This is a genomic window from Lacrimispora amygdalina (genome assembly GCF_003432035.1).
Lineage (GTDB): Bacteria > Bacillota > Clostridia > Lachnospirales > Lachnospiraceae > Lacrimispora > Lacrimispora amygdalina.
Genome location: NZ_QOHO01000077.1, coordinates 1 through 57,671, shown reverse-complemented (window position 1 = coordinate 57,671; position 57,671 = coordinate 1). Strand labels below are relative to the sequence as shown.

Genomic DNA, 57,671 nt, shown 5'->3' with positions numbered 1-57,671 from the left:
AAGCTATTTCTTCCGCAAAGGAAATGGGACCGTGGTTCGACAGTTCCTTATATTCAACCGTATGTGATACTTATTTAACCGCTATATCCGATATCACAAACGGTGATGTAACTCCGAAGGAAGCTATGGAGAAGGTTCAGAAAACGGCTAAAGAAGCGCAGTCACTGGTTCAGTAATAGAGAAGAATATCAGCTTAACAGGGAGCGGTCATACGCTCCCTGTTGACGAAAAAGGAAGGGTCCAGATGAAAAAAAAGAAATTAGCGCCATATTTGTATATACTGCCGGGACTTTTTATGGTGCTTGGCTTTGTATATATTCCGATCATAGTCAATTGTGTTTACAGCTTTTTCCGATTGTCTTCCTATTCCTCAGCTATGAAATTCGTAGGACTTGATAATTTCCGACGGCTGTTTACCAATGAAGTTTTCCCCATCATGATGCGGAACAATATATATTACTGTTTGATTTCGCTTCTGGTACAGGTGGGTTTTGGGACATTTCTGGCCCTGCTTTTAGAGAGCAGACTTACAGGAAAAGCCAGGGGCATTTACAGAAATATATACTTTATACCGTCGTTGATTTCCCTTACTGCAGTAGGCCTGATGTTCAGCTTTATTTATTCGCCTCAGGTCGGTCTTTTGAATACCTTCTTAAAGAATGCAGGTCTGGAACAGCTCCAGCAGACATGGCTGGGAGATAAGAAGCTGGCAATATTTTGTATTATAGCCATGAGTCAGTGGCAGTTTACCGGTTACATTACTCTTCTTATGGTAGTGGCATTCCAAAACGTTCCGGAGGATTATCTGGAAGCGGCATTAATTGACGGGGCAGGCCCGGTCAGACGTGCGGTCAGTATTTCCCTGCCGCTTGCAAAGGAACAGCTTCTGGTATGTTCCATCATAACTATAATTGGCGCATTTAAACTGTTCACTGAGGTTTACTCCACCACTGGAGGTGGACCAGGTAATAATTCCCAGGTGCTTGGACTGTATCTTTACCAGAACGCATTTCTCCATGATGACATGGGAATGGCAGCTGCAACGGGAGTACTGATCTTTGCAATAACAGTAACGGCATCTGTCATACAGCTGAGGGCCTCAAGGTCCGGCCAGATATAAAGGAGGTGTACATGATGAAACATTCCTGGAATTCACACGTAACCGTGCTAAAAATACTTCTTCACTGCTTCCTGATTTTTCTCGTGTGCATCATACTTTTTCCGGTGATGTGGCTGGTTTTGAATTCTTTGAAAACAAATCAGGAGATGTTTATCAATTCCCTGGCTCTTCCTCAAAAGTGGCTGTTTGCTAATTATGTGACTGCATGGAACAAAGGGCTTTTCAGCTACTTTAAAAATTCCCTTCTGGTCAGTGGGGTATCCCTGGTTTTAATCCTTTTTATCAGCTCTTTTCTGGCATATGGGTTAACCAGATTTCAGCTTCCAGGCAGTAATTTTTTCTTTATTCTCATCCTGGGAGGCATGGCCCTTTCTGAACAGGTTGCTCTGGTTCCCTTATATAAGATTCTGCAGTCGTTTAAACTGTATAATACTCAGTGGGCTATTATTCTGCCCTATGTGGCATTTCGGATTCCGTTTACCATGTTTTTGCTGCGGTCCTATTTTATCTCCATTCCAAAGGAATTGGAGGAGGCGGCCATTGTTGATGGCTGTAACAGCCTGCAGAGATTTTTCATGATTATTGTACCGGTCAGTAAGCCTGTGCTTGCCTCATGTGCCATTGTGAATTTAAATTTTGTATGGAATGAATTCCTGTTTGCCAATGTTTTTCTGGAAAGTAAATCAATTATGACGATTCCGCTTGGACTTATGGCATTTCAGGGAGACTTAAAATCGGATTATGTAGTTATGCTGGCGGGAATTTTAATCGCCTCAGTTCCCATGGTGTGCCTGTTTTTGTGCATGCAGAAACAGTTTGTCAGAGGGCTGACACAGGGAGCTGTAAAAGGGTGATATATGAAATAATGCAGTTATGCAGGAAAAAGGAGAGAAAAGATGTTAAGAGTATTAGGGCTGGGAGATAATGTGGTAGATCAATACATGCATATACAAACGATGTATCCTGGAGGAAATGCTTTAAATTTTGCAGTTTATGCCGGTATGATGGGGCATGCTGCTTCCTACATGGGAAACTTCGGGGATGACGAGGCCGCCAGACACGTATACGAAAGTATTACTTCTATGGGAATAGAGGTTTCCAGATGCCGCTTTTATAAAGGTGAAAATGGTGCTGCAAAAGTTGAGATTGTGGAGGGAGACCGGGTGTTTCTTGGAAGCAATAAAGGGGGAATATCCAATCAGCATCCGCTTGAACTCACGAATATGGATAAATCCTATATAGCAGATTTTGACGTGGTTCATACCAGTATTTTCAGCCACATAGAGAGCCAGCTTCCCATTCTCGGACAGACGGCTTCCTTTTTATCCATGGATTTTTCTAATTATGCGGACAAAGAATATTTGAGAAAAACAGTACCTTATCTGGATTGTGCCTGTGTCTCCTGCGGAGAAGAGATGAGCGAGGAGGAAATAAAGGCGCAGATTGATGATATATTCTCGTACGGCTGTCGTCATATTGTGATTGCCACCAGAGGCGCCAGGGGGGCGGTTGTCTGTGTTGACGGGAAGCTGTACCGGCAGTCTCCCTGTCTGGTAAAGGCGGTCGATACCATGGGCGCAGGAGATTCTTTTATTACCTGCTTCCTGGCCAGTTATCTGGAAGGGATGAAATATGCGGCTGATTTTCCTGAAAGCGGGGGAAAACTGGGAATTACGCGGGCAGAGGAATACAAGGACTTAACTGTAAAAGGAAGTCTTTACAGAGCAGCGGTGTATTCAGCCCGTAACTGTCAGAAAGAAGGTTCTTTCGGCTGCGGCAGAAAATTCTGACTGAATGAAAAAAGCCCCTGTAAGAGAGGGGCAGTGAATCAGGGAAATATAAGCTCTTTTCACTGCTTTTCTTACAGGGGATTTTATTAGTACTCCAGCTTCCACATATATCTTCTTTTTGTAAGCGGGTGGTTGCGCACCAGTGCCAGCTGCTCCGCATACACTCTTAAAACTCCGCTTATAAGCATTGGATTGAAGTATTCTGCGACAGATGCGCTGATATGTGAACTTAAGCCGAAATCCTTTGCATCTAAAACGGTCACCTTTGCATCAAAACGTTTTAAGAATGTCAACGCTCTGGAATCCATCGGACGTGTAGGACCGTCATTCATCAGCAGGAGATAAGGGACATCCCGGTCTACCAGTTCAAACGGACCGTGAAAGAATTCACCGTCATGGAAAGAACTTGCAGGTATCCACTGCATTTCCATGAGAAGAAAGCTTGAGAAGGAATAGGAAACCATCTGGGTGGCACCTGAACTCATGACGTATAACAGCGGGATGTCCTGATATTTTTCAGCAAATTCCCTGGCAGCAGGCAGACTTGAGGAAACGGCAGTCTCAATCAGATCATAGATTTTTCCGAAACCGGCTTCCATGTCATCATAATATTTATATCCCTCATATGTATTTAGGATTTCTGCTGCAAGAGCCAGGACCAATGTCATCTTCTCCATCTTGGCAGCGTAGTTCTTCTCAAATCCATGGATAATCTGGTAATGAGATGCAACAGCAAGAGGAGAACCGTCAATATGGGTGACAGATATTACACAGGCGCCTGAATCCATTGCCTTTTTAGATGCTGCTACCGTTTCAGGGGTTGTACCGCTTAAGGAGCATGTAATTACAATCGCAGACTCATCTACTGCAGCGGGTGTGGAATAGATGAATTCATTTGCGGTGTAAATGCTGACTCGTAGTTTTTTTGCATTTGCTTCCAGAAAATATTTGCCTGGGAATAGTTCAGACATGGAAGCGCCGCAGCCGACAAAATACACGGATTTGATTTCAGACCTGTTCTTTTTGACAGCAGATACGATTTCTTTAACAGTCATAGTATGTTACCTCCAGTTAATTCTATTTATTTAATACAAACATTATATAACATCATAATACAAGTGTCAACGAATATAAACAGTATTTCCCGAAAATACTTGAAAATAGTTTATATAATGTTATAATACATTATATAAATATAAAGAGGAGGAACCTGATATGACGGTAAAAGAAGCTGTGACAGAAATAATTGAGAAGAAACAAAAGGACGGAGGTATCCGGGAAGTTTACTTTGTGGGATGCGGAGGCTCTTTAGGTGCTTTTTATCCAGCTAAGATTTTTTTGGAAACAGAATCCCAGTCAATCCATGCAGGCTGGTATAACAGCAATGAATTTCTTCATAATACACCAAGGAGACTTGGGAAAAATTCAGTGGTGATTACGGCTTCACACAGAGGGGATACACCTGAAACAGTGAAAGCTGCAAAAATGGCTTATGAAGCCGGTATACCCGTGATTGCACTGACCTGGTCACCGGATTCACCTATCACGGAAGTAGCTGATTATGTGGTTTCTTATACCTTTGGACCTGATAAGGATATAGCTGGAGAAAAGACGGTTGTTGGGCTTCTTGCTGCGGTTGAGATTCTTCATCAGACAGAAGGTTATGATAATTATGAAACGTTTTTGGAAGGTGTATCGAGAATTGACGGAATTGTAAAGCGTGCGCGAAGACAGGTGGAAAAGCGTGCCATGGCTTTTGCCCGGGAATACAAAGAGGACCGCGTAATTTACAACATGGGAAGCGGTGCCGGTTACGGAGCGGCTTATATGGAGAGCATTTGTATTTTCATGGAAATGCAGTGGATTCATTCTGCCAGCATACATACAGGGGAATTTTTCCATGGTCCATTTGAGATTACCGATGCCGAGGTCCCCTTTTTTATCCAGATCAGTGAAGGCCCTACCAAGGAACTGGATGAGAGAGCGCTGACCTTTTTAAAGAAGTATGCAAAGAGAATTGAAGTACTGGATGCAAAAGAGCTGGGGCTTTCTACGATTGACTCCTCCGTGGTATCCTATTTTAATCATTCTCTGTTTAATAACGTTTATGATGTTTATAACCACGCACTGGCAGAGTCCAGGGAACATCCTCTGACTACAAGAAGATATATGTGGAAAGTGGAGTATTAACAGCTGTTTAAAAGGAAGGTACTGAAATATGGCAGTACCTTCCTCCTGGTGTATTACATACAATAAAACCCTCTGTTATACAGGGAGAAGGTATAAATTTTATAGTTTTAAATCTCCAGCTATAATTTGTGAATAACAGTTTTATAAAAGCCTGTATCTATTAGTGATTGGCTAACAAGGTATTTATTGTCTGGCAACAAATTTTCTTGTATGCGTTCAAGGATCAAGTTCATTTGCTGAATAAACTTTGTTCCAATTTCCATATGCGCTTCCCAAAGCAAATCATTAAAAGAGGGGTAATAATTATATAAATTCGTGTGAGCACAGCATTAGAGCTTATATCTCTTTTATATAAATGTCAATATCTTTTCTAAAGTGAAGCCGGTAAGAAATATCAATTGGGAGAATTTAATTCTTCTCCATTAATCCGCTTCACGTAAGCACTTGGTGACATACCCGTATTCTTTTTAAAGATCTGGCTGAAATACTGTGGATTGTTTCCGCAGCCCACCTTTTCTGCAATCCATTGAATCTGTTCTGAACGCCCTTCGGAAAGAAGCTGCTTTGCCTTCTGGATCCGCTGGGTTGTAAGGTAATTAGAAAATTTCTGCCGGGTTTCTTTCATGAAACGGGCGCTGACATAGTCCACATTCATGAACAGGTAGTTGTCGGCGATCCATTTCAGTGTCAGACTTGGATTGTCTAAATTATTTTCCACATACTGTATGACCTTTTCAATAAAAGGGCTGTAGGGTTTAGAGGTTTCTAACGAGTCGTCCAGTATCCTGCTGATTTTTTCCATAAGCATGTTGCGGATGATCTCCGGATCCGTCTGCTGGTTCAGTGTCATTAAATATTCTGTTGCCACGACTGATGAGCCATAGCGGTTTCCGGCAGTTAATTTAATAATAATACGGGAACCCGCCTGCTTTAAAAAATCAGGGTTGCTGATATCATGAAGAGTGCTTTCAAGTTCTTTAAAACCTGCCTGCTGTACTGCTGTATCAGCTTCCATTAACAGACTGGTCAGCTGCTCTATCTTCTCAATCAGATTTTTATAATTGCAGATTGGTACAGGCCTCAGTCCATTCATGAAATAGATCATTCCATACCGCCTGATCTTTGCAGTTAAGGTTTCGATCAGCTGAATCAGATTGGGATACGTACTTCTGTGATAATCCGGTGTAACTGACTGGTCTTTAAATGAAAGCCGGCTCATGAAATCATCCAGTAATTCATAGGATACCTGGTGGCTTTCAAAAAACAGAATCAGGGTATTTTTAACGTAAATGCTGTATACGGCAATTCCGGGCGCACTTTCTGTCATGTAATCATTAATCAGCCGCAGGGCGGTTTCCAGGAGAGGTTCTTCCAGATAATGGAGGTAGCAAAGTTCATAACCGGTGTAGCAGAAATCCATAAATCCGGAATATACATCCCAGGCAGGCTGGGTACAGTCCTCCATAAATATTCCTTCGTTAATGATATTTGCCAGTACGCTGTGATGAAGATGGTAGGTCAGTGCCTTCTGCCGGTCCTGCAGATCTTTAAATGCCCGCCTGTGATAATATTCCTTAATCACATCTTTCATGCTTTCAATAATCTGCTCTTCATTGCTGGGCTTTAACAGATAGTGATGAACCCGGTATTTCATGGCCTGTTTGGCATATTCAAATTCCCCAAATCCGGACAAAATAATAAACTGAATATCCATGTCTGTCTGTGAGACCCGTTCAACCAGCTCAAGACCGGAAATACCCGGCATACGGATATCGGTCAGGACAATATCCGGAGACTCATCAAGTATCATGTTATACGCCTCAATTCCATCTCCGCAGCAGCCGATCAGCTCAATTCCCAGACTGTTCCAGTCAATTAAACTGGAAATAGACTCCCTTATCATTCGTTCGTCATCTGCAATCATTAATTTCAGCAATTTCCATTCTCCTTTCGTACAAGAGGAAAGGCAAGCCTTGCCACTGCCTGTTCATTTTCATTATAGAGGGTGAGACCATATTCCTCTCCATAGGTCAGCTGCATCCGCTGCAGAATGTTTAACAGCCCGATTCCAAAGCCATGGGGGCTGATTTGATTGGTCTTCAGCTTTTCTAACAGCTGGTCTTCAAAAACAGATCCGTTATTTTTTATGTAAACATAAAGTATATCAGATGACCGCTCTGCCAATATGTGGATAAAACAGCCCTCCGTATTCTCCTCAAGGCCATATCGTATGGAGTTTTCAACCAGTGGCTGCAGGGTCAGTTTTAATACATAGCAGGAGTTAAGATCATCAGGCACAGTAACTTTATATTCCAGCCGGTCTTCATAACGGAATTTCTGAATGGTCATATAGCACTGAACCAGTTCCAGCTCCCTCCTTAAGGGAACTTCTTTATTTTTCTGATCCAGGGTAATTCTTAAAAGAGTTCCCAGATTCTCAGCCATGGAAGAGATGTCCTTTGCGCCTACCGATTTGGCCCTCCAGTTGATGGATTCCAGAGTGTTGTAGAGAAAATGGGGATTCATCTGATTTTCCAGGGCTTTCAGCTGGGCTTCCTTTCTTAAAATCTCATTCAGGTAGCCGTTTTGGATCAGCTCATTTACCTCATTAACCATCTGGTCAAACCGGGTATGCAGAATGCCCAGTTCATCGGTTCGCCCTGTATAATCATAAGAAATGTTAATTGCGTTTTTCTGTCCGTCAGCGAAGTTCTTCATTTTTAACAGCAGGTTATTAAAATGCCTGATGATAGAGTCAATCAGCGCGGAAGAAAGAATGCTGGAAATAATTACTGCAATGATGGTAATAAAAAAGGAGAATCGAAAGCTTGTCTTAAGAGAAGCGGATATGTTGTCATATGGAATGATGCAGACATAATCCCAGTTATAATTGGGAAGAGCCTGCCTTACATAAAAGTAGTTTTTTCCCACAGACTGGAACAGTCCGTACCGGGAAACCGAAATTTTTGAAACTACAGACGGATCAGTGGTAATAGCAGAAGAATGGTAGATCAGATTCCCCCCATCATACAGAATATAATCCGCGGATTCATAAAGATGACTGGTATCTGTAGAGGAATCAGTCAGCTGGTTCATGTCAATATTTACAATCAGACTTCCAATGGAATCCAGCTTTAAAAACTGGGTACGGCGGATGTTTTTAACCATAAAAAGCCCGTACTGGTCACTGTAATCCGTCACCAGAATGCTCTTTCCCTTTCCTGCCTCGGCCCGAGCGATTAAGTCTCTGCGTATGGAATCGGGAAGCTGTTTTTTATTAATAATGTGGGTGTGTATGGAAAAATTACCCTGGTACAGGCTCATGTAGCGGATGTTATTTTTTCTGAAGTTAAAATAATATTCGTTTAACATTCCATAGATTGCTTTATAGGCTACCGTTCGTTCCTGAATCTGTTCTGTATCTTTTAAAATCCCCAGGTTTTTTTGCATGGTACTGTCTGCAAGCACCATATCCGCCATGGTACTGATTACGTCCAGGTGGTTTTCAAGCTCTTTGGCAGAAAAGGAAAGAGATGATGCCACTGTCTGATAAAGAACCTTCTGGTGGGCGGCTGAGGTCATGCGGATATTAAATAATGAGACGGAAGTAAGGAGCAGGATACATAGAAACACAATAGACTGGATCTTCTTTTTTAATGTAAGATTCCGGATAAATGCTTTCATACGTCCTCCTTAAAGGAACAGCTCTGGTGTGATAAACAGATTATATATAAAACGCGACAATAATACAACACAAAACCGAAAAAAATATACAAAATATACAAAAAACCTCGGTTTTTTCCACTTTGAACTCGGTTTTCCGCATTTACGGTGCATCCTTAGAAACGTATAATAAAATTACCTAAGATGAGTAATAAATTTAAGGAGGAAGGTATTATGAAGAAAAAAATTGCATTACTGATGTCATGCTGTATGGCAGCGGCCTCTCTGGCAGGATGCGGGGGGAGTCCGGCAACTGCTACCACAGCGGCAACCCAGGCGCCTGCTACGACACAGGCGGCCACTGCGGCTCCTTCCAAGGAAGCCTCCGGTGGAAGCGGTGATGTGAAGCTGACTATGAGCTGGTGGGGGAACCAGGTCAGAAATGAAAGAACACAGGCGGCATTAGACCTTTATTCTGAAAAGAATAAAGGGGTAACCATTGAAGGACAGTTTTCCGAATGGTCTGATTACTGGAACAAACTGGCGACATCGGCAGCAGGCCAGTCCCTTCCGGACATTGTTCAGATGGATTACATGTACATAGACCAGTATGTGAAGAATAACCTTCTGGTTGATTTAAAGCCTTATATTGAAAAAGGCGCCCTGGATGTATCCAATATCTCGGAAAACACCATGGCTTCCGGTACTGTAGACGGAGGTGTTTATGCGATCTGTGCCGGTATTAACTCACCGGCTATGATGTATAACAAGACTCTGCTTGATCAGAACGGAATTACAGTCAAGGACTATATGACCATTGATGATTTTGAGGCTGTATGCCGTCAGGTATATGAAAAAACCGGATATAAGACTTCCATCGTTTATGGTACAGCCCAGACTTATCTGGATTATTTCATGAGAGCCTATGATGTGGTTTTATTCGGTGATAAAAAAATGGGCGGAAAGGCAGAAGATTACATTCCATTCTTCCAGATGTATGAAACCGGCTTAAAAGAAGGCTGGCTCATTGATCCGGGCGTATTTGCAGAGATTTCTATCGGTTCTGTTGAACAGGATCCTCTTGTATATGGCTCCAGCCCGGAAACCATGTCCTGGTGTGCATTTGCAAACTCCAACCAGCTGACCGCTGTTCAGAACGCAGCTCCGGAAGGCGTGACCATTGGTATGACTACCTGGCCGTCTCCTGATCCAAAGAAGTCCGGCTACTTAAAATCCAGCCAGTTCTTCTCCATCGGTGCACATACAAAGAATCCGGATGAAGCAGTGAAAGTATTAGATTATCTGATTAATTCCAGCGATGCTAACAACATTCTTTTAGGCGAGAGAGGCGTTCCTGCATCCAGCAAAATTGCAGATGAGCTTTCCCCCAAGATGGATGCCATCAATCAGGAGATTATCCGTTATATCAACGAGGTTGTTACTCCTAACAGTTCACCCATCAATCCTCCCCAGCCGGATGGTGCAAGCGAGGTATTTAACCTGTTAAATCAGACTCAGGAACAGCTCTGCTACGGTACATACGACTCAAAAACGGCCGCAGAGGAATTCTTTAACAGTGCCAATAAGATCATGAGCCAGAAATAATTGCCGGTAATATTCGGGGCAGAGTAAGCTCTGCCCCGGTTTTCAACAAGATAGTCATATGTGAACGGAGGGGACGTATATGAAAGAAAAAAAGAGGGAGAACTTCAGACGCTTTATGAACAGGGAAAGCACGGCAGGATTCGTATTCAGCCTTCCGTTTACCATTGGCTTTCTGCTGTTCATGGTAGTTCCCATGGGGCTGTCCCTTTATTATTCCTTTTGTGACTACAATATTCTGGCACCGCCGGTATTCGTAGGAATGAAAAATTACATTAAAATGTTTACTGATGATGCCGTGTTTTTTAAAACCATCGGTGTTACCTTTTATTTTGCATTTGTATCGGTTCCCATGCGCCTGGTATTTGCTTTGATTGTAGCCCTGATTTTGTTTCAGACCACTAAGGCCACGGCATTTTACCGCGCAGCCTATTACCTGCCGTCTATTATCGGCGGTTCAGTAGCAGTGGCGATTCTATGGAAACGTATGTTTGCTACTGACGGGGTGGTGAATCATCTTCTCCGGATCATAGGAATCAAATCCAGTTTTCCCTGGCTTGGAAATGTAAATACGGCGATCTGGACATTGATTATCCTGGCAGTCTGGCAGTTTGGCTCATCCATGCTGATCTTCTTGTCTTCGCTGAAGCAGATTCCGGTTACGCTGTACGAAGCGGCCAGAGTGGATGGGGCAAGCCGGTTTTCCCAGTTTTTTAAGATTACCCTGCCTCTTCTTACGCCGACCATATTTTTCAATCTGGTTATGCAGACAATCAATGGATTCCTGGCATTTACTCAGTGTTTTATTATTACACAGGGGAAACCCCTAAATTCCACTTTGTTTTACACTGTTTATATGTACCAGCAATCCTTTGAGTTCTATAACACCGGATACGGCGCGGCGTTAGCGTGGATCATGCTTGGAATCATCGGACTGATTACGTTACTCTTATTTGCTACTAAAAAATTCTGGGTCTATACGGAAGGAGTGTAATATCCATGAAAACAAGGAAAAGAATCGGCGGGATTGTTTATCACGTCATTGTCTGCGGCCTTGGTCTGATCATGATTTACCCTCTTGTATGGATGATCATGAGTTCGTTTAAGGAAAGCAACACCATTTTTACCACGGCAGGCCAGCTGATACCCAAAAAGTTCGTACTGGCCAACTATGCAACCGGATGGAAGGGATTTGCAAAAACCGGATTTGTTGTATTTTTTAGAAATTCTCTGTTTGTTGCAATTGTTGCGACTCTTGGTACGGTATTTTCCTCTGCCTTTGTTGCATATGGGCTTGCCAGATGCAGATTTTTCGGAAGAAGGTTTCTGTTTGTGGCAATGCTTCTTTCCATGATGCTGCCGGCGCAGGTGTTAATGATTCCCCAGTATTTATGGTATCAGAAGCTGGGCTGGGTAGGAAGCTACAGACCCTTAATTGTTCCCTATTATTTTGCAATCCAGGGCTTCTTCATCTACCTGATGATTAATTTTATTGACGGAATTCCAAGAGAACTTGACGAAGCAGCAAAGATCGACGGATGCTCCTATTACAGTATTTTTGCAAGAATTATACTGCCGCTTATCACACCGGCTTTAATTACTGCAAGCATCTTCTCATTCATGTGGAGGTGGGACGATTTCCTTTCCGCTCTGCTTTACATCAATGAGTCCGCAAAGTATCCGGTGAGCCTTGCCTTAAAACTATTCTGTGATCCGGGCTCATCCTCCGATTACGGAGCTATGTTTGCAATGGCAACGCTTTCCATCATGCCGGCAGTTTTAATTTTCATCGGTCTGCAGAAGTATCTGGTGGAAGGAATCAGCACTTCCGGTTTAAAAGGTTAAAAAATGGCAGAGGCAGTACAAAAAACAGCTTTTTTGTGCGCCTCTGCCATTTTTTTATAGTTAGACCTTTCAATTGCCATGCTAAATTGGTATAATTGGGCAGTTTAGTAATGCAATCTGATTAGGATACAGGAAATGGAGGAAATTATGATTTACAATGTATTGGAATTCGGAGCAAAAGGCGATGGTACCGCAAATGATGCTGCGGCGATTCAGAAAGCGATTGATGAATGCACCGGTGCAGGCGGCGGACGTGTACTGCTTCCAGGCGGACATATCTATAACAGCGGTTCGATTCTTCTTAAATCAAATGTAGAGCTTCATTTGGAGATGGGTGCCGTATTAAAGGCGAGTGATGATTTAAACGATTATTATCCTCTGGCGAACGGCGGCAGGATTGTTGCTCATGAATCAGGTCTTCCTTCCTTTTTAAACAGCGAATATAACGGCAGGCCATTTCATGCATTTATCTATGGCTATGAACAGGAGAATGTGGCAATCACCGGTTTTGGTACCATAGATGCCAATGAATCCATATTTTACGGAGATAATTCCGGATATCACATTGAAGGCACTTATTACCCCAGAATTCCCCTGATGCTTTTAGAGAAATTCAATCATCTTACCATTCGTGACGTAAAGCTTGTAAACTGCGCATTCTGGACCGTTCATCTTGTGGGCTGCAACGATGTTCTGATTGAGGGAATCCGCCTTCTTAATAACTTACAGATGGCAAATTCCGACGGCATTGATCCCGATCACTGCACGAATGTACGGATCATCGGCTGCCACATTGAATGCGGTGACGATGCGATTGTATTAAAAAATTCCGGCGATTATAACCATTACGGACCCTGTGAAAATATCGTGATCTCAAACTGCACCTTAATCTCCACCAGTGCAGCCATTAAGTTCGGTACGGAAGGGGAATGTGATTTTAGAAATGTTCTTGTAGATAACTGCACTATCAGTAAAAGCAACCGTGGAATCTCCATACAGATCCGGGATGGAGGAAATGTGGAGAATGTGGTATTTTCTAATATTACCATTGAAACACGCCGCTTCTCTCATGAGTGGTGGGGAAGGGCGGAACCGGTCTGCATCACGGCCCACGACAGAAAACCGGGAGTAAAGGCTGGAAAAATCAGAAATGTGCGGTTTGAAAATATCAGCTGCAAAGGTGAAAACGGAATCTTTATACGCGGAAGCGAAGACAACTATATTGAAGACGTAAGCTTTGAAAATATCCACCTCACTCTGGAGAAAAACTCCCGCTGGGAGATTGAGGGATATGATATCCGCCCCTGCCAGGGAGATGGACTGATTCGCACGAAGATATCCGGAATTTATGCAGAGTATGCAAAGGATATCCGGTTTGATCACGTAAAGATCAAGGTGGCTGAAAGCATGAGACCTTTCTATAAGCAGGATGTTACCTTAAGCCACGCGGAAGAAATCACGGTCTAATCCTCATAAGATGCTATGGAAATGGTGCAGTTTTGTTCCTTACAAAAAGAACAGAACGCGTCATCCGGCATCTTTTCGGTTAAAATATAATCGAACTGATTCATATCTCCATAGGTCATAAGAGATGCCCGGCCAAACTTTGAAGAATCTGCCAGAAGATAATGCTTCTGGCTTTTTTTTAATGCCGCCTTTTTTATATTATATTCATCCGTTGATGCATTGCAGATTCCTGATTCAACTGAAATGCCGGTACATGCCATGAATGCACGCACGATGTTGTAATCTTCCAGATATTCCACGCAGGAGCTGCCTGTCAGAGATGCAGTATCCCTTTTTAACGTGCCTGGGAGCACGATTAAATCAATATTGGGATAGTTCATGGATTTATTAATGACCTGAATGCTGTTGGTTATGACAGTGACTGTATTTAAATGGGTGAGAAAGTCCACAATATTCATGGTAGTGGTCCCGCTGTCAATGAATATAATATCTCTGTCCCGCACAAATGAAGCAGCAAGAGAGGCAATCCGCTGCTTGCTTAAAAAATTACGGCTGGCCCTGTCCTGAAAAGAGACAAGGTCCGGTATGGGTAAAATATTTTCGGATGCGATAACGCCTCCATACACCTTTTCCACAGTTCCTCTTCCCACAAGCACTTCCAGATCCCGGCGCAGCGTATTTTTGGATATCTGAAATAGTTCGCATAAGGTATCAATCGATGCGGATTTGTGTTCGAGGATATATTGTTCCAGTTGTTCAATTCGGGAAATTCTCATAGCGTTTACTCCTTATATTCCGGTTCCTTTAATGTGCAGTTATTCCTCTATTATAACAGACACAAGCAAAAATATCAAGAAATCACCAATAGATCACCAAGTTAAGAAAAAATTTTTCAAGTTCATCTTGACCAATCTCCAAAATGGTGTTAGAATATAACCAACACATTACAAAAACAAAATCAAAACATACTCATAAAGGGAGGAAGAGAGAGGAAACAAGGCATGGGATTAGTAAAAATGAAAGATCTGCTGAATCAGGCATCAGAGCAAAACCGGGCGGTGGGAGCATTCAGCGTGGGGAATCTTGAGATGGTGAAAGGTGCTGTAAAGGCAGCTGAGGAGATGAACACTCCCATTATCTTACAGATTGCGGAAGTACGCCTTCCCCATTCCCCGCTGTCACTAATGGGGCCTATGATGGTAGAAGCTGCCAGGAACGCAAAGGTAGAGATAGCAGTCCATTTGGATCACGGCAAGACCATCGGCGTTTTAAAGCAGGCCCTGGATTATGGATTTACCTCAGTCATGATGGACGGCTCCACTCTTCCCTTTGAAGAGAACATAAAAAAGACGTTAGAAGCGGCCAGGCTCGCAGGAGAATACGGAGCCACGGTAGAAGCGGAGCTTGGCCTGGTTGGCGGCAGTGAGGACGGAAGCACAGATGAAGGAATCCGCTGCACCAATCCGGAAGACGCAAAATTATTTTGTGAAAAGACAGGTGTGGACGCCCTGGCAGTGGCCATCGGCAATGCACACGGCAACTATCCGGTAGCGCCAAGACTGGCTTTTGATGTTTTAAAGGCCATTGATGAAAAGACAGATGTTCCTCTGGTCCTTCACGGCGGAACCGGAATTACTCCGGAAGACTTTAGAAAAGCAGTTGGTCTTGGAATACGTAAGATCAATATTGCAACAGCCAGCTTTGACAGCCTGACAAGGGAAGCTGAAAAATATTTAAAGGCAGAAGGAAAACATGATTACTTTGGACTGAATGAAGCCATGGTCCGCGGAGTATATGAGAATGTGAAGCAGCATATAAGGATATTTAACTGCGCAGAGCCGCTTACTTTTTCTTAATTTAAGGCAGGATAATTGATATATTACAATCAAATAAATAAAACCGCATAGAAAGGAATGGATAGAAAGATGGGAGAAGTAAAAACATTAAAGTATTTTGTAAACGGTCAGTGGAAAGAATCTAAAACAACAAAGTATACAGACGCCTTTGATCCAAGTACCGGTGAAGTGATTGCCAAAGTACCATGCTGTACGCCGGATGAAGTGGAAGAGGCTGTTGCAGCAGCAAAAGCAGCATTTCCATCCTGGTCTGCAACTCCGGTAATTAAAAGGGTCCAGATACTTTATAAGCTGAGAGATTTACTGATTGAGCATATGGATGAGCTGACCATGCTGGTAGCAAAAGAAAACGGTAAAAACTGGGATGAGGCCCAGGGGGATGTACTGAAAGCAAAGGAAGGAACCGAGCAGGCCATCAGTGCTCCGTCACTGATGATGGGAGAAAGCTTAATGGACGCTTCCAGCGGATTTGATACTGTTTTATACCGGATGCCTCTGGGTGTATTTGCGGGAATTGTGCCATTTAACTTCCCTGCCATGATACCGATGGGCTGGATGACTCCCATGTGTATCGCATGCGGCAACACCATTGTTTTAAAAGCAGCGTCCTTCACTCCCCAGTCCAGCATGCGTATCGCAGAGCTGTACAAAGAAGCAGGACTTCCGGACGGTGTTATTAATATCGTTACCTGCTCCAGACATGAAGCAGAGATTCTTCTCACTCATGAAGACGTTAAGGGTATTACCTTTGTAGGTTCCACATCTGTTGGAAAGCATATTTATTCCACAGCTGCAGCAACCGGCAAGAGAGTACAGGCTCTTTGCGAAGCGAAGAACCACGCTCTTGTTTTAAAGGATGCTCCTATCAAACGTGTAGCAGCCGGAATCATCAATTCCACCTTTGGCTGTGCCGGTGAAAGATGCATGGCTCTTCCGGTAGTCGTTGTTCAGGAAGAAATCGCTGATGCACTTGTAGCAGAGATTGTTGCTCAGGCTAAGAATTTAAAAGTGGGTCCAGCTTATGACAAGACCACAAATCTTGGACCGGTTATCAATCAGGCACACAAAGACTCAGTCATAAAGTGGATTGAGACAGGTATCGCAGAAGGTGCGAAGGTGGTTCTGGACGGCCGTGATGTAGTGGTGGAAGGCTATGAAAACGGATTCTACTTAGGGCCCACAATTCTCGACCATGTAACTCCTGAAATGAGCGTAGGCGAAAGAGAAATCTTTGGACCGGTACTGTGCATAAAGAGAGTGAAGACGTTTGAAGAAGGACTTGAAGTGATGAATGCCAATCCATTTGCCAACGGTTCCGTTATCTTCACACAGAACGGCCGCTATGCAAGAGAGTTTGCAAGACATACAGACGGCGGTATGATCGGTATCAACGTAGGTATTCCGGTACCGGTTGGAATGTTCCCGTTCAACGGAAACAAGCTGTCATTTATCGGAGATCTGCACTGCTTAGGCAAGGATGGCTTCCGGTTCTATACAGAGAACAAAGTTGTTACCACCAGATGGTTTGACGAAGAAACAGGAGAATCCACAACGGTTAATACCTGGGATGGAACAATCTAAAAGCTGATTTTATTGAAAAAATAGCACGCATACACTTGCGTGCTATTTTTATGTGTGATATGATGGGTGAAGTGAATTGCTTAAAGGAGAGAACAGATGGCGGGAACGATTCGGGAAATAGCAGAGCGGGCAGGTGTGTCCAGAGGTACCGTTGACCGCGCGTTAAATAAACGGGGACGGATTGACAGGGAAGTGGAAGAGCGGATCTTTCAGATTGCAGATGAAATCGGTTATGTTCCGAAAAAAGAAAAGAAGGCAGTAAAAAAGGAATCGGTTAAAATCGGCATTGTAACCCAGCTGTCTAAATCGTCATTTATGATTCCAATCAGAAAAGGGTTGGAAGACGCACAAAATGAACTGAAAAAAAGAGGCATTGGCTTTGTAATGGAAGAGTGTGTCACTGTGAGCGAAGAAGAACAGCTGGCAGCGATAGAAAAGCTGGAAAAAAGCAAAGTATCGGGTATAGCAATCATGCCTGTGGAGTGTGATAAAATCAGGGATAAAATTAATTCCCTTATTGAGCAGGGCATATCTGTGGTGACTTTTAATACCGATATTGTCGGGACAAAACGCAGCTGTTTTGTAGGCCAGGATAACAGAAGGAGCGGACGCACGGCAGCAGGCCTTATGGGGATGCTTACCGGCGGCCAGGGTAAGATTCTTGCCATTACAGGATATTTTGGAAACAGCGTCAACAGCATGCGCGTGGATGGGTTTGTGGATGAGATAAAGAGGACGTTTCCGGGACTTGAGCTTGTGGGAGTCCAGAGCAGTTTTGATGAAAAGGAAGAGGTGGAAAAAATCCTGGTCAACACCCTGACTGCTTATCCGGATCTCCAGGGGGCGGTGATATTCTCAGGAGGCCAGGGGGGCGTTAAAAAGGCGTTTGAAGAGCTGAAGCTGGAGAGAAAGCCTCATATTATTATCTATGATCTGACTACAGGGAACATAAAGGCGCTGGAAGAGGGGATCGCGGATTTTCTGATCGACCAGAACGGCTACACACAAGGGTACCGCGCCCTGTTCATTCTTGCCGATATCATGCAGGCCGGGAGCAGGGAAGAACAGGAATTTTTTTACACGGATATAATTATAAAAACGAAATACAATATTTAAAAAGACGGTAGAATCAGGGATCTGTTAAAGATAAAAAACAGGTCCTGATTTTTTTTATTATCAGAGCGAAATCACTTGCACGCGGACTGCGTGCGTGGTATAATATAGGCACATAAGATGAACGAAAAAGCACGCAAACAGATGGGAGAGGTGTAACTATGGGATATGTAAAATTTAACGAAGCCAGAGAGCTTGATTTAATACTTCTTGGCAGAGTGGCAATTGATTTTAACCCTGCTTATAATGAGCAGGTAAAGGAAGAATTTAAGCCGCTAAAGAAGGTACACATGTTTGAAAAGTTTGTGGGCGGTTCTCCGGCCAACATCGCCGTAGGCGTGACAAGACATGGCATGAAAGCGGGATTTATCGGGAAAGTATCAGATGACCAGTTCGGTGAATTTGTAGTGGATTATTTTAATGAGCAGGGGATTGATACCTCTCACATAACAAAATGCAAAAACGGAGAAAAACTGGGACTTACTTTTACTGAGATGCTGTCCTCCAGCGAAAGCAGCATTCTGATGTATAGAAACTGCATCGCTGATTTACAGCTGAGTGTGGAAGACATCGACGAAGAATACATTAAAAAGGCAAAGGCCATTTTAATTTCGGGCACTGCACTTGCCGAAAGCCCGTCAAGAGAAGCGGCTCTTAAGGCCGTGATGCTTGCTAAGAGAAACGATGTGAGAATTATATTTGACATTGATTACAGGGCATACAACTGGAAAAATACAGATGAGTTATCCATATATTATTCAACTGTAGCAAAAGAAGCGGATATTATTATGGGATCAAGAGAAGAATTTGATCTGACAGAAAAGCTGATTAAACCTGGCATGACAGATGAAGAAAGCGCCGCCTTATGGCAGGGATATCATGCAACAATCGTGGTGATTAAGCACGGTATGAAGGGGTCTACCGCATATACCCTCGACGGCCAGTCATTTTCCATCAAACCGTTCCCGGTAGAAGCCAGAAAGGGCTTTGGAGGCGGAGACGGATATGGCTCCGGTTTCTTATATGGTCTGTATCAGGGGTGGGATATTATTGACTGCCTGGAATTTGGTTCTGCAGAAGCATCCATGATGGTAAAGAGCAATAACTGCTCGGATTCTCTGCCCACACCAGAAGAGGTTCATGCATTTATAAAAGAGGAAAAGGAAAAATTCGGTGAGATGATCGCCCGTGTATAAAAATATAAAGGAGAGCGGAACATGTCAAAAACAATAAGGATGACAACAGCACAGGCACTTGTAAAGTTCCTGGATAACCAGTATGTTTCAGTGGATGGCAAAGAAATAAAGTTTGTTGAAGGTTTTTTTACTATTTTCGGTCATGGTATCGCAGTGGGTCTGGGAGAAGCTCTTGATACAGATCCAGGACAGCTTCGGGTGCTTCAGGGAAGAAACGAGCAGGGCATGTGCCATACAGCCATTGCATTTGCCAAACAGAATCAGCGCAGAAGAATTATTCCCTGTGCTTCTTCTGTAGGACCGGGTGCTGCCAATATGGTAACAGCCTGTGCCACTGCCACTGTTAATAATATTCCCCTGCTGGTATTTCCGGCGGATACCTTCGCTTCCAGACAGCCAGATCCGGTGCTTCAGCAGTTAGAGCAGAGCAGCAGCCTTGCAACTACTACCAATGATGCATTTAAGCCGGTATGCAGGTACTGGGACAGAATTACAAGACCTGAGATGATAATGAGCGCTTTAATTAATGCTATGCGTGTGCTCACTGATCCGGCAGAAACAGGAGCCTGCTGCATTTCCCTCTGTCAGGATGTGGAGGGAGAATCGTTTGATTATCCCGAGTATTTCTTTAAGAAACGGGTTCATAAGATTACTAGACCTGTGGCAGTAGAAGAAGAACTGGATGAGATTGCAGACATCATTGCAGAGGCTAAGAAACCCATCGTCATTGTGGGCGGAGGTGTACGTTACTCGGATGCAGGAGAAACCGTAGAAAAATTCTGTGAAGAATTTAAGATCCCGTTTGGGGAGAGTCAGGCAGGAAAGAGTGCCTGCAAATCAAGCCATCCGTATTGCCTTGGCGGAATTGGAGTGACCGGTACTTATGCCTCCAATGTCATTGCAAAGGATGCAGATGTGGTAATCGCCATCGGTACCAGACTGAGCGATTTCACCACCAGCTCCAAGTGGCTGTTTAAAAGAGAAAATGTGAAATTTGTCACGATCAATAACAGCAGATTTCATGCGTATAAAATGGATGCGTCCATGGCAGTGGGAGACGCGAAAGTAACCGTAGAGGCACTGACGGAAAAACTGAGAGAAAAACAGTATGTGTCCCAGTACCGGAACGAGATCACAGATGCGAAAAAGAAATGGGATGAAGAGATGGTCCGCCTGGGCAGCATTCAGTATACCGGAGATGATTTCGAACCCATTATTAAAGCAAGAGATCCCAGAACAATTCCGGAATTTGTCCGTCTGACGAATGGAACCATCACTCAGACTGCCGCTCTTGCAGCCATCAGACGAGTGATAGATGAAGATGCAACAATTATTACGGCAGGAGGTTCCCTTCCAAGCTGTATGCAGCGTATGTGGACCACTGACAAACGGGGAGGATACCACGCAGAGTACGGATATTCCTGTATGGGATATGAAGTGGCAGCAACCCTGGGCGTTAAATTTGCAGAGCCCGAGAATGAGGTATACTGTGTAGTCGGTGATTCCAGTTTTCAGATGCTTCACAGTGAGATTATGACCATTATGCAGGAAAGACAGAAAGTCAATATCCTGATCTTTGATAACTGCGGCTTTGGCTGTATCAACAACCTGGAGATGAACCATGGAATCGGAAGTCTTGCCACAGAATACCGCTATACAGACGGTAAGAAGCCAACCGGTGATTTGATTCCTGTTGATTATGCAAAGATTGGCGAGGGCTATGGCTTAAAAACCTATACCTGCCGTACCATTGCAGAGCTGGAAGATGCATTAAAAGATGCAAAGAGTCAGGAAATAGCCTGTCTGTTTGACTTAAAGGTAATTCCTAAAACCATGTCAGACGGATATGAATCCTGGTGGAATGTGGGACTTGCTGATACTTCAGAAAAAGCCAGCGTAAAGGAAGCTTGGGGAAGAGTCATGGAAGGCAGAAATGCAGCGAGAAAGTATTAATCAGCCGGACATGACCGGAAAGGAAGAAAACTATGAGTCAGGTATTCGGATATCCGGAATTTGATGAGTCCGGAGAAAAGATTTTAACTACTTATACCAATGAGTATAAAGAGATGAGAATGGACATACGGGTTTACCGGATGAAGGCGGGAGAGACCAGAACCTTTTTAAAAGAGGAAGAGGAAACAGCGGTGCTTCTTTTAAAAGGAAGGGTTGTATACCGCGGGGGCAGTGTGGAACAGGAAGCCTCAAGAATTGATGTTTTTACGGAAGGCCCCTGGTGTCTGCATGGTTGTGCAGGAACAGAAATTTCCGTGGAAGCAAAAGAGGATTCAGAGATTTTGGTTCAGTCTGCTGAAAATAAAAGAACCTTTGAAGCAAAATTGTATCAGCCTGAAGATGCACCATGGAAATACTCTTCTGTCGGCAAGTTTGGCAATGTGGCAAAACGGCGGGTGAATACGATTTTTGATTTTGAGATCGCTCCTTACTCCAATATGGTTCTGGGAGAGGTTTTAAATGACAGGGGAAACTGGTCCGGTTATCTCCCCCACAGACACCCCCAGCCTGAAACCTATTATTTCCTGTTTGACCATCCGGAAGGATTTGGTGCAAGCTTTGTGGGAGACCAGGTATTTAAAAGCACAGACGGAAGCTTTTCCGCAATTCCGGGAGGGGAGCTCCACCCCCAGGCAGTTGCTCCGGGATACCAGATGTATACCTGCTGGATGATCCGTCATCTGGAGGGCAATCCATGGAATCAGACTGACCGCAATGAAGATGAAAGATACGTGTGGATGCATGATGCCGTGTTTTAAACAACATAGGGGTTAATCGCCGCGAAACCAGCGGTATAAAAATATGATAAGACAGGGAAGGGAAGCAAAAATGTTAAACAAGGAGAAAGTTAAATTAGGAATTGCACCAATTGCATGGACAAACGATGATCTTCCGGATTTAGGTAAGGAGAACACCTTCGAGCAGTGTGTCAGCGAAATGGCACTTGCAGGATTTACCGGTTCTGAAGTGGGTAATAAATACCCGAAGGATCCGGAGGTTTTAAAGAAGGCTCTGGAATTAAGAGGTGTTGAGATCTGCAACGCATGGTTTTCCACATTCTTAATCAGCAAGCCTTATGAAGAGACTGAGGCAGAGTTTGAAAAGCACGTAGCATTCTTAGCTGCCATGGGCGCTAAGGTGGTGGGTGTTTCCGAGCAGAGCTACAGCACACAGGGAATTCAGAACCAGCCGGTTTTCGAAGGAAAGCATGAGATGGATGACAGAGAATGGGATCTTCTGTGCACAGGCTTAAACCGCCTTGGCAAGCTGTCCAAAGAAAAATACGGTGTGGCATTAACATTCCACCATCATATGGGAACCGTAGTCCAGTCTGCAGCAGAGACAGACCGCATGATGGAGCATACAGATCCGGAATACGTAAGCCTGCTTTTTGACAGCGGCCATTTTGCATACTGCGGAGAGAATCCGGTTGAGATGGTAACAAAGCACATCAAACGCATTAAGCATGTTCATTTAAAAGATATCCGTCCGGAAGTAGTAAAAAAGGTGAGAGAAGAGAAGATGAGCTTTTTAGCAGGCGTTCGTGCAGGCGCATTCACCATTCCAGGCGACGGCTGTGTCGATTTTGATCCGATCTTCAAGGTGCTGGAAGATGCAGCCTATGAAGGTTATATGGTTGTGGAAGCAGAGCAGGATCCGGCTAAGGCGAATCCGTTAGAATATGCAATCCGTGCAAGAAAATTCATTGCTGAAAAAACTGGTCTTTAATTTAATGGATAAAAGGAGAAGAATATTATGGTAACCGTAGGAATTATCGGAGCAGGCAGAATCGGAAAGGTTCATACAACAAGTATTTGCAATATCGTTAAGAATGCAACAATTAAGACAATCGCTGACCCATTTATGAACGAAGAAACAGCAAACTGGGCAAAGAGTATGGGCGTTACCAATACAACCAGGGATTATAAAGAGATCCTGGCAGATCCGGAGATCGATGCAGTTTTAATCTGTTCCTCTACAAACACACATTCTCCAATCTCTGTAGAAGCAATTAAGGCTGGCAAGCATGTATTCTGCGAGAAGCCAATTGATCATGATATTGACAAAATCAAAGAAGTGATCGATGCATTAAAGGACAGCAAGGTAAAATATCAGGTAGGCTTTAACCGCCGCTTTGACCATAACTTTGAGGCAGTTAGAAATGCAGTTGCAGCAGGAAAAATCGGAGATCCCCATATCATCAAGGTAACTTCCAGAGATCCTGAGCCGCCCAGCGCAGAATACGCTGCTGTATCCGGAGGTATGTTCCTTGACATGACCATTCATGATTTTGATATGGTACGTTACCTGGCTGGATGTGATGCAGAAGAGATCTATGTACAGTCTGCAGTTTTAGTTGATCCTGCTATCGGAGAAGCCGGTGATGTGGATACCGCTGTTATCACCATAAAGATGGAGAACGGCGCAATTGCAGTGATTGATAACTCCAGAAAAGCAGCTTACGGCTATGACCAGAGAGCAGAAGTATTCGGCTCCAAGGGTATGGTTGCAACCTCCAATGATACAGAATCCAGCGCTGTTCTTAGCACTGCTGATGGTGTGACAGGCGAGAAGCCTCTCTACTTCTTCTTAGAGCGTTATATGCAGTCCTTTGCAAAGGAAGTAAACTGCTTTATCGAGGCCATTGTAAATGATACAGATACCCCTCTTGGTGTATTAGATGGCTTAAAACCGGTATTAATGGGAATCGCAGCAAAGAAATCCGTTAAAGAGCACAGACCGGTAAAAATCTCTGAAATCACAATGTAAATGAAAGGACCTGCCGCTTCCTGGCAGGTCTTTTTCAATATGCCCCGGTTAACCGGCAAAGTACAAAAAGTGCATAGAAACCGGCATAGAAAAAGCAAATTCTGCGCTGACGTTTCGGTTTAAACATGTTAAATTAATAGCATATTTTATATGATATAGTTCATTACAGAAAAGAGGAATTATCATGTATCAATTGGAACAGATGCTGATTGGCTGGGTGGAGCGGTATGATCTGGTCTATCAGACCAGTTTGCTATTTCGAATCATTGCGGCCGGTTTTTCGGGATATTTAATCGGATACGAAAGAAAGAACCGGAATAAAGGAGCTGGAATGAGAACCCATGCCATTGTGGCCATGGGCGCTGCTCTTATGATGGTTGTATCCAAGTACGGCTTTCGGGATATTCCGAATTTTGACGGCTCCAGAATCGCAGCTCAGATTGTGTCAGGAATCGGTTTTCTGGGAGCTGGTGTTATTTTTGTAAAGAATAATTCGGTCAGCGGCCTGACTACCGCTGCGGGTATCTGGGCAACAGCAGGAGTGGGAATGGCCATAGGAGCCGGTGCTTATTATCTGGGCTGCGGTTCTGCCTTTCTTCTGATTATGATACAGGTTCTGCTCCATGACGTTCCCTTTTTGTCAAAGGAGCCATACCGGTGTATGCTTAAAATCAGCACATCTCATTACGATGCCGTAATTACAGAGTTGTTTCATAAGCTAAACGAAGAAAAGGTGAAAGTTCTGAATGTAAAAATAGGAAAGTCCAAGGATGGTACCAAGATCGAACTGGATTTGCTTTATCCGGCCGGTTATGAAAAAAATGATCTTGTGATCCGCCTGTCCAATGATAAACGGATTGATTCTGTCAACGGATAGGATCATAAAAACAAAAATTGCAATAAATATTTGAAGAAAGACAAAAATAAGGTAGAAGCTCTGCTATAAAAAGGGATATACTCATTGGGTAAGAAAAATGAGAAAAAGGTAAGTGAGAAATTCATGATAAAACATCTTGCTGCGGATTTACACACCCATACAGATATCAGCAGGCACGGTTACAGCACCGTTTATGAAAATATAACTGCAGCAAAGGATGCCGGTCTTATGGCTGTAGGAATCAGCAACCACTGTCCCGCCCATCCCGATGGAGCGCCTGAGGGGCATTTTAGAAATCTCCGGGTGATTCCGGAGTGGGTGGACGGTGTCCGTGTATACCGGGGAGCAGAACTGAATTTTACCAATTTTGACGGTGGGATTGATTTAAGCCCGGATACCATAGAAAACCGGCTGGATTACACCATAGCCTCTTTTCATGAAGATGTGATTGCGTCTGGAAGTGTGGAAGAACATACAAGAGCGTATCTTCGTGCCGCGGAAAATCCGCTGGTGGATATCATCGGTCACAGCGGGACTGCCTGCTATGAGTATGACTATGAAAGGGTTATACCGGAGCTTGGAAAGAACGGAAAGCTGGTGGAGATTAACGAAGGGACATTCCGCGTCAGGAAAAGCTCCGCAGAAAATTGCCGGATCATTGCCAGACTCTGCATGAAATACAGCGTCCCTGTCATTGTCAGTTCAGATGCACATTTCTGCCGGAGTGTGGGCGTATTTGATGAGGCTCTTTCCATGTTAAACAGCCTGGACTTTCCCGTAGAGCTGGTGGTGAATGCAGACATGGAACAGTTAAAGTCCTGGTTTCTTCGCAAGCGGAGAGGATAATGAAAGAAAAGAGTGCCGGAGCGCAGCTGCGCCCCGGCAGTTGTGCGCGGGAAGGGAGAGGATAGAGAATGAAGTATTATATCGGAATAGACTTAGGCGGAACCAATATTGCCGCCGGTCTGGTAGGAGAGGACGGAACACTTTTTACCCGCCTGTCTGTACCAACCAGAAGCGGAAGAAGCGCAGGGGAAATCGTTCAGGATATGGCAGATCTGGCTAAGAAGGCTGCACAGGAAGGAAATGTTTCCTGGGATGAGATCGAAGCTGTCGGACTTGGAGTGCCGGGAACAGCCAATAAAGAGACCGGCATGGTGGAATATGCCAATAATCTGGGGTTTTATGATGAACCGTTGGTCTCCATGATGGAGAAGGCGCTTCCAGGTAAAAATATTCGTTTTGATAATGATGCCAATGCGGCTGCCTGGGGAGAATTTACGGCAGGAAGCGGAAAAGGTACGAACTCCATGCTGGCGGTTACTCTGGGCACCGGTGTAGGAGGCGGAATCATTCTTGACGGAAAGCTTTATGAAGGGATCAACTATGCGGCGGGAGAATTCGGTCATTTTACCATAGACCGGAACGGTATTCCGTGCAACTGCGGAAGAAAAGGGTGTTTTGAGGCTTATGCCTCTGCCACTGCACTGATTTCACAGACAAAGGCTGCAATGCTTGAAAACCCGCAATCCGTTCTCTGGGAATTGTGCGGCGGGGAGATCGGTAATGTGGAGGGTAAGACGCTCTTTGACGGTGTCAGAAAGCAGGATGAGACGGCACTTTTTGTATTTGACCGGTACATCGAATATCTGGCGGCAGGACTTGTGGATTTAATCAATATTTTCCAGCCGGAATTAATCTGCATCGGCGGAGGCATCAGCAAAGCCGGAGATTTACTGTTAGATCCGTTAAATAGAATCATTGACCAGGAAGATTATGCAAGAACCTCAAAACGCAGGACAAGGATTACAGCAGCCAGGTTAGACAATGATGCCGGGCTCATAGGTGCTGCCTTATTAGAATAGAAGAAAAGAGGACAGGAATTATGAAACGATATATGGGACATCTGATACGCTCCGCTGAGAAGCGGGTGGATCATTTTTTAAGTACTCAGGTAACAGATGAGAAGGATCCTTTTTACGGAGGAATGAAACGGGCTATTTTAGAGGTAAAGCCAACCATTTATGTTATGGCAGATGCTGCCTCCGTTTATTTGAATTCTCAAAGCAGGTATTATAAAGATGCTGCTCTTCTTCGTGCCATGGAAGCAGCCGTGACCTTTATTGCCAACTGCCAGAGAGAGGATGGAAGTTTCGATTATCCTTCCTGCAATTTTAAATCTGCACCGGATACTTCTTTCTGCTTTAAACGTCTCATTGCAACTTACCGTCTGTTTTTAAAATATACAAAAGAGGGTGAACTGGACAAGCTGAAAGACGGTTACCGTTTTATACTGGAAGAGTCCTTAAACGCGCTTTTAACCGGCGGTTTTCATACCCCAAACCATCGCTGGGGAATCACTGCAGCACTGATGCAGGGCGCTAATCTTGTAAAAGAAGAAAATCCGGAGTTTGCTGCCCGGCTGCTTATCCGTGCAGACCAGTATCTGGCAGAAGGCATTGACGGCAATGAAGAAGGGGAGTATGCAGAACGCTCAACCGGCAATTACAATGCAGTGGTAAATAACGCCATGTTGGCGATGTATGAAGAAACCGGCGATGAAAGCTATCTGGGATATGTGGAGCGGAATTTAAAAATGATGCTCTTTTACATTGATCCGGACGATACCATTTTCACTCAGAATTCTACGAGACAGGATCAGGGCAAAGCCGATTATCCGGACAAGTATTTCTACCAGTATTTATATATGGCGGCAAAAACAGGAGAGGAAATTTTTGACCGGGCTGCTCATAAAATTATAAAAGACAATATGGAGCGGGGCGATATGGCGCCGGAATGCCTGCACATTATTATGCTTCATGATTTTATGGAGCAGTATGAGTTTAAGGGCTATGGTTTTCTGGATACCTACCACAAGTATTTTGAGGAAGCAGGCGTAATCAGAGGAAAGACTGCTGAATATGGCTACAGCATTCTGAAGGGAAAGAGCGCTTTCCTGTTTCTCAAATTTAAAGAAACACTGGTATACTTAAAAATAGGTGAAAGCTACTGTGATATCCGTAATTTCATTCCACAGACGATTGAAGAAAAAGACGGTGTCTGTGTTTTAACTTCTGTTGCAAAGGGATGGTATTATCTTCCGTTTAAGGAAAAACAGGATACAACTGACTGGTGGAAGATGGATCATAAGAAGCGTGAGATTTTAAACAGCAGTGAAATCCGTATGACAGTTACGCTGAAAGAACTCTCTGACGGTATGGAAGTGACCGTTAAGGCAGAGGGACTTGATAAGGCTCCTCTCCGTGTGGAAATCTGTATTCCGGCAGGTAGTGTTCTGGAAAATGAGCATTTCCACATAAGAGCGGAAAAAGCAGGAGAGATGGTGCTTCGGGATGGCTTTATCAGCCTGCTTCACGCAGATCAGAAACTTCTAATAGGACCCGGGTATGGAACACACGAGTTCGGCGGTCATTATTCAGGAGAAGAGATCAACACCACCGGCTTTACTCTCTACTTTAATGACTATACCCCTTATGAAAGAACCTTTTCCATTCGAACTATATAAAAGGGCAGAGCCATAATTGCAGCATTGTATATAATAGACATAGAATATGCCAAAGGAGGCAGTTGTGCGGCTTGACAACTGTCTTTTTTGCTATCTGATTTGTTATAAAACTGTATGTAACATATTAAAACTATAGAAAAATAGGATTTATGTCGAAATATGTTGAAAAAAGTATGCAAATCGGTATATAATGATTTTAACTTTTTCTGGTTAAGAACAGATGAGTTCTAAGGGACAGTAAAGGAAAGGAGAAAATTATGAAAAAGAATTTTATGAAACGTGCGGGCTTTCTTTTAGCAGCTTTTATGGTGCTTGGAGGACTCACCGCGTGCGGAGGAAAAGATCCGTCAGCAGAAGGAACCACAGCAGTATCCGGCAGTACGGCAGGCGCAGGCGAGACAACGGCGGAGGCGGCCAAACCGTCTGAAGGAGGAGAGAGTACATTTACCTATGCCATTGCAGGGGACCCGGGTGCGAATGTGAATGTAATTACAACCAGTGACCGTTTCGGTCTTATGACCCTCAAGATGATCTATTCCCCATTATATATGTATAATGCGGATGGAATCAACTATTTCCTGGCGAAGAGCATTGATACGTCTGAAGATAATTTAACTTATACCATGCATTTACGGGATGATGTGAAGTGGTCAGACGGAGAGAAATTTACCGCTGATGACGTTGTCTTCACATTCGAGGCAATGGAGAAGGAAGAGAATGCGGGCTGGGCCTATTCCCAGTTAGTTTATAAGGAAGGTGCGGTAAAGATTGAAAAGGTTGATGACTATACCGTTAAATTAACCATGCCTTTCGTTAATTCCGCAGCAGTTGAGATGTTCTCCCAGATTTTTATCATGCCTAAGCATGTTTATGAGAATGTAACCAATTTTGAAAACAATGACGTGAATACGAAACCAGTCGGAACCGGTCCTTATGTAATGTCCGAATACTCAGCAGGTTCCTATGTGAAGTTCACAAAGAATGAGAACTATTTCCTTGGAGCACCTTCCATTGACAATATCGTATACCGTATTATAGAGAATGAGAATACAGCCATGACAGCGATTCAGAGCGGTGAAGTAGATGCATGGATCGGAACTCCGGCACAGGTAGCGCAGATGGATCTGGATTCTGCCAACTTAACTGTTTATCCTTATCAGGAAGGCCGCGTGGGATATATGATGATCAATGCAGCACGTGTACAGAATGAGGATTTAAGAAAAGCGATTCTGTATGCTCTGGATAAAAAGGCAATTGCAGATGCAGCTTTGTTAAGCTCAGATTATTATGATCTTCCATGGAGCTTCATGCCGCCTAACAGCAAGTTCTTTACAGAGGACGTAGAAAAATACGAACAGAACCTTGATAAGTCAAAAGAATATCTTGCGGCTTCCGGCGTACAGAAACCGGAACTGAACCTTGCATACAGCGGATCAGACAGCTTACAGTCAACCTCAGCTTTACTGGTTCAGGAGCAGCTTGAGAAAGCAGGATTTAAGGTTACCTTATCCGGTATTGATTCCAAGGCACTCAGCCAGCAGATGAAGGATAAGAACAATACTTACGATATGTACTTTGGCGGTTATATCATGGGAATTGACCCTGACACATTCTCCAGCTTATTCGAAACAGGCGCTGCATACAATTACATGTATTACGATGAGCCCGAAATCAATGAGCTGTTTGCACAGGGACGCAAAGAAACAGACGAGACAAAGCGGAAAGAAATCTACACCAGTATTCAGAAGAAGATTCAGGATACAGCATGCTTTTATCCTTTATATTCCAACAAACGCCTCTTAGTGGTTTCTAAAAATGTATCAGGTATTGAAGATGCAAAGCTGGTTCCTGTTTATACTTTTGAGGATACCTCCAAGTTACAGAAAAAGTAATTGCATCTGCAAAATAAGAGAGAGAATGGTGTTTCGCTGCCTTAGCTGCAGCAGACACCTCTTTCTTTATTAAGGAGAAATGATATGGCCAAATATATACTGAAACGGATATTAACAGCCATCCCCATGGTCCTTCTCATAACGGTTCTATGCTTTGCGCTGATGCATTTTGCGCCCTATGATGCCATTGATGCCATGACATCCCCGAAGATGTCACAGGAGACAATCAATTTAATCAAAGCAAAATACGGTTATGACCAGCCGGTGTATGTTCAGTACATCCGCTGGCTTGACGGGATTATGAACGGTAATTTCGGATATTCCATTGTGACGAAACAGAGTATTGCTGCAGACCTTGCGGTCAGACTTCCCAATACGGTAAGGCTGGTGCTTCCTGCATTTATAACCGCGTATATCCTGGCTGTTGTGCTGGGGCTTTTAGCAGGTGCAAATAGGAACAAAAGGGCTGATAAGATTATTGACGCAGTTTCTTCTGTGGGGATTGCAGTTCCTTCCTTCTGGTTCGCCATGCTTCTTATCTTTGTTCTGGGTTATAAGCTGAAGCTTCTTCCTATTGTGGGAATGCATGCGGTAGGGAAGGAAAATTCCATAGCTGATTTTTTAAAGCATTTTATCATGCCGTATCTCACTCTTACAGTTGCCTTTATGCCGGCAAATATTAAATATGTCCGTTCCTCCACTCTGACCCAGTTTTCTGAGGATTATGTCATGGTGCAGCGGGCGTTTGGCGCGACAAATAGTGAGATTATGTTTAAGCATGTGTGCAAGAATGTGCTATTGCCTGTTATTACACGGTTTGGAATGGCATTTCGCTTGCTGATTACCGGGTCCATCATTACAGAAACGGTTTTCAGCTGGCCAGGAGTGGGACCTTATTTTATCAAGGCCATTCAGGGAATGGATTATCCTATCGTTATGATCATTCTGGTGCTGTCGTCCACTATGGTTATTTTAGGAAATCTGCTGTCAGATATCCTGTATTGCCTGATAGATCCACGGATTAAGGAAATGGGGTGACGGGAAATATGAACAAAAATAAAGAAAAATCAATACGAATTGACAGTGTAAAGCTGGTATTAAAGCATGATAAAGCAGCAGTAATTTCCCTGATCCTGTTAGGCATAATTATTTTGTTTGCGCTCCTGGCTCCTTTTCTGCCCATGGAACCCAATGCAACGGAAATTGCCAACAGGCTGAAAGAACCGTCTTTAGCTCATTGGTTTGGTACAGATGAAGTGGGAAGAGATTATTTTGCAAGGGTGATCTATGGGGGAAGAGTTTCCCTCATTGTGGCGTTTTTAGCCATGCTCACCAGCTTAACCATCGGAGTGGCTGCAGGTACTATAGCAGGTTTTTCAGGCGGAATTGTCGATATGGTACTGATGCGGATCGTTGATATCCTTCATTCCATTCCATGGATGGTTCTGGTTACGGTTGTCAGCATTTTTTTAAATCCTGGAATACAATCTATTATTATCGTCATAGGGCTTTTTACATGGATGGAGATTGCGAGACTTGTACGGGCTGAGACACTGTCTTTAAAAGAGCGGGAATTTATTCTTTATGCCGGTTTCTCTGGAGTCGGTACATGGAAACTTATAATCAGTCATATTATACCTTCGGTATTTCCGACAATTATTGTGGCAGCGACCACCAGCATGGCAGATGCCATTATGATGGAGTCCTCTTTAAGCTTTCTAGGAGTTGGTATTCAGCAGCCCATGTCTTCCTGGGGAAGCCTCCTGCAAAATGCCCAGGGAACCATGCAGAACAGTTTTCATATGGCACTGATTCCCGGTCTTCTGATTATTATTACGATTTTTGCTTTTAATAAGCTGGGAAATCTGCTTCGTGTTTATGTTGAGCCAAAGGTGATGAGCGGAGAGAAAGAGTAAAGGAGGGACGAAGAATTGGATGAGACATTAAAAAAGAAAGAATATATACTGTCTGCTGCAGACATTCGTACCACCTTTCATACTCATGGCAGGACCGTGCAGGCAGTGCGCGGAGTCAGCCTTCATGTGGAATCCGGTGAGATCCTGGCAGTCGTAGGGGAATCAGGAAGCGGAAAAAGTGTACTTATGAAGTCGGTGATGGGGCTGATGCCTGATAATGCAGAGGTTAAAGCAGATCAGCTTACATTTGCAGGAGAGAATATGCTTTTCATGGATCCGGAGCAGCTGAGAAAAATGCGGGGAAAAGAAATAGCCATGATTTTCCAGGATCCCATGACTGCCTTAAATCCTTTAAAGACCATAGGCTCCCATTTGATGGAAGTGTTAAAGCGCCACCGCGGAATGGATAAAGAGGCGGCGAAGAAAGAGGCTGTTGCAGTATTAAACCAGGTAGGAATACCATCACCGGAGAAACGGTTAGGACAGTATCCACACGAGTTTTCCGGGGGAATGAGACAGAGGGTTCTGATTGCCATGGCTCTTTGCTGCAGGCCGAAGCTTCTGATTGCTGATGAACCTACCACTGCCCTTGATGTGACAATTCAGGCCCAGATTCTGGATCTTCTTAAGAATCTCCAGGAAGAGACCGGGATGAGCATTATTCTCATTACCCATGATTTAGGAGTGGTAGCCAGTTTAAGCCATAGAATCGCTGTCATGTACGGCGGCCTCTTAATGGAGGAGGGGACCACAGAGGAGATCTTTTATTCCCCGAAGCATCCCTATACAAGGGCGCTTCTTCATGCAGTTCCAAAACCCCAGTCGGGAAGCAAAGAACGTTTAGAGCCGATTCCCGGCATGGCGCCATCGCTGATCAATCCGCCCTCCGGCTGTCCATTTGCGGAGCGGTGTAAGTTCTCCTGCGTAAACTGCAGGAAGGAAATTCCTCAGTACCGTACTTACAGCCCCACCCAGCGGGCCATGTGCATCTATTCAGGGGAAGAACTGGATCATAAGGAAGGGGAGGTAAAACCGCATGGATAATAAAAATAATGAAATCCTTCTGGAAGCCAGGGATCTTTGTAAATATTTCCCAGCCAGAGACTTTTTCGGCAGGAAAAAAGCTGAGGTAAAGGCGGTAGACAAAATTAATCTGGCGATTCGAAAAGGGGAGACCTTCGGTCTGGTAGGAGAGTCCGGCTGCGGAAAATCTACTCTTGGCCGTACTTTAATCCGTATGTATGATCCCACTTCCGGTTCTATTTCGTTTAAGGGTCAGGATATCACCCGCTTAAAAGGCAGGCAGCTTCTTCCTGTTCACAAACAGATGCAGATTATTTTCCAGGATCCATATTCTTCCTTAGATCCCCACCACAATGTGCGGGAGATTTTAAAAGAGTCCCTGACTGCAGTATCCGGTTTATCTTCGGATGAGATGGAAGGAAGAATGGAAGAGATCTTAAAAAAGGTGGGCTTGAAGCCCGATGATATGTATAAATATGCGTACGAATTTTCCGGCGGCCAGCGTCAGAGAATCGGGATTGCCAGAGCGCTGTTAGTGGAACCGGAGTTCCTGCTCTGTGATGAGCCCATTTCCGCCCTTGACGTATCCATACAGGCCCAGGTGGTTAATCTGTTAGAGGATTTACAAAAGGAAATGGGGCTTACCTATCTGTTTGTTGCTCACGACTTATCCATGGTCCGCCACATTTCTACCAGAATCGGTGTGATGTATTTAGGGAGGCTTGTGGAGATTGCGGACAGTGATGAGCTTTATGAGAATCCTCTTCACCCTTATACAAAGGCACTGCTTTCTGCCATACCCCTGGCCGATCCCAGGATAGCGGCCCGGTCAAAACGGGTTATGTTAAGCGGTGAGCTTCCAAGTCCCATGAGTGTTCCGACCGGCTGCCATTTCCATACGAGATGTGTGTATGCCAGGGAAGAATGCAAAAAGCACATTCCGGAAATGATGGAAATTTCTCCCGGTCATTTCGTATCCTGTCCCTATGCCGGGGAAAATATTTCTTGACTTTTGATGCAAAACTTTTTATAATAACAACAATATAAAAACGTAACAGGGCAAAGGCGCCTAAGAACTTAAGATTCTTAGGCGTCTTTGTGCTTTTTTTCAGAAATTACGCAGAGAGGGGCTGGAAACATGCCAGATATGGTGAAAGTTGAAAACTTAAAAAAGAACTTCGGAGACCTTGAGGTATTAAAGGATATCAGTCTTACGGTCAGGGAAGGGGAAAAACTGGTTATCATCGGACCATCCGGCTCCGGAAAATCCACGTTTATCCGTTGTATTAACTATTTGGAGGAACCTACCAGCGGCTCCATTACCGTGGCAGGAACACAGGTAACAAAGAAAAATCATTTGGAAATGGCAAAAAAATACTCATCTATGGTATTTCAGCAATTTAATTTATATCCCCATCTGACGGTTCTGGAAAATCTGACACTGGCACCCGTAAAACTTCAGCATGTTCCCAGGGAAGAAGCAAAAAAAATGGCAATGAAATGTCTGGAACGTGTGGGTTTGAAAGAAAAAGCGGGCAATTATCCGGTTCAGCTTTCCGGCGGACAGCAGCAAAGGGTGGCGATTGCCAGAGCCTTATGTACCAAGCAGCCGCTGATTTTATTTGACGAACCGACTTCTGCCCTGGACCCTGAGATGGTGCAGGAGGTATTAAATGTTATGGTGGAGCTGGCTCATGAAAATATTACCATGATCTGTGTGACACACGAGATGGGCTTTGCCCGTCAGGTTGCAGACCGGGTAATTTTTATGGATGGCGGGTATATTCTGGAAGAGGGAACACCGGAACACTTCTTTGAATGTCCGGAACATGAGCGGACAAAAGCGTTCTTAAGCAAAATCCTTCATTAGGGTGTTGTTTAATATAATAATATGATTGAGGAGGAAACAATTATGATGAAGAAAATGTTATCCCTGGCAATGGCGTTTGCCATGACAGCTGCCTTAACTGCATGTGGTTCCAAAGCACCGGAGACAACCGCTGCACCGGCAGATACGAAAGCTGCAGGTTCTTCTGCAGAAGCAACAACCGGAGCAGGCAAAACAGGTGCTGATGCAAAAGACGTACAGAAGATTATTGACCGCGGTGTGTTAAAAGTTGGCTGTAAGTCAGATATTCCCAAGTTCAGCTTACAAAATACAGCGACTGGAGAATACGAAGGCTTTGAAGATGATCTTGCATATGAGATCGCAGGATCCATCTTTGGATGCAGCGCAGCCGAGGCAAAGGAAAAGAAACTGGTGGAATTCCAGGGCGTGACTGCAAAAACAAGAGGACCTTTATTAGAGAATGGGGAAATCGATCTGGTTATTGCAACCTTTACCATAACACCGGAAAGAAAAGAAACCTATAATTTCTCCACCCCATACTATACCGATGCAGTTGGTCTTTTAGTAAATAAGGATTCCGGCATCAGCTCCATTGAGGATTTAGACGGAAAAATAATCGGTGTTGCCCAGTCCTCCACAACAAAGGACGGTTTTAAGAAATACGTGGATGAAAAGGGATTAAAGGTTAATCCGCAGTTCCAGGAATTTGACGGTTATCCTGCACTGGCTCAGGCACTGGCAACCAAGCAGATTGACTGCTTCTCTGTTGACCGTGCGATTCTTGCAGGTTATGTAAATGACGGCAATCAGATTCTGGAAGACCGTTTTGCAGAGCAGGATTACGGTGTTGCAGCTGCAAAGGGCAACACAGGTCTTGCAGAGGCGGTTGAGAAAAAAGTTACTTCCATGCTTTCTGATGGTTCCATGAAGAAACTTCAGGATCAATGGGGATTACAGTAAGCTGTTTTAAGTAAAGGAAAAATGACATGATTAAAGGTCTTTTTGATGGAAAACGATGGAGTGCCCTTTTTGCGGCATTCCCCGAATATTATATCCCTGGATTTCTTATGACGCTTCGAATTTCACTGACAGGACTGGCGGTTGCGCTGGTCCTTGGAGTGATATTCGGCATGTTCTCCACCTCAAAGTGGAAGCTGCTCAAGATCATTTCACGAATTTATGTGGAATTTATACAGAATACGCCTCTGGCTTTGCAGGTCATGTGTTATTACTCGGTTCTTCCCATGTTATTTTCCAGTTCGGGGTTTCGTATCCCCAAGTTTGTATTAGGGGTAATCGGTGTAGGAATTTATCACGGTGCCTATATTTCCGAGGTTATAAGAACCGGAATTGAAGCCATACCAAAGGGGCAGTCCGAGGCAGCAGCATCCCAGGGTTTTAGCTATCTGGAAACCATGTATCATATCATTCTGCCTCAGACCGTTAAGATTATTATGCCTCCTCTCGCCAACCAGGCTTTAAATCTGGTTAAGAATACTTCCATCCTGGCCATGGTTGCCGGTATGGATCTGATGTATTTTACCGATTCCTGGGGCGCTGACAGAGGGTATTTTGCCCAGGCGTATTTTACCAGTGCAGTGATGTACTTTATTATCTGTTTCCCGTTAGCCAGACTGGCAAGATATTTGGAGATCCGCTCCATGCGGCTGCCGGTTGCAAAAAAGCTTGATATACAGGCAGACGAGGAGGCAGCATGTTAGAATTATTTCAACAGATATTTACACCGGCAAATGTACTTTTCATGCTGAAGGGTTTGCAGATGACGGTAATGATCGCCGTACTGGCTACCATAATCAGCATATTTTTCGGTACAATACTGGCTCTGATCCGCACCTATTCCTCCGGCAGATGGAGATGGGCCGGAACTTTGGTTGCAGTCTATACAGAATTCTTCCGCTGTACCCCCAACCTTTTGTGGATTCTCTGGATCTATTTTACGGTAAAAGGGAATAAAGTGGGAGTATCGGTATTTGCCATTTCCTTATTCACCTCTGCAGTTATGGCGGAGATCTTCCGGGGCGGATTAAACTCCATTCCAAAGGGGCAGTTTGAAGGGGCCCAGTCACAGGGCTTTAGCTTTTTACAGACATTGTGGTACATCGTACTGCCTCAGACGTACAAAAAGGTCATTCCGGCTCTTTTAAGCCAGGTTATTACCATTATCAAGGATACCTCATTCTTAAAAATGGTGGACGTAGCCGAATTTATGAGGAACTGCGCCGTAGTCCTTGGCAGCATCTACGATGTCCGGGGAATGATGATGCTGTTTGCTTTTGAGGCCCTTTGCTATTTTGCCATCTGCTTCACGCTCAGCTGTGTAGTCAGGGGTTATCAGAAAACAATTGTAACCGGTTAGGGAGGTACATCTGTTATGGAAAAGTTTACGATCACCATTACCCGTGAATTCGGAAGCCTTGGACGCTCCATTGCTAAGGAACTTTCGAGGATTCTGGGGGTGGAGTTTTATGACCGGGATATTGTGGAGGAAGTTGCAAATAAACTGAATCTGCCGGTCTCGACGGTGAGCAACGAAGAGGAAAAGTCCAGGCACAGCTTTCTGCCAAGAATGTTCCCTCTTGGAACGGATGAGGAATACATGCAGGATATTATCTTTGATGTTCAGAAAGATATTATTCTGGATCTGGCAAAAAAATCAAGCTGTATTCTGGTTGGCAGATGCTCTGATTTTCTTCTGGAAAAACAGAAGAACAACATTAATATTTTTATTTATGCTTCTTATGAAAAACGTCTGGAAAACTGCGTTGAGACCCTTGGAATGACCGAGGCTGAAGCAAAAAAAATGATTCTTTCTGTGGATAAAGCCCGGAATGCATATCACAAAAAATATGCGGGCTATTTACCCGGTGATCCGGAACATAAGCAGCTGATGATTGACTCCTCTTTACTTGGTGTGACCGGAACTGCAAAACTGATTGCAGAGATTGTACATCAGTTATTTGAAGCATAAATGAATTCAGAAGTTTCCTATTAAAATAGGCCTTTTTGGTGAAAACAGGATGGGAGTCCGAAGCTTTTACCAAAAGGGCCTGTTCTATTGACAACAGGAATATCAGGTACTAAACTTTAAAAAGGCAGGTCTGGGAAAAGACCAAGTATGGGGTTTTAGGAGGAAGCAGATGTGAGATATAAATTAGACAAAAGACTGATTCCTGTAAAGGCGGAAGAGTCTGTATCAGAGGATGACATTCTGATTGAAATTCTAAGCAGGGAAGAATATACAAGCAGACATCATACCCGTTATGAGGATCATTTGCTGATCCGGAATCTGGAACGTGGACAGTATTGCAGGACGGATTTGTTAAAAGACTGTGTAATAGGAACGCTGGTAATTCCTGTGAAGAAAAATCCTTTAAAGCGCCCGTTGGTTTTTGGTTATTATATGAGTGAGAACCGTCTGATCCTGATTGACGACAGCGGGGAAGCTGACAGAATGCTCAAGGAGATGGATAAGACGCAGATCTTTGATAAAACCTACCCGGCTCATCTCCTGTTTGAGCTTCTGGAATACCAGGTCAGAGACGAGATTGAATATCTTCAGAAATATGAGGAACACTTAACAGAAATGGAAGACAGAATCATGAGCGGCAGAAGGGAAAAGGAAGACGTGCTGGGAATTATTCTAAAGGCCAGGAAGGAACTTGCCAGGGTTACGTCCTATTACGGGCAGCTGATGAACATGAGCCAGACCTTAACAGAGAATTACAATGGGCTGTTAAAGGAGGAAGAACAGGCGTTGTTCCACTTGTTTACAGGGAGAATGGCAAGGCTTTCGGAGTACGCAAGGGAACTGCGGGAATATGCCCAGCAGATCCGTGAGATGTATCAGGTTCGGATGGAAATGAAACAGAATCATGCGTTGTCCTTTCTTACCATGGTGACTGCTGTTTTTGCTCCCCTGTCTCTCATTGCAGGCTGGTATGGCATGAATTTTAAAAATATGCCGGAGCTTAGCTGGACTTACGGATATCCGCTTTGTATCCTCATAAGCATACTACTGATTACTCTTGAAATATGGTATTTCACCAGAAAAGGGTGGTTAAAAAAATAACATTCACAAGAATTGCTTCTAAATTAAATCAATAGAAAAATAATGTGATTCCCTTGACACGAAAAAAAATTTCTGCTATACTTTACTTTCGTGTGAAACGAGAGGATGAAGGTCTGAGACGTGCCTGATACCTCTCGTTTTGTTTGCGATAGTGTGTTTGTGCGGCCGTCGGCAACATAAGAACCCGGCTGGCAATGAGAAAGGAATTAATCATTTATGGAAACAGTAAGATTTGATGAATTACAATTAGATGAAAGAATTCTGCGGGCAGTAGCAGATATGGGATTTGAAGAGGCATCTCCGATCCAGACCCAGGCAATTCCGGTTCAGCTGGAAGGAAGAGATATCATTGGTCAGGCCCAGACAGGAACGGGAAAGACCGCAGCCTTTGGAATTCCCCTGTTACAGAAAATTGACCCTAAGGTAAAAAAGCTTCAGGCGGTGGCCCTCTGTCCTACCAGAGAGCTTGCAATTCAGGTGGCAGATGAGATCCGCAGGCTTGCTAAATATATGCATGGTGTGAAGGTTGTCCCGATCTATGGCGGCCAGGACATTGTGAAACAGATCCGTTCCTTAAAAGACGGTACTCAGATCATCATCGGTACACCGGGACGTGTTATGGACCATATGCGCCGGAAAACGGTTAAGTTTGACTTTGTTCATACGGTAGTTATGGATGAAGCAGATGAGATGCTGAACATGGGATTTTTAGAGGATATGGAAACCATATTGAGTCAGCTTCCCGAAGAACGGCAGACAGTTATGTTTTCTGCCACTATGCCTTCTGCAATTCTTGATATTGCAAGAAAGTTCCAGAAGGAGCCGGTAAATGTAAAGGTAGTAAAGAAAGAACTGACTGTGCCGAAAGTGACCCAGTATTACTATGAGGTAAAGCCGAAGAGTAAAGTGGAAGTAATGTGCCGTCTTTTAGATATGTATGCACCGAAGCTTTCCGTAGTTTTCTGCAACACCAAAAAGCAGGTAGATGAGCTGGTACAGGCACTCCAGGGCAGAGGATATTTTGCAGAAGGTCTTCACGGAGATTTAAAGCAGATCCAGCGTGACCGTGTTATGAACAGCTTCCGTAACGGTAAGACAGAGATTCTTGTGGCAACTGATGTGGCAGCCCGTGGAATCGACGTAGATGACGTAGAAGCGGTATTTAACTATGACCTTCCCCAGGATGACGAGTACTATGTACATCGTATCGGCCGTACAGGCCGCGCCGGCCGTGAAGGAATCGCATTCAGCTTCGTGGTAGGCAAGGAAGTATACAAACTTCGTGACATTCAGCGCTACTGCAAGACCAAGATTGTACCTCAGGCAATTCCATCACTGAACGATGTAACTGCCATTAAGGTAGACAAGATTCTGGAAGGCGTAGCAGCTACCATCGGTGATACAGATCTCAGCAAAACGGTTAACATCATTGAGAAGAAGCTGTTGGAAGAGGATTACACCTCTCTTGATCTGGCAGCAGCCCTCTTACGTATGATGATGGGTGAAGAGAACGAAGACATCATCGATACCAGAGAACCCCGTTCCCTTGATGAGCTGGAAGGCTTCGGAGGCGGAAACGGCAGCAGAGGCAGAGGAAGAGGCAATGGCCGCGGAGGAAACAGCGGAAGATATGATTCTTCTTCCAGAGAAGACATGGCCCGCTTATTCATTAACATCGGCAAGAACCAGAACGTAAAACCAGGAGATATTCTTGGTGCCATTGCCGGAGAATCCGGTATGCCCGGCAAGATGGTTGGAAGCATCGACATGTATGACAAATATACATTTGTAGAAGTTCCAAGAGAAAGTGCTGATGCCGTGTTAACTGCCATGAAGGACGTAAAAATCAAAGGTAAAAATATCCATATGGAAAAAGCCAACGGAAAAGGCAGATAAATTTTCGGGAGCTGAACAACGAAGGAAGACGGCCTGTCTTACCGGATTTGTTTAGCTCCTGTTTTTTTCTTGCTTCCGGAAAGAAAACAGGATACAATTAGTTTAAATGAGGAGTCAATTGGAGGACCAAATGGCAGAGTGGAAGAAAAATGACAGGATCCAGGTGTTGATTGAGGATCTTAGTGAAACCGGAGAAGGAATCGGAAAAACCGATGGCTTCACCTGGTTTATAAAGGATACGGTAATCGGGGATCAGGTGGAAGCAAAAGCAATGAAGGTGAAAAAATCCTACGGTTTTGCACACTTAGAGCGGATCATCAAGCCGTCAGAAGGCAGAATCACTCCCCGGTGTCCGGTAGCGAGGCAGTGCGGAGGCTGTCAGCTGCAGGCCATGAGCTATGAAGAACAGCTTCGTTATAAGGAACGTAAAATTTATGGCAACATTACCCGTATCGGCGGTTTTACGGAAGTTCCCATGCTTCCCATTATGGGAATGGACGAGCCATGGAGATATCGGAATAAAGCCCAGTTCCCATGGGGGCTGGATAAGGAAGGAAGACCTGTCGCAGGATTTTATGCAGGAAGGACCCATGCGATTATCGGGTGCGAGGACTGTCTGTTGGGGGTTGAGGAGAACCAGGAGGTGTTGAGGCGGATTAAGGCCCACATGGAGCGGTATCATCTGGCTCCTTATGAGGAGAGCACTCATAAGGGCCTGATTCGTCATACGCTGATCCGGAAAGGGTTTCAGACAGGAGAGCTGATGGTGTGTCAGGTAATTAATGGCAATCAGCTGCCGCACAGCGAGGAGCTGGTAAAAAGTCTGCTTGAAATCCCTGGAATGACGAGTATATCCCTGAATGTGAATAGGGAACAGACAAATGTGATTCTTGGAAACAAGGTGGAGAACCTTTATGGCCCAGGATACATTACGGATTATATTGGTTCCGTACAATACCGTATTTCCCCTCTTTCTTTTTATCAGGTCAATCCGGTGCAGACCGAGAAGTTATACGGAACTGCTTTGGAGTATGCGGGACTTACCGGCGGAGAAACTGTCTGGGATCTGTATTGCGGTATCGGAACCATATCCCTGTTTCTTGCTCAGAAGGCGAAGAAGGTCTATGGAGTGGAGATCGTTCCCCAGGCAATTGATGATGCAAGGGAAAACGCAAGGCTGAACGGCATTGAGAACGCAGAGTTTTTCGTGGGAAAGGCAGAGGAGGTACTGCCGGAACAGTATGAAAAGAATCAGGTTTATGCTGATGTGATCGTTGTGGACCCGCCAAGGAAAGGGTGTGATGAGAAATGCCTGGAGACCATTGTGAAAATGGGACCGGAGCGGGTGGTGTATGTCAGCTGTGATTCTGCGACTTTAGCAAGGGATTTGAAGTACCTGGCGGAGAGAGGGTATGAGCTTGTTAAGGTGAGAGGGTGTGATATGTTTCCGTGGACTACGCATGTTGAGACGGTTGTTCTTTTGTCCCAACAAAAACCGAATGATCGAATTAAGGTTGATTTGGATTTAGATGAGCTAGATGCAACAAGTGCAGAGACGAAAGCGACGTATGCTGAGATTAAGGATTACGTGCTAAAGGAGCATGGATTGAAAGTTTCTAATCTGTATATTTCACAGGTGAAAAGGAAATGTGGATTAGAGGTTGGGGAGAATTATAATCTGGCGAAGTCTGAAGATGCGAAGCAACCGAATTGCCCAGAAGAGAAGGAAAAGGCGATAGTGGATGCGTTGGAGCACTTTGGGATGATATAAAATAGATTACAGATAAAAGATAAAAGCTGAACCAATCAAAATGGGTTTGGCTTTTATTTTGTAAAATTCTAGAAAAATAAAAAAGAACTATTAAAATTACTTTCCCAAAACACCCCAAACTACCCTTTTACGGAGTGGCTTTTTAAGAATTCGTATGGTAAAATTTTTATAAATTTGTATTATTAGCCAGAATAATGTATGAAATTATTGCATTGTCTTGTAAAAGGAGTATGTAGATGACAGATTATGAGATGAAACTGTTTTTACGAATGGACTTTATGTGAAATATACGAGCCCCTCTGATACAGGTAGAAGACACATGTATTAGTGGGGATTATTTTATAGAGGGAGCTAAAAATGGAAGAGAAGAAAGAAAAGTATGTAGATGCCGAATTTCCAATCGATGAGGAGTTCTACATACGTCCCAAAATAGCAAATAAGAAAATGAAGGCAGCACAGACATTATTGCAGACAGTGTATCTCTATGGGATTTCGGGATGTGGGAAAACCGCGTTTATCCGTGATTATTTAGGGAAAAAGCAGTATTACTATTATTCCGCAGAGCAACTGAATGCAGAAGACCTGGATATTGCACTTCATGATAAACCGTTGATTGTGGTAATTGATGATCTGCATCAGCTTCGTACAGATGAACTTCGTGAACAAATCATTAAAAAGATAGAAATACTGGCTAGAAGACCTGATGTCTGGCTGATCCTATCTGGAAGAAGTAGAATGCCATCCTGGCTACTTTCTGTCTATTACCGGAAAGTGTTTACGGTCATAGAGGAAGAGGAGTTAGTGCTTTCTGATGCCGAAGTGATACAGTATATGTCACTTTGGGGGCTGACATTAACCGAAGAAGATTATAAAAAAATCATAGGACTAACAAAGGGAATTGGAATCATTATTAGATTAGTTGCAATGGAGCTTGCATCTGGAAGGCCATTTGATTCTAGCTACATTGAGCGTATGAGAAATGACTTTTGGGATTATCTTGACAGTCATGTCTATGACCAGTGGGAAGTAGAAATTCAGGAATTTTTGATGCAGATTTGTATCGTAGAGGAATTTGATAAACATCTGGCAGAAATGATTACAGGCAGAACAGATGTGGAGAGAATGATAGCTATAGCAGAACAGCTGGGAAATTTTTTACAGTTTAGGGAAGCAATTGCAGGAAAGAGAATCTATGAAATCAGGCTTGCCATGAGACATTCCATGCGAAGACGGCTTCTTCGTACCTATCCAAAAGAAAAATGGGAACGACTTTATTATAACGCAGGTCTTTACTACGAATTAGAGAGCGATACACCAAATGCCCTGAAGATGTACGAAGCCTGTCATGATACAGAGAGAATCGCAGGGCTTTTAATCTCCAATGCAAGAAAGAATCCAGCAAGCGGTCATTATTATGAATTAAGACAATATTATCTTTCCCTTCCAGAAGAGAAAATCAGGGAAAGTGTGGAGCTGATGGCAGGTATGAGTATGCTTCAGTCCATGTTATTAAATATAGAAGAAAGTGAACGCTGGTACGAGGAATTAAAGACGTTGGAAGAACGTATCAGTGGAAGTGCGAAAAAAGCTGCAAAAGGTCAGCTTGTCTATTTGGATATTGGCTTGCCACATCGTGGAAGTAGTAGCTTAATTGATATTTTGAAAAATGCTGGTTCACTTTTGATGAATCGGAATATCAGTCTTCCAGAATTCTCTGTTACTAGCAACCTGCCATCCCAGATGAACGGTGGTAAGGATTTTTGTGAATGGAGCAAGAGGGATAAGGAACTGGCAAACAGCATCGGAAAAATCATAGAATTTACCCTTGGGAAATATGGAAAAGGTTTGGTGAATCTGGCACTTGCAGAAAGCTTTTTGGAAAAAGGAGAGGACAGCTACGAAATTGCCAATCTGACTAACAAAGGGATGATGCAGGCGCAGGCAGGTGGGAAAATTGAGCAATGCTTTGTGGCAGCAGGTATTTTAGCATGGCTTCATATTTTAAATGACCATGCAGAGGATGCCAAAGAGTTATTGCTTCATTTTCAGAAAAAGGCAGAGCAGGAAGCTTCACCAAAACTCTTATCTAATTTAATGGCTATGCAAATCAGGATTGGACTTTATCAGGGAAAGACGGCTGAGGCAGTGGAGTGGATGGAGCAGGCACCAAGTGAAGAACTAGAATTTTCAACCATGGAGCGTTTTCGGTATCTGACTAAAGTACGAGTTTATCTGTTAATGGGAAAATTTGAAAAGGCGATTACTCTTTTGCAACGTATCCAGTATTATGCCGAGATGATGCATAGGACTTATATTTTCATGGAAGCAAATCTGTTACTTGCCATTACCCAGTATCGGATGGGAAATGAGAAATGGATGGGAACCTTACAAAAGACAGTAAACCAGGCAGAAGACTATCACTTTGTAAGACTCATTTCCAGAGAAGGTGCCGCAGTGAACCGCATGTTGAAGGAAATGAATTGGAATGGAAAAAATTCCAAATACGTCCAGACAGTACTGGCAGAGACAGAAAAGATAGCACTTGCCTACCCGGGATATTTAAAGCAGGCAGCAGAAGAAGCCGTCTTTAGTGAAAATGCAATTAAAATCTTAAAGCTTCAGGCGGAAGGATTATCGACTACTGAAATTGCAGGAGAGCTTGGACTTAAAATAGAAAATGTTAAATATCATAACAAACAAAACTTTAAGAAACTAGGTGTTAATAGTAAAACAGCCGCAGTCATGGAGGCAAGAAAGAGGAAGCTGATCTGATCATACAGCGTTCTTTGCCAGAGATTATTTGATAATAGCAAAAATTATTTTCATTCATAGACAATAAAAAACAGGCCTTTGCAAAATAAAAGGGATAGAAAACGGAGGAATTTATGGAAAAAAGAAAAGAAACAGAGAAAAAGTGCAACCATTCCATTCGAAGTAAATGGAAACGGGTGATGGCGGTGGCACTGTCAGTTCTGATGGTGACTTCTGTAATTGATTATAGTGGATTAGTCAATGTAAATGCGCAGACAGAGAGTGATGCAAAAATAGTGACCGCCTTTGCAGAGTTACCGGAAGACATTTGCAACCAGCAAATAGCAGAAGGAGTAAATGAAGAGGATATCAATCTGCCGGATATACTGAACGTGACCGTAAAGTCATTCGTACAGGAAAATGTAGATGCAGTTGTTGAAAGCGTTGAGGATAACACGCAAGGTGTTCCTGAAGTTGCTGCAGATGAAACAACTGTGAAAATGGCAGAAGAAAGTACAGAAACAAATACACAAGAAAGTACAACTACTGTCAGTCCAGAAGAAACATCTGCAGAAAATGCAGATGACAGTACGCTGGAAAACGAAGTTCAAAACAATGAATCAGATCAAAAGGAAACGGTTGAAACGGTTACCGTTGAAAGCAGTGACAATTATGCTGCGCCAACTTCTCAAAGCGTGGAAACCGTGATACAGGATACGACAGAAGCAGAAACGAAAACAAAGGAAGTCATTGAGGATATTACGCTAGAGAATATTACATGGAAAATCAATGCCACAGCGAGTGCATCCGATACCTTCGATTCCACCAGTGCAGGTGCAGTATATATTTATGAGCCGGTTCTACCTGAGGGATATTCTGTTGCAGAAGGCGTAAGTCTTCCACAGATTAAAGTAGAAATAATAGAAAAAGAAGAAAATAATGGGACGTTTCAGGAAAGTAAAACAATTGATGGCATTGAGATTATGGTCAAGGCGGATGCAGGCGTATTCCCGGAGGGTGCGTTATTAAATGTCAGGAAGATTGTAGATGACAATGAGCAGGGAAAAATAGAAGAAGCGGTTAAGGAAGAAGTAGGAACAGAAGAGGAAGCAAAAACAGTAGAGGAATTGATTTCCTTTGACATCACTATTACGGACGCGGAGGGCAACGAGCTTCAGCCAGACACCAGCAAGGGCGAGGTAAAGGTCTCCTTTGCGCAGTTGCCTATGGTGACAGAGGACACCGCACCCACGCAGGAGCTGAAGGTCTTTCACATGGATGATTCTTTAAGCGAAGCAAAGGGCTTGGACACCACTGTGAATCAAGAGACAGAATCTGTGGAAGCGACAGCAGAGCATTTCTCGGTCTACACCGTGGCACAGCTCACCGATGAAATCAAAGAGAATGTAGAAGCGGAAATCAAGGCAGCAGATGGAACGCTCGCCTACTATGACACCATAGAGGAAGCGATTACTGCCGCACAGAGCATGAGCGGTAGTACGGTGACGCTATTGAAAGATGTGCAGACTGAAAGCTTTTTTACTGTCAGTTCGGGAACATTTACCATTGATTTAAATGGAAAAACATGGAATTGCACATATGTTTACGGCATGGCTTTGAAAGTGCAAGGAAGCGCCGGCAGTCAGGTTGCCATCACATTTAAGGATAGTGCCGGGGGTGGTAGCTTTACCACGGACGGAAGCTACTCCATATATTTGATGAATGGTTATGCTTCTGTTGTATTTGAAGGAGGAAACTATACTGGCATCAACTATTCATATGACAATGTAGGAGATGCACTGGGAACAGGTTATGTTTACAGAAACAACAGTGACGGCTCGGTAGTGACCGACACGAGCGGATATACAATTTCTAATGTCACCGTAACACCCGCACCGGTAAAAATCACCGCCCAGCCAGAGGATACTGTTGTCGCGCCAGGTTATAGCGAGGCGCCGACGTTCGCTGTGACGGCGGAAACGGTGCCTGCGGATTCCGGCGAAGCAATTTCGTACCAGTGGTATAAGGATAGTACAGCCATTGACAGTGCAACAAGTGCAAGCTATACGGTTGAACCTGGTCTTCTAGAGGGGAATTATACTTATTACTGCGCCGTCACTTGCGATGGCTATACGGTAAATTCGGATAATGCCACACTTTATGTTGCATCTGCCGAAGGCAATTACACAGTAACAGCGTCAAACGGCATCACATTGAGTTATCCTACGCTGGAAACAGCCATCACTGCGGCAAAAAGCAAACCGAACAGTACCGTCAAGCTGCTTGCCGACGCCACGACGGCAAGCCAGGTGGAGGTCAGCACCGGCACATTTACCATTGATTTAAACGGCAAAACATGGGCCTGTACCGGCGGGCTATGGTTGAAATATGGAAGTAATGTCACGCTGAAAGACAGTGCCGGCGGCGGTGTGATGACAAGGGCCACTTCCATAACGATATGTGTAAGCGATGCTATATTAACTGTTGAAAGCGGTACCTATAAAAATACCAGCTATCAAACAGGGGGTGGCACTCCGACAGCGGTACTATTTGTAAATACCGGTGATGCCGGTTCCGTTACGATTCGGGGTGGCAGATTTGAAAGCAGCGATCCAGTCGGCAGAGCAGCATATTTCCAACAAGCCAACGTGGATATTTCAGGTGGCTACTTTGGCACGATGAGTGTGTATTTTGAAAGCTGCAAAAGCGTTGCCCTTTCCGGCGGGGAATATTGCTACATCACCATAGACAACTTTCCAGTGGGCAGTCTGCTGGCAAGCGGCTATGGTTTTAAGAACAAGTCGGATAATACCTGGGTGAACAATCTGGGCAGAAACGGCTATTCTTATAATGACTTGGCAAACTATTTTCTGTCCAAGCCTATCACTGTCCAGCCGCTACCGGTTCAAATCACCGCCCAGCCGCAGGCCACATCCGCGACCTACGGATATACCAGCGCTACCATGAGCGTCACGGCGGCCAAAACCTCCGCCGCGCCGGAGGGCAGCAGTATTTCGTACCAATGGTATCGCGTAAAGAGCGGCGATGAAACCAGCGACACGGCTTTGGGAACAACTGCCACACAGACGCTGCCAACTGGTCTTGACGCAGGCACCCACAGCTTTTACTGCGTAGTCACCTGCGACGGCTATATCCTGAACAGCCAAAGCGCGACTTTTACGGTGGAACAGAAAGACATTTCCGCCAGTACTCTGGCATTGGATATTCCCGAAGGCGGCTATACCTATGACAAAACAGCTAAAACACCGGCTGTTACCCTTACGCTGGACGGACACACTTTAGCTTTGGGCACGGATTATATTCTTGATTACATGGATAACACCGATGCCGGCACCGCAAGCGTTACCATCACCGGGCAAGGCAATTACACCGGAACAAAAGGCGGAACATTTAACATTAAAAAAGCCACAGCGAGTATCACTCTTGAGATAAAAGGCGCGGGAGCAGATGATGAAATCGTGTATGGAAGCGCCGTCACCTATACGGTGCGTATTACGGGTGTAGACGGAGCAGCGCTTACGAATGCTTCGATTGTATCGGTTTACTGTGTCAATGGGGGCAATCCTGTAGGCTATGTGATGGAATATAACACGGAGAAAGGCTCATATTTCATATCGCAAACAAATTTTATTAACGTAAGCCCCGGAACCTATCCGTTTTATGCAATCGCTGTTTTTCCAGAAGGGAGCGATACTGACAAAAATTATGTATTGGGCGAGGAAAACGAGATAATAAGTGAAGAAATTTCGAAGGATGTTCAAAAAGCGGATACGTCTGTTGCGTTTGATTCGTCCTATACAGGGAACTATTACTACACTGGAAGCCCTGTATCCAACCCAACAGTATCGGATTTGAGCATCATAGGCGCGTCCTATAGCAATGTGGTTTTTACATGGTATGACCAGACAAGCACCAAGCTGGACACTCCGCCAACTCTGCCGGGTAGCTATATCCTTGCGGTGAGCATTCCAGAAAATGATTATTTCAAATCAAGCTCAAATACGAAATCCGTAACCATCGGTTCCTATGACGGCACTGTAACAGTTGCCTATAACGGCAGCACCACAAAGGCGGACTGGTATACCGGGGATGTGCAGATTTCCGCAGACGGCTATACCGTCGGCGACAGCGCGGACGGAACCTTTGCAGAATCCTATCTGTTAAGCGGAGAGGGTGAAGTCAGCAAGACGCTCTATTTCAAAGAAAATGGCACCGGCTATATCACAGACGGAAAGAGCGTTTCGGTAAGCATTGACAAAACCGCACCGGCATTTTCTGCGGATACGGATGGTATCACCATCAGCGACAACAACTGGAAGGGATTCTTGAATAATATCACCTTCGGGCATTTCTTTAAGGAAAATAAAGATGTCAGCATTTCGGCAACAGACAGCGGCTCCGGCGTGGATAAGTATTATTACTATATTGATACTGGCAGTACGACAGTTAAAACAGCCGAGGAACTGAATGGTCTTTCATTTACAGAAGGCAGCAGCTTTTCCATTACCGATGAGAACAAATACATTATCTATGCGTATGCGGTAGACCATGCAGGCAACAAAAGCGCCTATATCTGCACAGACGGAATCGTCATTGACAAGACAGCACCTACGGTTACTTTGACGGCGCCTACGGGTTCTGATCTTGGAGATGTATCAGGGGCAGCAAAAGTAAAAATGGACGAAACAGGAATCATCAGCTATGTTATCAAAACTACCGAGCAAAGTGGTATCACCGCGCAGAATATTTTAGATTCCACAGAAAAGAATACGGTAAGCGTGACAGATGGTCAGGCGGACACAAATCTTGAAGTTGCACTTTCTGGTTTGACAGCGAATACCACCTATTACATGTATGCTGTGGGCACAGACAGTGCACAAAATAACGGCAGTGTGGTGAGCACAAGTTTTACGACCACAACGACACAGCCGGTTTTCGCTGAGAATCCGACCATAACAGGAACCTACGGACAGCAGGTGAAGGACATGGCGGTATCTCAGGTGTCCAGCACCAATGGTGTAGCCGGAAGCTGGAGCGTTTCCAGTACGGATATACCATCTGTAGGAACAGCGGCGACCTATGATGTAGTCTTTACACCAAACGATGCAGTGCAATATGCCACGGTGACGAGAAATATCGTTCCGACCGTGCAGCCGAAAAGTCTGACGGCGGAGGGCGTATCAATCGGAGAGGTTTCCGGCACATATACCTATGACGGAACGGCGAAAACGCCAACCGTTATGGTGACTGACAGTTTGGCGGCCATTACTACATCGGATTTTGAATACAGCTACAGCAACAACACAAATGCCGGAACGGCAACGGCAACGGTAACCATTACCGCAAAAGGCAACTATACCGGAAGCGTAAGCCGTACCTTCACGATTGCAAAAGCACCGGCACCGAGCATTACCTACCCGACGGCAAGCGGCATTACTTACGGACAAAAGCTGTCTGCAAGTGCTTTAAGCTTTAGTAGTACCGAATATGGAACCTTTGCATGGACAAACAGCAATGCGGTTCCGACTGTTTCAAACAGCGGCTATGAGGTTACCTTTACGCCGAACGCCAATACAACTGCAAACTATGACGCTATTACGGGTACCACTCATACGGTTGCCATTACCGTCAGCAAGGCAACTCCTGCTGTGACAGTAAATGCAGTTGTTTCCGATGATGCGGGAAGCCGTAAAGCAACACTGACCGCAACCGTGACTGGTGCAGGCGATGGCGAAAACCCTACTGGTGCTGTGAAATTTGTCAACAGTACAAGCGGCAGTGATGAAGATATTGTAGGAGCGACCGCTGTCACAATCACGGGCGGCAAGGCAACTTACACATGGACTGGGCTTGCCAGTCAGATCTACAAGGTTAAGGCTGTTTACAACGGTAGCGGAAACTATAACACTGCTACCAGTACAGAGCTTAGCTTTGACACCAATAAACAGAATCAAGCGGCACTTAGCATGGAAAGTATCGGTACAAAGACCTATGGCGATGGGACATTTACCCTTTCTGCAACAGGCGGAAACGGTGGCGGAGCTGTGACCTTTGAAAGCTCTGACCCGACTATCGTCAGCATTGCCGGTACCACAGCAACGATTCACAAGGCTGGTACCGTGACCATCACCGCTACCAAGGCGGCAGACAGTACCTACAATGAAGCGACGGCATCGGTATCACTGACTGTGGGCAAAAAGGCGCTAACCATTAAGGCAAATGACCAGTTGAACATTATCAAGGGTGCGGCAATGCCAACGCTTACGTATATCGCAACAGGGCTTGTGGGCAGTGATACCTTTACCAGTCCGACCTTATCTACCACAGCGACGGATACGAATACCATTGGCGAATATGACATCACAATCAGCGGTGGAACCCTTGCCAATGCTGATAGCTATGCAGTCACCTATACAAATGGTAAGCTGACCGTGGTCAATGCGACCTATACCGTGACTGTGACAAACGGAACCGGCAGCGGCAGCTACAGCGAGGGTCAGACCGTAACCATTACGGCAGACAGCCGAGGTGGCTATACTTTCTCCGGCTGGAGCAGTAGTGATGGCGTAACCTTTGCAAACAGCACAACAAGTACAACAACCTTTACCATGCCGGATAAGGCAGTTACCGTTACGGCAAATTATAGTAAAAAAAGCAGTGGAGATAGTGGTAACTCCAATGGGGGATCTACGACTAACAATACGAACAGCAATAAGGATACCACAAACGCTAACCAATCAAACGTAGGAGAAAGTACTGTAATTGGCACTGGAGCAAATCAAAACACAACTGGCACTACACAAGGTGAAACCAGCCAGAAAACTGTGAAAAGTAGCCAAAATGATGAAAATAAGCCTTATCTTGCAGGAGATGAAGAGAAAAGTGGTTGGGAAGCAATTATGACAGAGATCAAAGAAATCTCTGATCAGGAGAGTCAGGAACCTGGTAGGATTATGGTAGAAATGAATGGAGGAACCACAATTCCTGCCAATGTTATCGCTACACTTCAAGGTAAAAATCTTAATCTGGTACTTGATATGGGAGATGGTATCACCTGGACCATAAATGGAATGGATGTATCAGAGGATGCGTTGCTTGATATCGATCTTGGTGTAACAAAGAAAACCAGTGTGATTCCAGAAGATGTGGTAAACAGAATTCGAGGAGAGAACAGAAGTGTTCAGATAGAATTAGCTCATAATGGGGCATTTGGATTCAAAGCTACACTTACCATTGCATTTGAAAAAGGAGAAGTAGGAAAGTTTGCGAATCTATTCTATTACAATGAAGAAACAGGCAAGCTGGAGTATATGGAATCTACACAGGTGGAAGAAGATGGAAAAGCAACCTTAACGTTTGTTCATGCTTCAGCCTATACCATTGTGTTAAGTAATGTGGCGATGGATGAGAGTGCAGTAGATTCTCTCACAGAGACAGAAAACCAAACGGAGGATAGCACAAAAGCAGATTCAACTGAAGTACAGGTAACAGAGGAAACGTCAGGAAATATGATGGTATTCTGGATTCTTCTTGGCATCATAGTTGTCGTAGTGATTGGTGGAACAACCATTTACATGAGAAGAAAAAAAGACAACAAGGAAGAAAACGAAGTATAAAAGAAAGTAGGAAAAGGAAATACAAAAAGTTTGAAAAAAAAGTATAAGAAATAAGAATGAGAGAGGTTACGTAGCAAAACCATGTTACGTAGCCTTTCTTGTTATGCAACTTCTCGCTTATTCTTGACAAGTGAGATGCTCTTCGGTCTTTTTTCAATTTTCACTCAATTCACAGTCAATGTGGGTTAGGTGATTTTTTTGTATTCTTTTATTTGTAAAACAAATTGACCAGAGGGCAGAAAGGAAGGTACAGCATATGTACGAAACAAGTAACGTAGGAAAATATCAGCCGGTAGTCATCGGTATCGATCATGGTTTTAGCCTGATTAAGACTTATCATCACATAATGAGTAATGGAGTAACGAAGACAAGTGGGAAACCACCAGTTTTAGAAAACAGCCTTTACTACAATGGTAACTATTATGTGATTGGTGGTAGCCGAATGACAGTAAATGAGGACAAAACAGAAAATGATAACTATTTTATCCTTACACTGGCTGCAATTGCAAAAGAACTGAAAACAAGAGGGATTGAGAAGTTTGCAAAAGTAGTGTTAGGTGTAGGAGTTCCATTCAAACGATTTGGGGAGGAGCAGGGAAATCTGGTTGATTACCTGACAAGATCAGGACTTATTGCATTCGAATTTGAAGGACAGGAATTTACGATTGTTATCCAAAAGGTCATCTGTTATCCCCAGTGTTTTGCGGCAATTGCAGACCGCATTTCAAATATGGAAGGGAGGTATGTCGTTGCTGATATTGGTTCTTGGACAAAGGATATTGTCTGTATTGATAACAAGAGAATTAATGTTGAGCAGAGTGTAACGATTTCACATTCCATTATCACATTATTTCAGAGTATGAACAGTGCAATATACGCAAAGACAGGCAAGAGAATTCCAGAAGATATTTTGCAGGATTTTATTCTGGAAAAGGAAGTGATTTTGCCTTTTGATGTAAAAGCAATTATTGAACGGCAGTTGAGGGAATTTGCTTATAAAACAGAAGGCCAGCTCAATGAATATGGATTTGATATTGATTATTCTAACATTATCTATGTGGGTGGAGGAGCTACCATTATGAGACGATTCGCACCAGACCGAACGAATGTATCTTATCTGGAAGATGTCAGACTAAATGCCAGAGGATATGAATTACTAGCAAAATCCCAGTTGAATCGGAGTTAATGTATGCAGAAAGTTAAAGATGGATACCGAGCCAGTTTTCGATTGAATGAGGATAATTCCGAACATATGGAAATTTATCAAATGTTTCAAGAACTTATGAAATCAGGGAAATATCGCAATGAATCTGATTTGTATCGAGCGGCAATTGCTAATCTTTACCGAGAGAAACAGGGAAATGGCATTTCCGATGAGCGCAAGGTGGAATTACAGGAATGTGCCAGAATGTCAGCTCATCAAGTAAGTGAACTGGTTCAAGATATTATTAATACTGCAATCGTTGATTTGAAAACCTCTGCAATTAGGGTAGCCCTTACTGATTCTGATATCTCTTCTAAGTCAAAGGAAAATATGGGAATGAAGCCGCCTGAATCATCTGAAGTATTACCAGATGATATATGTGATTTTATGAAGATGTTTGAGTAGATATAGCTTCTATCGGAGATATGCTAAGTCGGACATAGTGGCGACAATATTCGAACGAAGTGAGAAAAATGTCGCCTACTTGTCAGACGTAATAGCTGGGGCTTGGGGTCGCTAGAACCCCAACAAGTTTTGCCCGTTGTGTGTACACAGGGCGAAACTTGCTCTACTATTTGCGACGTATCCGGAGCATATTCACGAGCGGAGCGAGTTATTCGTGAACGACCTTAGGGGAGAGAGCGTAGACCGGAGGGAGGAGCTTGCGACGGCGAAAATCCATGTGCCGTTTCCGGCACTTTTAGTAAATGGAATATTTCTGATGATTGTATTTGGAGAAATTATTGATGAAAGAAGGTGAGAGATTTGAAGAACGACAGAACAGAAGATTTGCATTTCAGGGCAACTCCAGAAGAAAAGGAACTGATAAGAAGAAAGGCGGAAAAAGCGGGACTTTCCATGTCAGACTATTTAAGAAGACAGGCATTATCAAAGAAGGTAACGGTAATTTCGCCTGAGATTTTTAAAGAGTACAAGGAACTTTGTGGTCAGTTTGGATGGTATGGCAATAACATCAATCAGATTGCAAAGCACTTAAATGGTGGTGGCGATCAGTATACCGTCATTCGGTGGCTGGAGAATTATCAGAGGGATCTGGATGATCTGATTATCCGCTTCAAGATGCTGATGGAGAAGAAGATTGCAGCCTAGTGCTGCAATTCTTCTAAATAAACTAGACCAGGGAGGAGGTTTCACAGATGGCAATACTAAAGCATATCGCAAATAAAAGTAAGATATATTCTGGCGCAGAGCAATATCTGTGTTTTGAACATGATGCCAAAACAGGAAAACCATTATTGGATGAGCAAGGCAGAATGATAGCTAGAAAAGGTATTCTAAAAGAAGCCATAAATTGTGATTTTGATTCCTTTGCCGCAGAATGTATGGAAACCAATAATCTTTATCATAAGAATAAGGGAACAGCGGATATCAAAAGTCATGATTATATTCTAAGTTTTGATCCGAAAGATGATATTACGGCAATGGAAGCCATGGAATTAGCAAAGAAATATGCAGAAAAGTTTCTGGAAGGACATCAGGTAATTATCGTAGTTCATCCAGATGGGCACAATGGTAGTGGCAATATCCATGCTCATGTAGTGGCAAATTCTGTTCGCAAGTATCCTGCTGTCAAACAGAAATGGCATGAAAAAGCTTGTGAATATAATCAGGGCTGTAAGCATAAATGCACCAATGCCATGCTTCGGTCAGGAAAACAGTGGGTCATGGATGAGTGTAAAAAGCGTGGACTGAATCAGGTGGATTTATTTCATTCTAAGATACGTGAGGATTATTGGGTACAAAAAAGAGGGTTAGAGAAAGATCCTGACTTCATAACAGATAAAGATAAATTACGAATCTATGTTGATGCAGCTCTTCCTTATGCAATTTCCATGGAGCATTTGGCAGAAGTACTCTATGAGAAATATGAAGTTACGACACGAATTACTAATCAGACCATTTCTTTTAAGCTGGCTGATGCAAAACAAGCAATTCGTGGGAAACGTCTTGGTGATGATTATACAAAACCAGCATTAGAAGAACGCAGACCAAAGTTATTTCAGGAACGACTAGAGACGGAATCTAAGAAAAAAGCTGAGTTAGATTCTATCATACAAAGACATGTGGAAGAAGAAAAAGCGAAAAGGATTGCCATAAAGAAGAAGCAGGAAAAAGAATTATTTGACTCTGTGCAAAATCTAATGAAAACAGTGGATCAATATGTTAAGAGAGAAGATGAGACATATCAGCGAATTATAGATGTCCTGCCAGATGCAATAAAATCCAAAGATTCACAAGAAGTTGTGATGAAGGAACACTCAATACAGGAAAATGCTACGTTGGATACCGTTAGTTCATTCATTGAATCTTCTAGTGAAATTAATGTTAAACAATCAAACTATAGTGAGCCAGTGGAACACTACGATTCCTATATTACAGAAGATTATGCAAAAACAGCAATCGAGGTAGAAAAGGATGCAGTGAAAGAAATGGAGGAAGTTTCAAGACCAAGAGATTGGAGAGAAGAATTTGCAGATTATAAAAAGCTACACCCTGAAATGGATATAGAAGAAATGATTGATTCCTTTGATGATTACTATAATGGACTGTGGGTTAAATATAATGCACAGAATGTAAATCGTGAGATTCGGACAAGGGGGCGTTAGAAAATTTAATTTACAAAAAAAGAAGCTCGACGCATCGGGCTTCTTCAAGGTGTTGTCCGAAGACGACCACGGCAATTCTTAAGTATAATCTAGCAAAGTAATTTGAATTATGCAACTTATTTTGAGATTTGTAATTTGAATTATATTTTATATCGTGTGATAGAGTGCCAGTTCTGTGGAAAGCCCATTTCTTTATATAGTAACTCATGGCTTAAATGTGGACAATCATCAAAAACATCTTTAACGATACGCTTTAATTGCTGTTTGAAAACTTTGAATTCATTATTATCAAGCAGATAACGAAGTGACACAACTACAGCAAAGAGGTCGCTGGTTCCACAGGTATAATGCTCATTTTTTATTGAAAGACCTAATTTGCTGTGAAGTGGCATGTTGGGTATGTTTTC

Annotated in this window: 45 protein-coding genes and 1 pseudogene (1 of these 46 running past the window's edge); 41 read left to right on the top strand and 5 right to left on the bottom strand. The window is 43.8% G+C overall.

The features are described 5' to 3' along the window. From DS742_RS22915 to DS742_RS22900, 4 genes are all read left to right on the top strand, one after another. On the top strand, positions 1 to 176 hold the final stretch of the coding sequence (locus DS742_RS22915; RefSeq protein WP_117419281.1) for an ABC transporter substrate-binding protein. 1,171 nt of this gene lie to the left of the window's left edge; 176 of the gene's 1,347 nt are visible here — the last part of the coding sequence; its start codon lies off the left edge, out of view; it ends in the stop codon at positions 174 to 176. A 68-nt stretch (positions 177 to 244) separates the two neighbouring features. Continuing rightward, a complete protein-coding gene (locus tag DS742_RS22910; protein ID WP_117419280.1) occupies positions 245 to 1,120 on the top strand; it encodes a carbohydrate ABC transporter permease in 876 nt (291 codons plus the stop codon). Between the two features lie 11 nt (positions 1,121 to 1,131). After that, positions 1,132 to 1,974 (top strand): carbohydrate ABC transporter permease, encoded by an 843-nt coding sequence (locus DS742_RS22905; RefSeq protein ID WP_242996695.1) that lies wholly within the window; start codon positions 1,132 to 1,134, stop codon positions 1,972 to 1,974. Positions 1,975 to 2,016: 42 nt separating this feature from the next. Next, complete coding sequence (locus DS742_RS22900) at positions 2,017 to 2,910, top strand: PfkB family carbohydrate kinase (protein ID WP_117419278.1); 894 nt, start codon at positions 2,017 to 2,019, stop codon at positions 2,908 to 2,910. An 86-nt stretch (positions 2,911 to 2,996) separates the two neighbouring features. On the opposite strand, the gene DS742_RS22895 is transcribed toward DS742_RS22900, so the two are convergent. Then, a complete protein-coding gene (locus DS742_RS22895) occupies positions 2,997 to 3,965 on the bottom strand; it encodes an SIS domain-containing protein (protein WP_117419277.1) in 969 nt (322 codons plus the stop codon). A 160-nt stretch (positions 3,966 to 4,125) separates the two neighbouring features. Between DS742_RS22895 and DS742_RS22890 the strand changes: the two genes are divergently transcribed. Continuing rightward, positions 4,126 to 5,100 (top strand): SIS domain-containing protein, encoded by a 975-nt coding sequence (locus DS742_RS22890; protein ID WP_117419276.1) that lies wholly within the window; start codon positions 4,126 to 4,128, stop codon positions 5,098 to 5,100. Between the two features lie 394 nt (positions 5,101 to 5,494). On the opposite strand, the gene DS742_RS22885 is transcribed toward DS742_RS22890, so the two are convergent. Next, complete coding sequence (locus DS742_RS22885; RefSeq protein WP_117419275.1) at positions 5,495 to 7,036, bottom strand: response regulator transcription factor; 1,542 nt, start codon at positions 7,034 to 7,036, stop codon at positions 5,495 to 5,497. Further along, positions 7,030 to 8,784 carry a sensor histidine kinase gene (locus DS742_RS22880; RefSeq protein ID WP_117419274.1) on the bottom strand — a complete coding sequence of 585 codons (1,755 nt, stop codon included), beginning with the start codon at positions 8,782 to 8,784 and terminating at the stop codon, positions 7,030 to 7,032. The genes DS742_RS22885 and DS742_RS22880 overlap by 7 nt, the downstream gene beginning before the upstream one ends. 213 nt (positions 8,785 to 8,997) lie before the next feature. Between DS742_RS22880 and DS742_RS22875 the strand changes: the two genes are divergently transcribed. The 4 genes from DS742_RS22875 (at position 8,998) to DS742_RS22860 (ending at position 13,677) form a co-directional block, all read left to right on the top strand. Then, positions 8,998 to 10,368 (top strand): ABC transporter substrate-binding protein, encoded by a 1,371-nt coding sequence (locus DS742_RS22875; RefSeq protein WP_117419273.1) that lies wholly within the window; start codon positions 8,998 to 9,000, stop codon positions 10,366 to 10,368. A 79-nt stretch (positions 10,369 to 10,447) separates the two neighbouring features. Next, positions 10,448 to 11,359, top strand: coding sequence for a carbohydrate ABC transporter permease (locus tag DS742_RS22870; RefSeq protein ID WP_117419272.1), 912 nt, complete (start codon positions 10,448 to 10,450; stop codon positions 11,357 to 11,359). Positions 11,360 to 11,364: 5 nt separating this feature from the next. Next, a complete protein-coding gene (locus DS742_RS22865; RefSeq protein ID WP_117419271.1) occupies positions 11,365 to 12,210 on the top strand; it encodes a carbohydrate ABC transporter permease in 846 nt (281 codons plus the stop codon). Between the two features lie 147 nt (positions 12,211 to 12,357). Beyond that, positions 12,358 to 13,677, top strand: a complete 1,320-nt coding sequence (locus tag DS742_RS22860; protein WP_242996693.1) for a glycoside hydrolase family 28 protein — start codon at positions 12,358 to 12,360, stop codon at positions 13,675 to 13,677. On the opposite strand, the gene DS742_RS22855 is transcribed toward DS742_RS22860, so the two are convergent. Further along, complete coding sequence (locus DS742_RS22855; protein WP_117419270.1) at positions 13,674 to 14,453, bottom strand: DeoR/GlpR family DNA-binding transcription regulator; 780 nt, start codon at positions 14,451 to 14,453, stop codon at positions 13,674 to 13,676. The two genes, DS742_RS22860 and DS742_RS22855, sit on opposite strands and share 4 nt — an antisense overlap. 225 nt (positions 14,454 to 14,678) lie before the next feature. On the opposite strand from DS742_RS22855, the gene DS742_RS22850 reads away from it, so the two are divergent. The 32 genes from DS742_RS22850 to DS742_RS22700 all read left to right on the top strand — a co-directional run bounded on the left by DS742_RS22850 (position 14,679) and on the right by DS742_RS22700 (position 57,264). Next, a complete protein-coding gene (locus tag DS742_RS22850; RefSeq protein WP_117419269.1) occupies positions 14,679 to 15,533 on the top strand; it encodes a class II fructose-bisphosphate aldolase in 855 nt (284 codons plus the stop codon). Positions 15,534 to 15,602: 69 nt separating this feature from the next. Beyond that, the gene (locus DS742_RS22845; RefSeq protein ID WP_117419268.1) at positions 15,603 to 17,114 is read left to right on the top strand and encodes a CoA-acylating methylmalonate-semialdehyde dehydrogenase; all 1,512 of its coding nucleotides are present in this window, start codon (positions 15,603 to 15,605) and stop codon (positions 17,112 to 17,114) included. A gap of 96 nt (positions 17,115 to 17,210) precedes the next feature. Beyond that, positions 17,211 to 18,230: a LacI family DNA-binding transcriptional regulator gene (locus DS742_RS22840; protein WP_117419267.1), complete on the top strand. Its 1,020-nt coding sequence runs from the start codon at positions 17,211 to 17,213 to the stop codon at positions 18,228 to 18,230. Positions 18,231 to 18,388: 158 nt separating this feature from the next. Continuing rightward, complete coding sequence (iolC, locus tag DS742_RS22835) at positions 18,389 to 19,423, top strand: 5-dehydro-2-deoxygluconokinase (protein ID WP_117419266.1); 1,035 nt, start codon at positions 18,389 to 18,391, stop codon at positions 19,421 to 19,423. 21 nt (positions 19,424 to 19,444) lie between these two features. Next, positions 19,445 to 21,376: a 3D-(3,5/4)-trihydroxycyclohexane-1,2-dione acylhydrolase (decyclizing) gene (iolD, locus tag DS742_RS22830; protein ID WP_117419265.1), complete on the top strand. Its 1,932-nt coding sequence runs from the start codon at positions 19,445 to 19,447 to the stop codon at positions 21,374 to 21,376. A 32-nt stretch (positions 21,377 to 21,408) separates the two neighbouring features. After that, complete coding sequence (locus DS742_RS22825) at positions 21,409 to 22,194, top strand: 5-deoxy-glucuronate isomerase (protein ID WP_117419264.1); 786 nt, start codon at positions 21,409 to 21,411, stop codon at positions 22,192 to 22,194. 70 nt (positions 22,195 to 22,264) lie between these two features. Beyond that, entirely contained in the window at positions 22,265 to 23,164 is a 900-nt protein-coding gene (gene iolE, locus DS742_RS22820; RefSeq protein ID WP_117419290.1) for a myo-inosose-2 dehydratase, read from the top strand. 27 nt (positions 23,165 to 23,191) lie between these two features. Then, the gene (gene iolG / locus DS742_RS22815) at positions 23,192 to 24,205 is read left to right on the top strand and encodes an inositol 2-dehydrogenase (RefSeq protein WP_117419263.1); all 1,014 of its coding nucleotides are present in this window, start codon (positions 23,192 to 23,194) and stop codon (positions 24,203 to 24,205) included. A gap of 184 nt (positions 24,206 to 24,389) precedes the next feature. Continuing rightward, complete coding sequence (locus DS742_RS22810) at positions 24,390 to 25,082, top strand: MgtC/SapB family protein (RefSeq protein WP_117419262.1); 693 nt, start codon at positions 24,390 to 24,392, stop codon at positions 25,080 to 25,082. Between the two features lie 84 nt (positions 25,083 to 25,166). Continuing rightward, positions 25,167 to 25,928, top strand: coding sequence for a phosphatase (locus DS742_RS22805; protein ID WP_117419261.1), 762 nt, complete (start codon positions 25,167 to 25,169; stop codon positions 25,926 to 25,928). A gap of 68 nt (positions 25,929 to 25,996) precedes the next feature. After that, on the top strand, positions 25,997 to 26,947 hold the full coding sequence (locus DS742_RS22800; protein ID WP_117419260.1) for an ROK family protein: 951 nt from the start codon (positions 25,997 to 25,999) through the stop codon (positions 26,945 to 26,947). Between the two features lie 20 nt (positions 26,948 to 26,967). Next, positions 26,968 to 28,608, top strand: coding sequence for a hypothetical protein (locus tag DS742_RS22795; RefSeq protein WP_117419259.1), 1,641 nt, complete (start codon positions 26,968 to 26,970; stop codon positions 28,606 to 28,608). A gap of 257 nt (positions 28,609 to 28,865) precedes the next feature. Further along, positions 28,866 to 30,500 (top strand): ABC transporter substrate-binding protein, encoded by a 1,635-nt coding sequence (locus tag DS742_RS22790; protein ID WP_117419258.1) that lies wholly within the window; start codon positions 28,866 to 28,868, stop codon positions 30,498 to 30,500. A gap of 84 nt (positions 30,501 to 30,584) precedes the next feature. Further along, positions 30,585 to 31,538, top strand: a complete 954-nt coding sequence (locus DS742_RS22785; protein ID WP_117419257.1) for an ABC transporter permease — start codon at positions 30,585 to 30,587, stop codon at positions 31,536 to 31,538. 8 nt (positions 31,539 to 31,546) lie between these two features. Continuing rightward, positions 31,547 to 32,416: an ABC transporter permease gene (locus DS742_RS22780; protein ID WP_117419289.1), complete on the top strand. Its 870-nt coding sequence runs from the start codon at positions 31,547 to 31,549 to the stop codon at positions 32,414 to 32,416. Positions 32,417 to 32,431: 15 nt separating this feature from the next. After that, complete coding sequence (locus tag DS742_RS22775; RefSeq protein WP_117419256.1) at positions 32,432 to 33,460, top strand: ABC transporter ATP-binding protein; 1,029 nt, start codon at positions 32,432 to 32,434, stop codon at positions 33,458 to 33,460. After that, positions 33,453 to 34,448, top strand: a complete 996-nt coding sequence (locus DS742_RS22770) for an ABC transporter ATP-binding protein (RefSeq protein WP_117419255.1) — start codon at positions 33,453 to 33,455, stop codon at positions 34,446 to 34,448. Before DS742_RS22775 ends, DS742_RS22770 begins: the two co-directional genes overlap by 8 nt. 129 nt (positions 34,449 to 34,577) lie before the next feature. Beyond that, the gene (locus tag DS742_RS22765) at positions 34,578 to 35,309 is read left to right on the top strand and encodes an amino acid ABC transporter ATP-binding protein (RefSeq protein WP_117419254.1); all 732 of its coding nucleotides are present in this window, start codon (positions 34,578 to 34,580) and stop codon (positions 35,307 to 35,309) included. A gap of 42 nt (positions 35,310 to 35,351) precedes the next feature. Continuing rightward, on the top strand, positions 35,352 to 36,248 hold the full coding sequence (locus DS742_RS22760; protein WP_117419253.1) for a transporter substrate-binding domain-containing protein: 897 nt from the start codon (positions 35,352 to 35,354) through the stop codon (positions 36,246 to 36,248). 26 nt (positions 36,249 to 36,274) lie between these two features. Then, entirely contained in the window at positions 36,275 to 37,009 is a 735-nt protein-coding gene (locus DS742_RS22755; RefSeq protein WP_117419252.1) for an amino acid ABC transporter permease, read from the top strand. Then, positions 37,003 to 37,665, top strand: a complete 663-nt coding sequence (locus DS742_RS22750; RefSeq protein ID WP_117419251.1) for an amino acid ABC transporter permease — start codon at positions 37,003 to 37,005, stop codon at positions 37,663 to 37,665. Before DS742_RS22755 ends, DS742_RS22750 begins: the two co-directional genes overlap by 7 nt. A gap of 15 nt (positions 37,666 to 37,680) precedes the next feature. Next, the gene (locus DS742_RS22745) at positions 37,681 to 38,277 is read left to right on the top strand and encodes a cytidylate kinase-like family protein (protein ID WP_117419250.1); all 597 of its coding nucleotides are present in this window, start codon (positions 37,681 to 37,683) and stop codon (positions 38,275 to 38,277) included. A gap of 171 nt (positions 38,278 to 38,448) precedes the next feature. Next, positions 38,449 to 39,378, top strand: a complete 930-nt coding sequence (locus DS742_RS22740) for a magnesium transporter CorA family protein (protein WP_117419249.1) — start codon at positions 38,449 to 38,451, stop codon at positions 39,376 to 39,378. 216 nt (positions 39,379 to 39,594) lie between these two features. Next, entirely contained in the window at positions 39,595 to 41,274 is a 1,680-nt protein-coding gene (locus DS742_RS22735) for a DEAD/DEAH box helicase (protein WP_117419248.1), read from the top strand. A 130-nt stretch (positions 41,275 to 41,404) separates the two neighbouring features. After that, the gene (gene rlmD / locus DS742_RS22730; RefSeq protein WP_117419247.1) at positions 41,405 to 43,045 is read left to right on the top strand and encodes a 23S rRNA (uracil(1939)-C(5))-methyltransferase RlmD; all 1,641 of its coding nucleotides are present in this window, start codon (positions 41,405 to 41,407) and stop codon (positions 43,043 to 43,045) included. 357 nt (positions 43,046 to 43,402) lie between these two features. Next, positions 43,403 to 45,817, top strand: a complete 2,415-nt coding sequence (locus DS742_RS22725; protein WP_117419246.1) for a winged helix-turn-helix domain-containing protein — start codon at positions 43,403 to 43,405, stop codon at positions 45,815 to 45,817. Positions 45,818 to 45,930: 113 nt separating this feature from the next. Then, the gene (locus DS742_RS22720) at positions 45,931 to 53,433 is read left to right on the top strand and encodes a beta strand repeat-containing protein (RefSeq protein WP_117419245.1); all 7,503 of its coding nucleotides are present in this window, start codon (positions 45,931 to 45,933) and stop codon (positions 53,431 to 53,433) included. A 256-nt stretch (positions 53,434 to 53,689) separates the two neighbouring features. Next, on the top strand, positions 53,690 to 54,619 hold the full coding sequence (locus tag DS742_RS22715; protein ID WP_117419244.1) for a ParM/StbA family protein: 930 nt from the start codon (positions 53,690 to 53,692) through the stop codon (positions 54,617 to 54,619). Positions 54,620 to 54,622: 3 nt separating this feature from the next. Further along, positions 54,623 to 55,042 (top strand): hypothetical protein, encoded by a 420-nt coding sequence (locus DS742_RS22710; protein ID WP_117419243.1) that lies wholly within the window; start codon positions 54,623 to 54,625, stop codon positions 55,040 to 55,042. 214 nt (positions 55,043 to 55,256) lie between these two features. After that, complete coding sequence (locus DS742_RS29015) at positions 55,257 to 55,397, top strand: hypothetical protein (protein ID WP_170313552.1); 141 nt, start codon at positions 55,257 to 55,259, stop codon at positions 55,395 to 55,397. A 5-nt stretch (positions 55,398 to 55,402) separates the two neighbouring features. After that, positions 55,403 to 55,747 (top strand): plasmid mobilization protein, encoded by a 345-nt coding sequence (locus tag DS742_RS22705; RefSeq protein ID WP_170313551.1) that lies wholly within the window; start codon positions 55,403 to 55,405, stop codon positions 55,745 to 55,747. 47 nt (positions 55,748 to 55,794) lie between these two features. Beyond that, positions 55,795 to 57,264: a relaxase/mobilization nuclease domain-containing protein gene (locus tag DS742_RS22700; protein ID WP_117419241.1), complete on the top strand. Its 1,470-nt coding sequence runs from the start codon at positions 55,795 to 55,797 to the stop codon at positions 57,262 to 57,264. A 140-nt stretch (positions 57,265 to 57,404) separates the two neighbouring features. Here the strand turns inward: DS742_RS22700 and DS742_RS29010 are convergent. Beyond that, positions 57,405 to 57,671, bottom strand: a pseudogene (locus DS742_RS29010) (Abi family protein); the annotation flags it as partial.

Excerpts from the sequence above, each read along its gene's own strand:
- DS742_RS22765 (WP_117419254.1), top strand. The coding sequence starts at position 34,578 with ATGCCAGATATGGTGAAAGTTGAAAACTTAAAAAAGAACTTCGGAGAC.
- DS742_RS22910 (WP_117419280.1), top strand. The coding sequence starts at position 245 with ATGAAAAAAAAGAAATTAGCGCCATATTTGTATATACTGCCGGGACTT.
- DS742_RS22785 (WP_117419257.1), top strand. The coding sequence starts at position 30,585 with ATGGCCAAATATATACTGAAACGGATATTAACAGCCATCCCCATGGTC.
- DS742_RS22855 (WP_117419270.1), bottom strand. The coding sequence starts at position 14,453 with ATGAGAATTTCCCGAATTGAACAACTGGAACAATATATCCTCGAACAC.
- DS742_RS22880 (WP_117419274.1), bottom strand. The coding sequence starts at position 8,784 with ATGAAAGCATTTATCCGGAATCTTACATTAAAAAAGAAGATCCAGTCT.
- DS742_RS22895 (WP_117419277.1), bottom strand. The coding sequence starts at position 3,965 with ATGACTGTTAAAGAAATCGTATCTGCTGTCAAAAAGAACAGGTCTGAA.
- DS742_RS22800 (WP_117419260.1), top strand. The coding sequence starts at position 25,997 with ATGAAGTATTATATCGGAATAGACTTAGGCGGAACCAATATTGCCGCC.
- DS742_RS22905 (WP_242996695.1), top strand. The coding sequence starts at position 1,132 with ATGATGAAACATTCCTGGAATTCACACGTAACCGTGCTAAAAATACTT.
- DS742_RS22875 (WP_117419273.1), top strand. The coding sequence starts at position 8,998 with ATGAAGAAAAAAATTGCATTACTGATGTCATGCTGTATGGCAGCGGCC.
- DS742_RS22720 (WP_117419245.1), top strand. The coding sequence starts at position 45,931 with ATGGAAAAAAGAAAAGAAACAGAGAAAAAGTGCAACCATTCCATTCGA.
- DS742_RS22715 (WP_117419244.1), top strand. The coding sequence starts at position 53,690 with ATGTACGAAACAAGTAACGTAGGAAAATATCAGCCGGTAGTCATCGGT.
- DS742_RS22845 (WP_117419268.1), top strand. The coding sequence starts at position 15,603 with ATGGGAGAAGTAAAAACATTAAAGTATTTTGTAAACGGTCAGTGGAAA.
- DS742_RS22700 (WP_117419241.1), top strand. The coding sequence starts at position 55,795 with ATGGCAATACTAAAGCATATCGCAAATAAAAGTAAGATATATTCTGGC.
- DS742_RS22760 (WP_117419253.1), top strand. The coding sequence starts at position 35,352 with ATGATGAAGAAAATGTTATCCCTGGCAATGGCGTTTGCCATGACAGCT.
- DS742_RS22790 (WP_117419258.1), top strand. The coding sequence starts at position 28,866 with ATGAAAAAGAATTTTATGAAACGTGCGGGCTTTCTTTTAGCAGCTTTT.
- DS742_RS22710 (WP_117419243.1), top strand. The coding sequence starts at position 54,623 with ATGCAGAAAGTTAAAGATGGATACCGAGCCAGTTTTCGATTGAATGAG.
- DS742_RS22770 (WP_117419255.1), top strand. The coding sequence starts at position 33,453 with ATGGATAATAAAAATAATGAAATCCTTCTGGAAGCCAGGGATCTTTGT.
- iolG (WP_117419263.1), top strand. The coding sequence starts at position 23,192 with ATGGTAACCGTAGGAATTATCGGAGCAGGCAGAATCGGAAAGGTTCAT.
- DS742_RS22755 (WP_117419252.1), top strand. The coding sequence starts at position 36,275 with ATGATTAAAGGTCTTTTTGATGGAAAACGATGGAGTGCCCTTTTTGCG.
- DS742_RS22865 (WP_117419271.1), top strand. The coding sequence starts at position 11,365 with ATGAAAACAAGGAAAAGAATCGGCGGGATTGTTTATCACGTCATTGTC.
- DS742_RS22850 (WP_117419269.1), top strand. The coding sequence starts at position 14,679 with ATGGGATTAGTAAAAATGAAAGATCTGCTGAATCAGGCATCAGAGCAA.
- DS742_RS22900 (WP_117419278.1), top strand. The coding sequence starts at position 2,017 with ATGTTAAGAGTATTAGGGCTGGGAGATAATGTGGTAGATCAATACATG.
- DS742_RS22810 (WP_117419262.1), top strand. The coding sequence starts at position 24,390 with ATGTATCAATTGGAACAGATGCTGATTGGCTGGGTGGAGCGGTATGAT.
- DS742_RS22745 (WP_117419250.1), top strand. The coding sequence starts at position 37,681 with ATGGAAAAGTTTACGATCACCATTACCCGTGAATTCGGAAGCCTTGGA.
- DS742_RS22870 (WP_117419272.1), top strand. The coding sequence starts at position 10,448 with ATGAAAGAAAAAAAGAGGGAGAACTTCAGACGCTTTATGAACAGGGAA.
- DS742_RS22860 (WP_242996693.1), top strand. The coding sequence starts at position 12,358 with ATGATTTACAATGTATTGGAATTCGGAGCAAAAGGCGATGGTACCGCA.
- DS742_RS22840 (WP_117419267.1), top strand. The coding sequence starts at position 17,211 with ATGGCGGGAACGATTCGGGAAATAGCAGAGCGGGCAGGTGTGTCCAGA.
- rlmD (WP_117419247.1), top strand. The coding sequence starts at position 41,405 with ATGGCAGAGTGGAAGAAAAATGACAGGATCCAGGTGTTGATTGAGGAT.
- DS742_RS22780 (WP_117419289.1), top strand. The coding sequence starts at position 31,547 with ATGAACAAAAATAAAGAAAAATCAATACGAATTGACAGTGTAAAGCTG.
- iolC (WP_117419266.1), top strand. The coding sequence starts at position 18,389 with ATGGGATATGTAAAATTTAACGAAGCCAGAGAGCTTGATTTAATACTT.
- DS742_RS22795 (WP_117419259.1), top strand. The coding sequence starts at position 26,968 with ATGAAACGATATATGGGACATCTGATACGCTCCGCTGAGAAGCGGGTG.
- DS742_RS22735 (WP_117419248.1), top strand. The coding sequence starts at position 39,595 with ATGGAAACAGTAAGATTTGATGAATTACAATTAGATGAAAGAATTCTG.
- DS742_RS22825 (WP_117419264.1), top strand. The coding sequence starts at position 21,409 with ATGAGTCAGGTATTCGGATATCCGGAATTTGATGAGTCCGGAGAAAAG.
- DS742_RS22890 (WP_117419276.1), top strand. The coding sequence starts at position 4,126 with ATGACGGTAAAAGAAGCTGTGACAGAAATAATTGAGAAGAAACAAAAG.
- DS742_RS22750 (WP_117419251.1), top strand. The coding sequence starts at position 37,003 with ATGTTAGAATTATTTCAACAGATATTTACACCGGCAAATGTACTTTTC.
- iolD (WP_117419265.1), top strand. The coding sequence starts at position 19,445 with ATGTCAAAAACAATAAGGATGACAACAGCACAGGCACTTGTAAAGTTC.
- iolE (WP_117419290.1), top strand. The coding sequence starts at position 22,265 with ATGTTAAACAAGGAGAAAGTTAAATTAGGAATTGCACCAATTGCATGG.
- DS742_RS22725 (WP_117419246.1), top strand. The coding sequence starts at position 43,403 with ATGGAAGAGAAGAAAGAAAAGTATGTAGATGCCGAATTTCCAATCGAT.